The sequence below is a fragment of the Achromobacter colocynthidis genome (genome assembly GCF_057334535.1).
Genome location: NZ_JBHFIZ010000035.1, coordinates 150015 through 196223 on the forward strand (window position 1 = coordinate 150015; position 46209 = coordinate 196223).

At 57.7% G+C, this 46209-nt stretch carries 31 protein-coding genes (1 of these 31 cut by a window edge); 21 read left to right on the plus strand and 10 right to left on the minus strand.

All coding sequences use genetic code 11. The features are described from left to right. Nucleotides 1-496, plus strand: partial view of a ferredoxin--NADP reductase gene (locus ACE04A_RS16490; RefSeq protein WP_259247734.1) — the 3' portion only. It extends 281 nt beyond the left edge of the window; the window shows 496 of its 777 coding nt (coding positions 282-777); the start codon falls outside the window, past its left edge; its stop codon occupies nucleotides 494-496. Between the two features lie 103 nt (nucleotides 497-599). Here ACE04A_RS16490 and ACE04A_RS16495 read toward each other — a convergent pair whose 3' ends face one another. Genes ACE04A_RS16495 through ACE04A_RS16505 form a run of 3 tightly spaced genes read right to left on the minus strand, consistent with a single transcriptional unit; the run spans nucleotide 600 to nucleotide 3352 of the window. Continuing rightward, nucleotides 600-1565 (minus strand): Bug family tripartite tricarboxylate transporter substrate binding protein, encoded by a 966-nt coding sequence (locus ACE04A_RS16495; RefSeq protein WP_485820311.1) that lies wholly within the window; start codon nucleotides 1563-1565, stop codon nucleotides 600-602. A 42-nt stretch (nucleotides 1566-1607) separates the two neighbouring features. Continuing rightward, complete coding sequence (locus tag ACE04A_RS16500) at nucleotides 1608-1997, minus strand: AtuA-related protein (RefSeq protein WP_448718761.1); 390 nt, start codon at nucleotides 1995-1997, stop codon at nucleotides 1608-1610. Beyond that, nucleotides 1994-3352 carry an acyclic terpene utilization AtuA family protein gene (locus ACE04A_RS16505; protein WP_485820312.1) on the minus strand — a complete coding sequence of 453 codons (1359 nt, stop codon included), beginning with the start codon at nucleotides 3350-3352 and terminating at the stop codon, nucleotides 1994-1996. Before ACE04A_RS16505 ends, ACE04A_RS16500 begins: the two co-directional genes overlap by 4 nt. A gap of 95 nt (nucleotides 3353-3447) precedes the next feature. On the opposite strand from ACE04A_RS16505, the gene ACE04A_RS16510 reads away from it, so the two are divergent. The 19 genes from ACE04A_RS16510 (at nucleotide 3448) to ACE04A_RS16600 (ending at nucleotide 27958) form a co-directional block, all read left to right on the plus strand. Next, on the plus strand, nucleotides 3448-4362 hold the full coding sequence (locus tag ACE04A_RS16510) for a LysR family transcriptional regulator (protein ID WP_448718763.1): 915 nt from the start codon (nucleotides 3448-3450) through the stop codon (nucleotides 4360-4362). A gap of 108 nt (nucleotides 4363-4470) precedes the next feature. Further along, on the plus strand, nucleotides 4471-4857 hold the full coding sequence (locus ACE04A_RS16515; protein WP_046804923.1) for a Rid family detoxifying hydrolase: 387 nt from the start codon (nucleotides 4471-4473) through the stop codon (nucleotides 4855-4857). Nucleotides 4858-4896: 39 nt separating this feature from the next. Next, entirely contained in the window at nucleotides 4897-6987 is a 2091-nt protein-coding gene (gene recG / locus ACE04A_RS16520; RefSeq protein WP_259247718.1) for an ATP-dependent DNA helicase RecG, read from the plus strand. Nucleotides 6988-7069: 82 nt separating this feature from the next. Further along, nucleotides 7070-8020: a LysR substrate-binding domain-containing protein gene (locus ACE04A_RS16525; RefSeq protein WP_485820313.1), complete on the plus strand. Its 951-nt coding sequence runs from the start codon at nucleotides 7070-7072 to the stop codon at nucleotides 8018-8020. Nucleotides 8021-8174: 154 nt separating this feature from the next. Continuing rightward, the gene (locus ACE04A_RS16530) at nucleotides 8175-8678 is read left to right on the plus strand and encodes a Dps family protein (protein ID WP_100855864.1); all 504 of its coding nucleotides are present in this window, start codon (nucleotides 8175-8177) and stop codon (nucleotides 8676-8678) included. A gap of 250 nt (nucleotides 8679-8928) precedes the next feature. Further along, nucleotides 8929-9723, plus strand: a complete 795-nt coding sequence (locus ACE04A_RS16535) for an SDR family NAD(P)-dependent oxidoreductase (protein WP_448718764.1) — start codon at nucleotides 8929-8931, stop codon at nucleotides 9721-9723. Further along, entirely contained in the window at nucleotides 9716-11338 is a 1623-nt protein-coding gene (locus ACE04A_RS16540) for an LTA synthase family protein (RefSeq protein ID WP_448718765.1), read from the plus strand. The genes ACE04A_RS16535 and ACE04A_RS16540 overlap by 8 nt, the downstream gene beginning before the upstream one ends. Before the next feature lie 213 nt (nucleotides 11339-11551). Next, the gene (locus tag ACE04A_RS16545) at nucleotides 11552-12658 is read left to right on the plus strand and encodes a KpsE/RkpR family capsule polysaccharide export protein (protein ID WP_448718766.1); all 1107 of its coding nucleotides are present in this window, start codon (nucleotides 11552-11554) and stop codon (nucleotides 12656-12658) included. A gap of 66 nt (nucleotides 12659-12724) precedes the next feature. Next, complete coding sequence (locus ACE04A_RS16550; protein WP_254600450.1) at nucleotides 12725-13786, plus strand: polysaccharide biosynthesis/export family protein; 1062 nt, start codon at nucleotides 12725-12727, stop codon at nucleotides 13784-13786. Between the two features lie 36 nt (nucleotides 13787-13822). Further along, nucleotides 13823-14608: an ABC transporter permease gene (locus tag ACE04A_RS16555; protein WP_448718767.1), complete on the plus strand. Its 786-nt coding sequence runs from the start codon at nucleotides 13823-13825 to the stop codon at nucleotides 14606-14608. After that, nucleotides 14605-15261, plus strand: coding sequence for an ABC transporter ATP-binding protein (locus ACE04A_RS16560; protein ID WP_259247694.1), 657 nt, complete (start codon nucleotides 14605-14607; stop codon nucleotides 15259-15261). Before ACE04A_RS16555 ends, ACE04A_RS16560 begins: the two co-directional genes overlap by 4 nt. Nucleotides 15262-15435: 174 nt before the next feature. Then, entirely contained in the window at nucleotides 15436-17196 is a 1761-nt protein-coding gene (locus tag ACE04A_RS16565; RefSeq protein WP_448718768.1) for a DUF8374 domain-containing protein, read from the plus strand. A gap of 78 nt (nucleotides 17197-17274) precedes the next feature. Continuing rightward, nucleotides 17275-18438, plus strand: a complete 1164-nt coding sequence (locus ACE04A_RS16570; RefSeq protein ID WP_448718769.1) for a hypothetical protein — start codon at nucleotides 17275-17277, stop codon at nucleotides 18436-18438. Nucleotides 18439-18455: 17 nt separating this feature from the next. Then, on the plus strand, nucleotides 18456-20171 hold the full coding sequence (locus ACE04A_RS16575; RefSeq protein ID WP_448718770.1) for a class I SAM-dependent methyltransferase: 1716 nt from the start codon (nucleotides 18456-18458) through the stop codon (nucleotides 20169-20171). Next, nucleotides 20168-21295, plus strand: coding sequence for a non-hydrolyzing UDP-N-acetylglucosamine 2-epimerase (gene wecB, locus ACE04A_RS16580; RefSeq protein ID WP_259247689.1), 1128 nt, complete (start codon nucleotides 20168-20170; stop codon nucleotides 21293-21295). Before ACE04A_RS16575 ends, wecB begins: the two co-directional genes overlap by 4 nt. A gap of 44 nt (nucleotides 21296-21339) precedes the next feature. Next, nucleotides 21340-22602 carry a UDP-N-acetyl-D-mannosamine dehydrogenase gene (wecC, locus tag ACE04A_RS16585; RefSeq protein ID WP_259247679.1) on the plus strand — a complete coding sequence of 421 codons (1263 nt, stop codon included), beginning with the start codon at nucleotides 21340-21342 and terminating at the stop codon, nucleotides 22600-22602. A 53-nt stretch (nucleotides 22603-22655) separates the two neighbouring features. After that, nucleotides 22656-24905 carry a CgeB family protein gene (locus ACE04A_RS16590; protein WP_448718771.1) on the plus strand — a complete coding sequence of 750 codons (2250 nt, stop codon included), beginning with the start codon at nucleotides 22656-22658 and terminating at the stop codon, nucleotides 24903-24905. Further along, nucleotides 24902-27118 (plus strand): glycosyltransferase, encoded by a 2217-nt coding sequence (locus ACE04A_RS16595; RefSeq protein WP_448718772.1) that lies wholly within the window; start codon nucleotides 24902-24904, stop codon nucleotides 27116-27118. The genes ACE04A_RS16590 and ACE04A_RS16595 overlap by 4 nt, the downstream gene beginning before the upstream one ends. Before the next feature lie 108 nt (nucleotides 27119-27226). Then, a complete protein-coding gene (locus tag ACE04A_RS16600) occupies nucleotides 27227-27958 on the plus strand; it encodes a hypothetical protein (protein ID WP_448718773.1) in 732 nt (243 codons plus the stop codon). Between the two features lie 185 nt (nucleotides 27959-28143). Here the strand turns inward: ACE04A_RS16600 and ACE04A_RS16605 are convergent, their stop codons facing one another. The 7 genes from ACE04A_RS16605 to ACE04A_RS16635 all read right to left on the minus strand — a co-directional run bounded on the left by ACE04A_RS16605 (nucleotide 28144) and on the right by ACE04A_RS16635 (nucleotide 44721). After that, nucleotides 28144-29952: a heparinase II/III family protein gene (locus ACE04A_RS16605; RefSeq protein ID WP_448718774.1), complete on the minus strand. Its 1809-nt coding sequence runs from the start codon at nucleotides 29950-29952 to the stop codon at nucleotides 28144-28146. 94 nt (nucleotides 29953-30046) lie between these two features. Further along, entirely contained in the window at nucleotides 30047-31033 is a 987-nt protein-coding gene (locus ACE04A_RS16610) for a CgeB family protein (protein WP_448718775.1), read from the minus strand. Beyond that, nucleotides 31033-32376, minus strand: a complete 1344-nt coding sequence (locus tag ACE04A_RS16615) for a capsule polysaccharide biogenesis protein (RefSeq protein ID WP_448718776.1) — start codon at nucleotides 32374-32376, stop codon at nucleotides 31033-31035. The genes ACE04A_RS16610 and ACE04A_RS16615 overlap by 1 nt, the downstream gene beginning before the upstream one ends. Next, nucleotides 32325-34391: a capsule polysaccharide biogenesis protein gene (locus ACE04A_RS16620; protein WP_485820314.1), complete on the minus strand. Its 2067-nt coding sequence runs from the start codon at nucleotides 34389-34391 to the stop codon at nucleotides 32325-32327. Before ACE04A_RS16620 ends, ACE04A_RS16615 begins: the two co-directional genes overlap by 52 nt. Before the next feature lie 12 nt (nucleotides 34392-34403). After that, nucleotides 34404-35738: an aminotransferase class I/II-fold pyridoxal phosphate-dependent enzyme gene (locus ACE04A_RS16625; RefSeq protein ID WP_448719072.1), complete on the minus strand. Its 1335-nt coding sequence runs from the start codon at nucleotides 35736-35738 to the stop codon at nucleotides 34404-34406. Nucleotides 35739-35758: 20 nt separating this feature from the next. Continuing rightward, nucleotides 35759-43444 (minus strand): SDR family NAD(P)-dependent oxidoreductase, encoded by a 7686-nt coding sequence (locus tag ACE04A_RS16630; protein WP_485820315.1) that lies wholly within the window; start codon nucleotides 43442-43444, stop codon nucleotides 35759-35761. A gap of 680 nt (nucleotides 43445-44124) precedes the next feature. Continuing rightward, a complete protein-coding gene (locus tag ACE04A_RS16635) occupies nucleotides 44125-44721 on the minus strand; it encodes an RBBP9/YdeN family alpha/beta hydrolase (RefSeq protein ID WP_448718779.1) in 597 nt (198 codons plus the stop codon). A 269-nt stretch (nucleotides 44722-44990) separates the two neighbouring features. Between ACE04A_RS16635 and ACE04A_RS16640 the strand changes: the two genes are divergently transcribed. Continuing rightward, complete coding sequence (locus ACE04A_RS16640; protein ID WP_259247660.1) at nucleotides 44991-46118, plus strand: branched-chain amino acid ABC transporter substrate-binding protein; 1128 nt, start codon at nucleotides 44991-44993, stop codon at nucleotides 46116-46118. The last annotated feature ends 91 nt before the right edge of the window (nucleotides 46119-46209 follow it).

Sequence of the window (46209 nt, forward strand, 5' to 3'; positions counted from 1 at the left end):
GCCGGTCGGCACCTTGATTGTCGATGACCTGAAGCCCGGCAAGCATCTGTTCCTGTTCGGCACGGGCACCGGCCTGGCGCCTTTCATGAGCATCATCAAAGACCCGGATATCTACGAACGTTTCGACAAGGTCATTCTTGTGCACGGCGTGCGTTGGGTCAGCGAACTGGCCTACGCCGACTTCATCGAGAAAGAACTGCCGAACAATGAGTTCTTCGGCGACGTCGTCCGCGAAAAGCTCGTGTACTACCCCACCGTTACGCGTGAACCGTTCCGCAACCAGGGCCGCATTACGGAACTGATGGAAAACGGCAAGCTGTGCGATGACATCGGCATTCCGCAAATCAACCCGGAAACCGACCGCGCCATGATCTGCGGCAGCCCGCATATGTTGGCCGACATCAGCGCCATGCTCGACAAGCGCGGCTTCATCGTGTCTCCGGGCGTGGGCCAGCCGGGCGACTACGTGGTTGAGCGCGCGTTTGTTGATAAATAATCGATAGACAAGCCGTCCAGGGCTTGAAGAAAAAACCCATCGCGTGCGATGGGTTTTTGCTTTTGGGCCAGCCACGGGCCAACGAGGCCCAACTCGGCCTGCATCATTCTGGCTGGATACCCGCCTTTTTGATGATGTCGCCCCACTTCTTCGATTCGGCTTGCTGGAATTTGGCCAATTCATCCGGCGAGGAGCTGGCCGCGTCGGTGCCTGTCTGCGCATAGAACTGCTGGGCGGGCTTGGCCTTGGTGGCGTTGACCAGCAGTTCGTTCAGGCGCTTGACCACATCAGGCGGCGTGCCGGCCGGCGCGTAGGCCGCGAACCAGTAGCCCATTTCGTAGCCGGGAACGCCGGCTTCGGCAATCGTCGGTACGTCCGGCGCCAACGGCGAGCGCGCCGTGCCCGTCACGCCCAGCGCGCGCAGCTTGCCGGATTTGACTTGCGGCAGGCCAGTAGCCGTGTCGGTAATCATCATGTCGATCTGGCCGCCCAGCAGGTCAGTGACCGCCAGCGGGTTGCTCTTGTACGGCACGTGCAGCAGTTGCACACCGGCCATCTGCTGCAAGAGTTCACCCGCGATGCGGCTGCTGGAGCTGCCGCTGCCAAAGCTCAACTTGCCGGGCTGCTTTTTGGCTTGCGCCAGGAATTCGCCCACGGTCTTGGCCGGCGAGCTGGGGTTCACCACCATGATCTGGCCGCCTTTGCCCAGCAAGGTGATCGGCGAGAAGTCCTTCACCGGGTGATAGGTCAGCGACTTGTACAGGTGTTCATTGGCGGCGTGCGTGGTGTTCGTGGTGATCAACACCGTGTAGCCATCCGGTGTGGCGCGCGCACCGGCGGCGGCGCCGATCATCGCGCTGGCGCCCGGCTTGTTTTCAATGACCACGGCCTGGCCGGTCTGCTCGGTGACGCCCTGGCCGATAGCGCGGCCGATCTGGTCGGTGGCGCTGCCGGCTGCGAACGGCACGATGAAAGTAATGGGCTTGGTGGGGAACGATTGGGCCAGGGCGCTCAAGGGCAGGGCCGCGGCCAGCAACAGGGCCAGGCGGCCCTTGGATGAAATGCGCATGTTGTGTCTCCTGTGATGTTTTTTATAGGGGGTGGAAAAGAATCAGGCGGCCGGAGGACGGTCGCCGGGTACATCTGGCAGCCGGCGCGCCAGTTCAGCACTGACCTCCACCGTCAGGTCCAGCAATCGGAAAGACAGGCTCTTGCCGTGCGTGTCCAGGTTCAGTGCGTCGTTCACGCCGCCATCAAGCACACCGTCCAGCACGAAGTTCATGGCGTGCAGGGTGGGCAGCAAATAGCGCGTAACGCGCGCGGGATGGCGGTACGCAAACCAGTCGGCCACGCGCGCTTCGGTCACCTGCGCCGCCAGCACTTCGTAGCACTCCGGGTCCCAGGCGATCAGGCTCAGGTTGGAAATGTTGCCCTTATCGCCAGAGCGGCTGTGAGCCAGGCGGTACAGCGGCACGGCCTGCGGGTTTGACGAATGGCTCATGGCGCGATGGCCTCCAGGAAGTTCCAGCCGCTGTGTACGGCGTCGCGGGGGATGGTGCACGACAGCATGTTCAGCCGGGGCCGCAGCGCCGTGCGCACGCCGCCGCCGCCGGCTGGGCCGCAGGTGTACAGCGCCGTGACTTCGCGCAGGATGCGTTCGGCCTGGGCGCGGTCGGCGTGTTCACCCGCCAGGCGCAGGCGCACATCGCGCGCATGGGAATCGGGTAGCGCGCGGCGCATTTCGCCTGCATCGTCGCCCAGGATGCTGATGGCGCCGATCAGGTCGGCGCGCAACGTGAATGAGGAGCCCAGCCGCTTCTGCACGATGTCGGCAGCCAGGCGGGCGCGCGCTTCGGCTTGCACGCCTGCATAAGAGATCTCGGCTTCGGCCAGCCAGCCGCCGCGATAGCAGACGTTGACCTTCAGTTCGGACGGCCGCGCGTGGCCCGTGATGCCGTGCACCGCAACGCGGTTGCCGCCCAGTTCACCCACACGCGCCTGGCTCAAGTCAGCCACCACATCGGGCGTGAGATAGCGCGCGGGGTCGTGGACTTCGTACAGAAGCTGTTCCTTTACCGTACGGGCGTCCACCGCGCCGCCGGTGGCGTCAGCCTTGCCGATGATGAATTCGCCGTCGGCATCAATCTGTGCAATGGGAAAGCCCGCCGCATGCACGTCGGGCACCTCTTTCAGGCCCGGCACGCAGAAGTAGCCCCCCGTTACCTGCAAACCGCATTCCAGCATGTGGCCGGCCATGGTGGCGCGCCCCAGGCGGGGCCAGTCTGCCGCGTCCCAGCCAAAGTGAGCCAAAGCCGGACCCAGCGTGAGCGATGGGTCGGCCACGCGGCCCGCCACCACCACCTGCGCGCCGGCCGCCAAGGCCTCTGCGATTTCCGTGGCGCCCAAATAGGCCGTCGCGCTGACGACGTCGTGTCCGGCCAGCGCGGCGCCCAAGCGTTCTTGCAGCAGGGCGCGTTGCTCGGGCGTGTCCAGCGCGTCGCCGTGGATGACCGCAATGCGCGGCACGGGCAAGCCCTGTTCGCGCGCGATTGCCGCAATGCGTCGGGCGGCGGCCGGGGGGTTGGCCGCGCCGAAGTTGCTGACGATGTTGATGCCGTGGCGCAGGCAGTCGGCCAAGACCGGCGATACCAACTCGTCCAGCAGCGGTTCATAGCCGCGATCGGGGTCGTCGTTGCGCGCCAGTTGCGCCAGCGCCAGCGTGCGTTCGGCAAGCGTTTCGAAGATAAGCGTGCCGCCGCCCTGGGCGGCCAGGGTGCGCACCACGGCGGCAGCGCCATCGCTTCGGTCGCCCGAAAAGCCAGAGGCGCAGCCGATAAGCAGGGGAGATTGAGGCATGAGAGGTCCAGTCGGCCTTGCGGTTTCAGGCCACTATAGGCATGCGCGGATCATCCGTAAAATAGAAAGATCGGATTAATTGATAGAGAAAAGCCATGAATCTATCTGCCCGGCAACTGCGCGCCTTTGTTGCGCTTGCCGACGAACGCCATTTCACGCGGGCCGCGCAACGCTGCCACCTGACGCAGCCCGCCTTCAGCGCACTGATCCGGCAACTGGAAGATAGCGCTGGACTACGGCTGTTTGACCGCAACACCCGGCACGTGGAGCTGACCGCCGAGGGCAGGGTGCTGGATGCGTCCGCGCGCCGCCTGCTGGCGGACATGGACCTGGTGATGGAAGACATGCGTGACCACGCTGCCCGCCGGCGTGGCCGCGTGGCGCTGGCCGCGCTGCCGTCGCTGGCGGCGGGCTGGTTGCCCGGTCTGTTGGCACGCTTTAGTCAGGCGCATCCCGGCATCGTGGTGGACTTGCGCGACGCCTTGCTGGACCCCTGTCTGGACATGGTGCAAAGCGGGCAGGTCGATTTTGCCGTGGCCTCGCGTCGGGCCGACATGACGGACCTGGACAGCGAATTCCTCCACGCCGATCGCTATTTTCTGGTGTGCCGTGCGGATCATCCCCTGGCGCAGCAGCCCAAGGTGCGGCTTCGGGACATCGCCCGCTACCCCGTCATTCAGCTTGCGCGCGGCAGCAGTGTGCGCAAACATCTGGACGAGGCTTTCGGCGCCGATGCGCCTTTGCCCGTGTTTGAAGTGGAGCACCTGGCCACCGTGACCGGGCTGGTCCGCGCCGGGCTCGGGGTGTCGGTGGTGCCCGCCATGACGCTGTTTCATTTCGCCAGCAAGGACTTGCGCGTGGTGCCGCTGGCCGGGCGCGCGCTGACCCGGCCGCTTTACCTGGTGCAGCGCAAAGGCCGCAGCTTGTCGGTGGCCGCGCAGGCGCTGGCCGAGTTGTTGATTGCGCATCGGGGCGATATCGGCGGCGCCGGCCATCAGGCAGAGGTATGAAACAGGGCTTCAATCATCCCTGCGGCATTCGGCCACTTTCGCAAACGTCTATTGCTGGATAAACTTCGATAGTTGTAGCTTCTATCCGTCACCTGAAGGATTCCGCCCATGAGCAAGCAAATCATCCATACCGACGCCGCACCCGCCGCCGTTGGCCCTTACTCGCAAGCGGTTGCCGTTACCGGCACCAAGACTGTCTACCTGTCGGGCCAGATCGGCCTGGAGCCGGGCACGGGCGATCTGGTCTCCGAGAATTTCGACGCACAAGTGCGTCAGGCCTTCGCCAATATGCAAGCCGTGATCACCGAAGCCGGCGGCACGCTGGACAACGTGGTCAAGCTGACCTTGTTCCTGACCGACCTGGGCAAGTTCACTGCCGCCAACTCCATCATGGCCGAGATCATTCCGCAGCCGTTCCCGGCGCGCTCGACCATTGGCGTGGCCAGCCTGCCCAAGGGCGCGCAGTTCGAAGTCGAAGCCATCATGGTTCTGTAAGGCGTACCCGCACGCAGCATTCCAGGGGTTCGTTCCAGCATGCCGGCCGCCGCCGTGGCTTCCAAGCGACCCGGCGCCGATAAAAACGGCGCCGGCAAACCCATGACAGATACAGAGCGCAAGCTCCGTAATCTGGGTCTGGTGTTGCCCGAGGACTTCGTGCTGCATCTGCCGCTGCGCTACGAGGACGAAACCCGCGTTATTCCGATCAGCGCCTTGCGGCCTGGCTATGCCGGGCAGGTGGAAGGCGAGATCACAAAGTCCGAGGTGCAGTACCGGCCTCGGCGCCAACTCACCGCTACGCTGGCGGACGAGACCGGCGAAATCCAACTGCGCTGGTTGAATTTTTATCCCAGCCAGCAAAAGCAGATCAGCGTGGGCAAGCGCCTGCGCGCGCGTGGTGAAGTCCGCAGCAATCTGTTCGGCCGCCAGATGGTGCACCCGCGCATGACCAATGCCGACGCGCCATTGCCTACCGCGCTGACCCCGGTCTACCCCACCACCGAAGGCCTGCCGCAACTGACGTTGCGCCGTGCTATCGCCCAGGCGCTGGACCGTGCCGACCTGTCTGACACGCTTCCGCAGGAAGCCCTGCAACGCTACGACCTGCCGCCGTTCGAACCCGCCATCCGCGCCTTGCACACGCCCGCGCAGGGCGAGTCCGAACAAGCCCTGCTGGACCGCGTGCATCCCGCCTGGCGCCGCATCAAGTTCGACGAACTGCTGGCACAACAACTGTCGCTGGCCGCCGCGCGCGCCGCCCGCCGCATCAAGGAAGCCGAATCGCTACCGGTGCGTAACGAGTCGGGCGGCCTGGTCGCCAAGCTGTACGCCAACCTGCCGTTTAAACTGACTGCCGCCCAAGAGCGCGTGGTGCAGGAAATTTCGGCCGACCTGGCCAAACCGTATCCCATGCACCGCCTGTTGCAAGGCGACGTGGGCAGCGGCAAAACCGTGGTCGCCGCCATTGCCGCCGCCCAGGCCATTGCCGGCGGCGCGCAAGTGGCCTTGATGGCGCCCACCGAAATCCTGGCCGAACAACACTTTCGCAAGCTGGTGTCGTGGTTGCAGCCCTTGGGCGTGAACGTCGCCTGGCTAAGCGGCAGCCTTACCGCCAAGGCTCGCCGCGAAGCCGCCGCTGCCGCCGCCGATGGCAGCGTGCAACTGGTGGTGGGCACGCAGGCGCTGATCCAGGATCACGTTGAATTTCATCGCCTGGGGCTGTCCATTGTTGATGAGCAGCACCGCTTTGGCGTCGGCCAGCGCCTGGCCCTGACCAAAAAGGGCGAAACCGTGCGCGGGCGCATCGTCCCGCACCAACTGAACATGAGCGCCACGCCCATTCCGCGCACGCTGGCCATGACCTTCTTCGCCGACCTGGATGTTTCTGTCATCGACGAACTGCCGCCCGGCCGCACCCCCGTGCTGACCAAGCTGGTCTCGGATGCGCGGCGTGAAGAAGTCATCGCCCACGTCGCCCAGGCAGCGCGCGGCGGGCAGCAAGTGTATTGGGTCTGTCCGCTGGTGGAAGAAAGCGAAGCCCTGGAACTGCAAACGGCGGTGGACACCTACGAAGGCATGCGGGTTGATCTGCCTGATCTGCGCATCGGCCTGGTCCATGGCCGCCTGCCGCAAGCCGAGAAAGCCGCCGTCATGCAGGCGTTCCGCGAAGGCGAGGTTGACCTGCTGGTCGCCACCACCGTCATCGAAGTGGGCGTGGACGTGCCCAACGCATCGCTGATGGTCATCGAACACGCCGAGCGTTTCGGTCTGGCGCAACTGCATCAGTTGCGCGGGCGGGTAGGGCGCGGCACCGCCGAATCGGTCTGTGTGCTGCTCTACCAGACGCCGCTGTCGCAAGTGGCGCGCGAACGCCTGCGCGCCATGTTTGAAACGTCGGATGGCTTCGAGATTGCCCGGCGCGACCTGGAACAGCGCGGCCCCGGTGAATTCCTGGGCACGCGGCAATCCGGCATGGCGCTGCTGCGTTTTGCCGACCTGGAAACCGACGCCGCCATTGCGGAAGATGCGCGCGATGCAGCCGTGTGGCTGCGGGCCGAACACCCCGCCGCGGTCGAGGCGCATCTGGCGCGCTGGATGCGTGGCCGCGAAGACTTCCTGCGGACCTGACGCAATGCGGCCCGCTCTTAACCTGAATCACTTCAGCGCAGGCCCCAAGGCCCGCGCGCAACCCCCGGGGGCGTAGTCCACCATGACTCTCACCGAACTCAAGTACATCGTTGCCGTCGCGCGCGAACGCCACTTTGGCCGCGCCGCCGAAGCCTGTTTCGTCAGCCAGCCCACGCTGTCGGTCGCGATACGCAAGCTGGAAGACGAACTGGGCGTGACGCTGTTCGAACGCGGCGGCGCCGAGGTGGGCGTTACCCCCATCGGCCAACGCATCGTCGCGCAGGCGCAGAAGGTGCTGGAAGAAAGCGCCAGCATCAAAGAGATTGCGCGACAGGGGCATGACCCCCTGGCCGGACCCCTGCGAGTAGGCGTCATCCACACCATCGGGCCGTACCTGCTGCCGAAGCTGGTACCCGTGCAAATCGGCCGCACCCCGCAAATGCCGCTGCTGCTGCAAGAGAATTTCACCGTGCGTCTGGTGGAGCTGCTGCGCCAGGGTGAAATTGACTGCGCCATCATGGCGCTGCCCTTGCCCGAAGCCGGCCTGGTCATGCAGCCGCTGTACGACGAACCCTTCATCGTTGCCGTGCCCAACGACCACGAACTGGCACAACGAAAATCCATCGACGCTCAGGACCTGAAGCAGCAGACCATGCTGCTCTTGGGCAGCGGCCATTGCTTTCGGGACCAGGTGCTGGAGGTTTGCCCTGAGCTGTCACGCTTTTCAGCCGCCAGCGACGGCATCCAGCGCACCTTCGAAGGCTCGTCCCTGGAAACCATCCGCCATATGGTCGCCGCCGGCATCGGCGTGGCCGTTCTGCCGATCACCGCCGTGCCCGAACACCCGCCCAGCAACAGCCTGCTGCGCTACCTGCCGTTTGACGGCCATGTGCCCGAACGGCGCGTCGTCCTGGCGTGGCGCCGCAGCTTCCCCCGCCTGGCCGCCATCGAAGCCCTGGCCCAAGCCGTCTACGAATGCGAATTGCCCGGCGTCAAAATGCTGGCCGACGAGGTGGCGGCGATACAGGACTAGCCGCGTATTCAAGGCCCGGCATATTGCGACGCGCGCCCCATTTGCGCCGTATCAATGCAAGGCCTGGCTACCCTGGTTTTGTGCGGGGTTTGCGTCAATTCAGCATGTTTGCAGTGGTATCCTTCCTTCGTACTTTTCCTAATAGGAGCTAGCAATGGCCAAGTCCCCCAAGAAGACCCCGAGCAGCGCCCCGCGCATTAACATCGGCATTTCGGACAAGGACCGCGCCGCCGTCGCCGGCGAATTGTCCAAGCTGCTTGCCGACTCGTACACGCTGTACCTGATGACGCACAACTTCCACTGGAACGTCACGGGGCCCATGTTCAACACGCTGCACCAGATGTTCATGACGCAGTACACGGAAGAGTGGACCGCGCTGGACAGCATCGCCGAACGCATCCGCGCCCTGGGCCACTACGCGCCCGGCACCTACCGTGAATATTCCAAGCTGTCGTCCATTGCCGAACCTGAATCGGTGCCGGAAGCGCTGGAAATGGTCCGCCTGCTGGTCAGCGGCAACGAATCCGTCGCCAAGACCGCGCGTTCCGCCTTTGAAAAGGCCGACGCCGCCAACGACCAACCGACTGCTGACCTGTTGACGCAGCGCTTGGACGTGCATGAGAAGAATGCATGGATGCTGCGTAGCTTGTTGCAATAACAAGGGGCGTTTGTTCGCTTACAATGGCCGGCCATCTTTCCCAGCGGGAAGATGGCCGCATCTTTGTGAACACCCAGATAATGGCCGCCGCAAGGCGGCCATGTCCATGTATCCGTGCCACAGATAACGCCCACATTCGCTCTACGTCTTGCCTTGCCCTCTATAGCCGCGCCTACGCCGCGCGGGCTTCGCGTGCCCTGCGGCTTCACCGCACTCCCATTGGCCACCGCGCCAACTCAATCCCCCAAGCATGCACACCACCGATAGCCAAGAGCCCGGTTTTCCGCGCTGCGTTCTCATCACCGGCGCAACCGGAGGCATCGGCGGCGCGCTTGCGCTGGAATACGCCAGCGCCGGCGCCAAAACCCTGATCCTGCAAGGCCGCAACGCCACACGCTTGCAAGAACTGGCCGACCGTTGCGGCGCGCTGGGCGCGCGCGTCATTACGCAAGAGCTTGACGTCCGTGACCACGACGCCTTGATGGCGTGGTTGGCCCATGTCTGCGAAACCGAAATGCCCAACTTGGTGGTCGCCAATGCCGGCGTCAACATCAACACAGGGCCGAACGGGCAGGGCGAAGACTGGCAAGACGTTCATCGCCTTTTGGACGTAAACGTCAAAGCCGTCTTCGCCACCGTCCACGGTGTGCTGCCCGCCATGCGCCGCCTGGGGCATGGACAGATTGCATTGATCAGTTCGTTGGCAGCCTGGAGAGGCTTGCCGGAAACCCCCAGCTACAGCGCCAGCAAGGCTGCCGTAAAGGTGTACGGCGAAGCTATGCGCGACGCGCTTGCGGGTGAGGGCATCAAGTTCAACGTCGTCATGCCGGGGTACGTGGAGTCGCAGATGTGCTTCGATATGCCAGGTCCGAAGCCGTTTCTGTGGAAGGCGGATAGGGCGGCCAGGGTGATTCGCCGTGGGTTGCAGCGAAATCGGGCGAGGATCAGTTTTCCGTTTCCGTTGAATTTGGGGACCTTTCTGCTATCGGTGATTCATCCGGCGGTATCGGGATGGATTCTGAAGAGGATGGGCTACGGTGATTGAAGGCTATTGGATACCTCTGCTGCCGCCTTACCTGGCTGGGCTGGTGCTTTCACTGGTATTGGAGGGGCTACTTTTCCCTAGGCCGCTAGTGCCTTGGCGTCGACCATTTGCTTCTGTTGGCGTGCATGTCGGTGTGTGGACAATACTGTTCGCTTTCGAATTGGCGCTATTTCGGCGCCCATACTTTGGCGTGGTGAACGTGCTTGTAATTGAGCTCCTTATCATTTTGGTCAGCAATGCCAAGTATCGGGTCTTGAGAGAGCCATTTATTTATCCAGATTTCGAATACTTCATTGATGCAATTCGGCATCCCCGGTTGTACTTACCCTTTTTCGGTGCGCTGAACACATTGGTTGCTGGAGGCGGATACGGCATTGCGTTATGGGCAGGGCTTGCCTTGGAAGGATCCATGACTGCGGGTGCGGGCATATGGCTAGCGTTGTATGGCCCAGCACAACAGGCCCATTTATTCGATCCCGTAGCGCCGTTGATGCCGTTCTATTTACATACGGCGGCATTAGCTACTTCCGGGCTGCTTCTGGCATCTTGCGCTGGGCGCCATTGCAGGCCGATTTACGAAGCCTCGGACGATTTGCGTTCCTTCGGACTCGTGGCTGCTCTGTGGACTTATGCGCACGCGGAGCGCCAATCGCCCCATGAGCTGCACAAGCTAGCGCCGTTCGCGGGGCTAGAAGCTCCGCATGGGCTTCCCGCATCGACGCCGGATTTGGTGGTTGTTCAAAGCGAGTCCTTCTTTGACGCTCGACGCTACTATTCGGCATTGAAGCCGGAGGTGCTGAAAAATTTTGACTTGATTAAAAGCGAGTCAGTTCGACACGGAAGCCTGACGGTCGCGGCTTGGGGCGCAAATACAGTACGCACGGAGTTCAGTTTTCTTTCGGGAATTGCCGGCAAGGTATTGGGCGTACATCAATATAATCCCTATCGTTTTCTTGCTCGGAATGGGTTTCCAACACTTGCCTCATATCTGAAAGGATTAGGGTATCGGACTATTTGTGTACATCCGTACCATCGCGGCTTTTATCGACGCGATGTGGTGTTGCCGCGGTTGGGTTTCGATGAATTCATTGGTATTGAAGCTTTTGATGATGTCAACAGGGATGGTCCGTATGTCGGCGACCGAGCTTTGGCGGAAAAAGTGGCTCAGATGTTGCCCCGCGAGAACGATGCTCCCGTTTATATCCATGTAATAACGATGGAAAATCATGGGCCCCTTCATTGGGAAACGGTTTCGGACCGCGACAGGAGAGAATTATTAAAGTGCCAGCTTCCGGACGATTGCGACGATCTCGTGACCTACGCACGGCATTTGCGAAATGCCGATGCGATGTTCGGCATGCTTAGAGATGCGTTGAAGAGCCGCGAACGCCCGTCTTCGTTATGTATATATGGTGACCATGTGCCGATCATGCCCGGCGTTTATCGGCAGCTCGGTGCGCCAGAAGGAGACTCCGATTATCTGCTGTGGCGCTCCGACGCGGCACTTAATATTTCGGATATCAAAATCAGAGCGAAATCGTGCGACATAGCAGATCTTGCGATTGCGTTTTTAACGGCCGCGCAGCTGTATAACCCGCTAGCACCTCGGCGTTAGTTGGTTGCTGTGTTACATCGCGTTTCGATGGCCTCGCACAGAATGACGTGTGTGTAAATAATTTGTCTTAAATTTGATATTGAACGTAACAGATCTCTGCGTCAATGCTAGTACAATGCTGCGGCTCCTCCTATGTAAAAACGTAAAGAAAAAGCTGACAGTCGAACGAATGCCGTAACAGTTCAGCATTCGATATAGATCACAAAATGTAAAATGATAAATTTCGATAAATTCAAGTCCAAGCATCTTATGGTGTGGCTTGTCGCCATTCCGATGTTGGCTGCGGTTGTTTATTACAGTTTCTTTGCGTTAGATCGCTATGTTAGCGGGGCACAGGTCGCTGTTCGCCAAGTGGGTAATAACGAGGCGCCGCAGATTCCGGGGTTGGCCGTAATGCTTACCGGTTTGAATCCGACTTCGCGAGAAGAAACCTTGTATCTTCGCGAATTTGTTGTTTCGCAAGATATGTTGAATGTGCTCGAGCGCGAATTAAACTGGTCCCAGCATTATGCGGGACGGTGGCGGGACCCGCTTTATTGGTTGCCCGCGGATTCGCCGCAAGAGGATTTGCTGAAGTTTTATAGGCGCGTTGTGACAACAGTATTCGACGAACAGACAGGGCTGTTGGGCGTAAATGTGCAGGCGTTTGACTCTGCGTTTGCCGAGCAAACTCTTAAAGTCATGCTTGGCGAAAGCGAACGCTTCGTGAATGAACTCTCCCATCGGATGGCACGTGACCAGATGGCATTTGCGCAAAGCGAGCTCGCTAGCGCACGTAAGACGTATGAAGAGAGGCGCGACGCAATGTTGACTTTCCAAAATGAAAGCAACCTGCTTGACGCTGAAGCGACAGCAAAAGCCAGGGCTGGCGTTATCGTGGAGTTGGAGGCTAGCCTTACTAAGGAGCGCACCGCATTGAATGGTCTGCTGGCTACGCTCGACAGTAATACCCCTCAGGTCCGCCAGCAAAGGAACCGAATACGCGCCCTGGAAACGCAGTTGAAGTCGGAGTCGAATCGTCTGTTGTCTGAAAAGGGCGGCGACAAGCTTAATGTCGTGGCGGCGCAGTACCGGAATTTGACGATTGATGCGGTTATCGCTGAAGAGGCTTATAAGTATGCGGTCAGCTCAGTGGAGTCCACCAGAATTGAAGCCAGCAAGAAGTTGCGCAGCCTGGTTACGGTCGTTTCCCCTAATGCCCCTGACAAGGCCATCTACCCCGAGCGTATCTATAACCTGATCACTCTCTTCATTGGACTGCTTTTGTTCTATGGCATTGCCCGCTTCGTCATCGCTACGATCGAAGACCATCGTGATTGAAACTGCGCTTCTAAATCCATGAAATCGATAATTCCCCAATCTGCATGTCGACTTGCAGTTTTATGTGTGCCGCTGTTACTGACGGGTTGCGGCAGCCTATTGTCTGCGGCCGGCCCTTCGCGCAATGCGGTCGTCAGCAATGACGAGTCGCAGGATTACAAGCTGATTGAGCTGAGCGCTCAAACTATTGCGCCGTATATGCGGCCTCGCGAGCAGGCCCCCGGTGTTTCAGTTGCAATGCCAAGCGTTCCGGAAGTAAAACTGGTGCCCGGGGACGTCATTCGGGTGATGATTGCAGATAGTGCCATCGAAGGTGCGGTTTTTGCGCCGCTTGCCTTGGGCGGCACTGTATTTGATAGTGTCCGCGTGGATAGCAAGGGCACGATATCGCTGCCTTACGTGGGTCGTCAGGTCGTCGCTGATATGACGTTGAGCGAGCTTGAAGCCCTAATCAGAAAAAGGCTGAAAGGAATCACGACCGATGTGCAAGTACAGGTCGGCTTAACCGGCGATTTATCTGGATCCGTCCTAGTGGCGGGTGCGGTGAAAAGTCCTGGTAGGTTCTCTGCGTTGCAAGGCCCCCTGACTTTACTGGACGCGATCAATCGCGCGGGTGGGCCATTATTGGAACCTCATTTGATTCGGGTTGTCGTTCGGACCGGAAAGCAGTCTTACCAGTTCAATTATCAGGACCTGCTTTCGGGGAAGAATCAAATCGTTCCACCCGGGGCGGAGGTGATTCTCGAGCGGGCGCGGCAACGATTCGTCGCTATGGGGGCGGTCGGGCTGCCGGGGTTGCATGACTTGCCGTCAAATAATGCGAGCCTCCTTGAGGTCCTTGGCACTGTCAAGGGTTTGAATGAAGGGAAGGCGGATGCAGCGGGCGTCTTCATCTTCCGGTTGGTGGATCAGACTGATGCGACTACGGGCGAGGTGAAGTCAATGGCGGAGGTGTTCCGTCTGAATATGAAAGAACCGGCAGCTATGTTTTTGGCCCGCCAGTTCCTGGTGCAGCCCGAAGATGCGATCTACGTGACGAATGCAGTCGTGTATGAATTGCAGAAGATTATTTCTCCAATCGTTCAGGTGCTGGTGCTGGGGCGGACGATTGAGACCTTTGATCAATAGTGTCGCCTTTGTCTCGCCCATTTTCTCCTGAATGCAATGAAGAAAAGAAATTCGTTAACCATAATTAAGGCGGTGCTGTTCGCCCTCGTCGTCCGAGAGGTCCGGGGGCGATTCGGTGCGGACCGCCTGGGCGCATTTTGGTTCATATTTGAACCGTTGGCGCACATCGTTGCGTTAACTGCGATTTTTTCATTGATGCGCGGTCAGTTCCAATATGGTCCGCCTTTTCCGATGTTCTTGATCACCGGGCTTATTCCTTACCTGCTTTTCAGAAACATTATCATGAAAGGCATGGAATCGATTTCGGCTAATAAAGCTCTGTTCGCTTATCGGCAGATAAAGCCTATAGATACGATTCTGGCGCGCACGATTGTGGAGTGCGCCTTGATGGCGTGCGTCTACGTGGCGATAATTTTTGCACTGGGATTCTGGGGCGGGTATGACGTTGCCATCCATGATCCGTTGAAGTGGATTATGGTGATGTCCATAGGCATTGCTTTTTCGATTGGCTTGGCGTTGGTATTCTGCGTCATTGGCGAAGCGATGCCTGAATTGAAGGGTTTCATCAGGCTTTTGTTCATGCCGCTTTATTTTGTGTCCGGGGTCGTTCTTCCCATTTGGTTTGTACCTCCCCATTTTAGAGAATGGATGTGGTGGAATCCTTTTCTTCATCTCATCGACGGGATTCGAGAAGCCACGTTTCTTCAATATCCGCAAGTCAACGGCATAAGCATCGGGTATGCCGCTGCGGTCTCATTGGTAACCCTATTCATTGGCGTGGTGCTTTACCGAGTTCGCCGCGAGCAGTTGGTGGCAATATGATCGAACTGCGTTCTATTACTAAGTCGTATCGCACAAACCATGGGCGGAAATACATCTTTCGCGATCTGTCCTTTGAAATACCTTCAAATCGAAATGTCGCGATTATTGGTCGAAATGGTGCCGGAAAATCTACCTTGATGCGGTTGCTGGGCGGTCAAGACACTCCGGATTCTGGGAAGATTATCTCTGGAAAGACGATTTCGTGGCCCGTTGGTTTGAGTGGCGGATTCCAGGGCTCAATGACGGGAAGACAGAACGTCAAATTCGTCGCCCGGGTCTATGGCGCGGAGGGCGAGCGAATGAAAGAGGTTGTCAATTACGTAGAGGAGTTTGCGGAAATTGGCGATTATTTCGATCAACCGGTGAACACCTACTCGTCGGGCATGCGTGGTCGGGTCGCATTCGGCCTTAGTTTCGCCTTTGACTTCGATTATTATCTCGTCGATGAAGCCATGTCGGTTGGTGATACGCACTTCAAGAAAAAGGCAACTGAAGCATTTGAGCAACGCGTCGGCAAGGCGAACATCCTGCTAGTCACGCACGGGATGAGCCAAGTCCGATCTTTTTGCGACATGGTGTTGCTATTGAATAGTGGCAAGATCCAACGGTTCGATGATGTGGAAGAGGGGATTGCCGCCTATACGTCGCTGTAGGAGGCAGAGTCACTTCATGGCAGGAAGATATGCGGTTAAGGCAGGAAACCGGGTTTGCAGAATGCGGAACAGTTCGCGGCGTTTCCTGTTTGCTTGGCGGGCGGTGAATGAAAGTTATTCGTCCAGGACTAGCAATAATAATCTAGAGACGGCCAATACGGATTTTCAAGCATCATGAATAAAATTATTATCGTTGGCCATCCATCTACTCCCCTCCTAGATATAGAAAAGCTGCTGCGTGAGTGCGGCATGGCCGGTGCGTTGCCATCTAGGAAAGAGGGTTTTACTCCCGCTGAGTTGGGTGCGACCCTGTTGAAGGCACATGGTGTTCCGAGTGATGCTTTGACGCTAGGGCCCGGCACGTTGAACCAATTGGAGCCCGGCCCGATTTGGCAGAGTCTAGTTTTAGACTTGATGCTAGGCAACATCGATCAACATTTTTGGGGTTGGTCGGATTCGAATGCCATACATTTGCTTGACTACTGGAAACGCCTGGATCCGGCTCTCAAGTTTGTCTTTATATATTCGAAGCCTGCGGCGGCTTTGACTCCGGCCGAAAACGACGCGCATATTGGCGATCCTAAGGTACTGGATCAACGCCTACGGGGTTGGCGCGCCTTCAACTCGGAGATGCTGCATTTCTTCAACCGCAATCCCGAGCGCAGCGTGCTCGTACATGTGGAAGAAGCAACGTCGTCCGTTAAGACGTACCTTCAACACCTGCGCACGCGCTTGGATGCTCCATTGGCCGAGCCGCCCGCGTATCTCCTGGAGAATCAGGCCAGTGACTTCTCGCGAAATGTGGCCCATTGGGACAGGTCCGATTCTGCTATAGGGGGGCTCGCGCGATACGGCGACTTAAATCACGAGCAGAACCCTAGCGAATCGTTAACGTCAAAGGGCGCATTGAAGCATTTCTTGGCTGAACAGTTAGTGGCGCAGTTCCCAGAGGCCGGTCAGCTTTATGAGGACCTGCAATCCGTTGCCACGTTGCCGGAGCGGCGTTCGGAGCAAACTTCGCTTCCGATTCTGTCCGCTTGGTTGGACTTTCGGTCACTGGAGCAATCGTTAGCGGACAAGGAACAGGCCCTCTCCGAGTACATGGCCAATACTGCGGCTGAAAAAGCAGCATCTATACAAAAGCTGGAGTTGCTTGAAGACGTAAATCGTGGCCTCAATGAACAAATCAATTCCCTAAGCTTGGTCAACGCCGCGATAAAGGACGAGCTTCATGTGGCCCATGGCCTAGCAGAGGCTGCGAATCGTGACGCTTTGGCAGAGCGAAATGAACTGCTGAGTCAACTGCTGACCGTGCAAGAAGATCTAGAGCGGCGATCTGCCGCGGCAGCCACGGAGAAATTGGCGTCCGAGCGCATAAATATTCAATTGGTGAATGCCCAAGTGGAGGCCGCCGCCAATGCGCGGGCGTTCGACGAACGCTTGAAGGCGGTAGATAAAGACAAAGCCGAACTCAGGTCAGAATATGAGCAGTTATTCGCGCAGCTCAGGATAGTGCACGAAGAGCTCGAATTGCTTTATCGCGATAATCGGGAACTCAGGAAGAGAGAAATTCTTAGAAATCCGCCTTTGTACGGCGCTGCTGACCGAATTAAACAGCAACTGACCTATAGGTTGGGTGCGACGATTTTAGATTCTTCCAAATCATTGTCCGGTTGGGTTTGTATGCCGGCGGCCTTGATTCAAACGACCCGGAATTTTAAAAGAGCGCGCAGAGCTTCCGCTAATGTTAAGTTACCGCCAATCTCTCAGTATCGTGATGCGCAAGAAGCGGAAAAGGTCAAACAGCACTTGTCGTATCGCCTAGGCAAGGCATTGTTACAGAACATTGGATCTCCAATTGGCTGGTTTCGTCTGCCGGCGGCTATGCGGCGAAGTGTTCGGGAATTCGAGGCCTCGCGTGCCACAAAAAAATAAAAACATGCTCGAAATTTAAGCGCCTTTGTTTTGGGCTGGGACATCGCATCAGTTTTAGGGGTGATAGTGGGAAATAGGATGGAACTCTCACAAGTTCGCGACCAGCTGCAGATGACGCATCCAATAGTTGGCTGGATTTACGTCGGTGCAGGAGTGGGAACAGATCTTGAAAGGTGCCTTGCCAGCGATGTCACACATTTGCTGGCCATTGAGGCTTCGCAGGAGCCTTTTGCCCATCTGGAGAAGAAGCTCTATGGAAATTCGGAATGGATTTGTCGAAGGGTGCTCGTGGCCCCCGATTCGGGAGAGAGCGTCTTCTATCACGCATCGAACGCCAAGGAGAGTTCTCTCGTTCCCGCTGAGCAACTGCGTTTCCTATGGCGTAACTTGGAATCGCGCGACAGCGAATTGCTCGAATCCCAAGCTCTCGTGGACATTATCCAAGAGCATCAAGATCGGTGCCAAGGGCGGTTTAATTGGATGACGATCGATTGCTTTCCAGCTGCGGACATACTCAAGGGCTCGGAGGGTGAACTTCGGGATTTCGACGTCATTGAGGTAAGGGCGTTGAATGCGAGTGACGAGACTGGGCCGTTCGTGGACGGAATGCGCTTAGAGACGTGCAGGCAGCTGCTGAGCAGGGCAGGCTTTATAGAGCGAGTCCAATGTGAAGAGCCTACACCTGGCATCGTGAGGGCCTTCTTTGTTCGAGATTGGCGGCGTCTAGCTCGTGAGTTGGAGAGCACCATACAGGGAGTGCAGGCCGAGTTGAGTGTCGCGAACGAACTCATTGGCAAGCAGACATCCGAACTTGGCGTCCTTCGTCAGAACAATGCAGAGTTGACTTCCAACCTCGAAGTGCAGTCTGGGCCAGGAGTGGTTCGAGAGGCGGAAAGCCAGAAGCTCGTCGAATATGAGGCTCGACTCGACGGCCTGACTAACGAGAAAATTCAGTTGGAGGCTGAGATAGGCAGGCTGTCCGGTCAGGCGATGCAGCAGCAACAAGTTCAGCTTTCACTTGAAAAGCAAGTTTCGTCATTGTCGGCGGAGGCTTTGTCAGCACAAAAAAGTGCAGACGAGGCAAAGCAGAATTCTCGAGAAGCCAAAGAAATTATCAAACGGTTCGAAAATGAAATAATCGATTCCGATCAAAAAACTCAATTGCTGCGACAGGAACTTTTAATGGCCGAAGCACAGATGAATTTCATCAAGGATCTGCTGCTCAGCGGTCGCGAGTCTTGAGGAAGGTTCGCCGCGCTATGCGAAAGAATCGTCAGAATCGTTCACCATTTCACGCCGGAGCGAAAGGCCCTGCGGTGATCGAACGTGCGTCCTTAACGTCCAATGACACCGCTCAACCGCAGGAGGAGTTACTGGCGGGCGACGCAATATTTTCTAGGTGTCTGACACAGTGGCAGTTTGGCGAGTGGGAAAAACTAGTTCAAGTGAGCTTGGAAGACTTGAGACCTCTGCGGACGCGCGCCATTTTGGCCCTTCTCGTCGGAGCCGCGCATCAGCAACTCGCAAATTTCGAATCTGCAAAGTCTTTTTTTCTTGAAGCCCGCGTTTGGGGGTGCACAATGCAGCAAGTCGCACGCATCGCGGTTGCGAGCTTGCAAAGCACCTTGGCGCGAGCGGCCATGCTTCTTGGAGATTCTAAGAAGGCGGCTGTATATCTTGAAGCCGCTTTGGATGTCGCCGGGCTGGGAGATACGGGACTTCTGTTGCCGGTGCGACTGCAGGTAGAAGCGAGCAGACTAAAAGCCAGGTTTTGCGAACGGTCTAACTCTGAAGCGGTGAGCGTCACTCCGGTTGAAGCGGCGGGAGTGGTTAAGACTTTTCCGGCAGTATTTTCATGCGATGTCGAAATTGATTCTGAGAAGTTCTCAGGTTGCTTCAATTCTGACTCTAGAGGGGAGTTTGAACGCGCTGGGGCTGTGCTGAGGTATAAGACGGAAGCTGCTATTCCTATTTATTTCACCACCTCGGCGGCAGGGAGCTTAGATCATCCAAGGGAGGCTCAGTTTCCATTGGAGGGGAATCGGGAGTATGTGATCGATGGGTTTATATCCAACTCTGGTGGGCATAACCCAATAATATGGATTTTTGAATACAAAAATGGCAAGCGGATCGCCTCCCGCCATATGATTCCAAATTTTGGCTCGTTCTTCCTTAGGTTTACTTCAAATGCTGGTGCGGATAGTTTTGCGGTAGGGATAAGGTTAATGGGCACGGGGGAATTAAATCTCCACCATACCAAGTTCAAGGTGATAAGGAGTACGCTTCCGATTGCGAATATCGGGGCGTCGTGGGTGCGAGAGGTGTGCGAACAAGAGTACAAGAGCCAGGTTTTTTCGCGCTTCAACGAAAGGGCGGTGGAGTTCGCGTTTCTGTTCGCTGTTATTGCCAAATATTATCCGAAGAGAATTTTGGATGTCGGTACGGGTACAACAGCATTGCCTCATTTGATGAGAAATAGCGGGCCACTGGTTACCGCTATAGACAATATTAAGGACTATTGGGCTGAGGATATTGTTAATCGGCACTATCACGTTGTGAATGACGATATTACTCAAGCCAAAACTTCAGATCAATTTGATCTTGTCACTTGTATCAGTGTGCTCGAGCACATAGAAGAGTGTGATAAAGCTGTCGAGTCAATGAGCGGCCTTATGACGCGGAACGGGCTTCTTGTCATGACATTTCCTTACAACGAAAACCGATACGTGGACAATGTCTATAAATTGCCAGGGTCTGCTTACGGGCAGACCGCGAAATATGTGACCCAAGCCTATTGTCGTGCGGATATTAATCGTTGGCTATCGAGATTTGGACTAGAAATTCTGGAGCAAGACTATTGGGACTACTGGACTGGAGACTGTTGGACCGTGGGCCAACAGATAATACCGCCGGTCAAAGTATCGCAGGATAAGAAGCACCAATTAACGTGCCTGTTATTAAGGAAGAAAGCATGAATATTCTCACCGTTTTTGGTACTCGGCCCGAGGCCATAAAAATGGCCCCACTTGTAAGAGTATTAGCCGCGGCACCGGGTGTTCAGGCCGAAGTGTGCGTAACTGCGCAACACCGGCAGATGCTCGATCAAGTACTGGAATTGTTCGGCATTCGTCCCGACCATGATCTGAACGTGATGAAGGCAGGTCAGGATCTGACGGATATCACAAGCAACATTTTGCTCGGCATGCGAGACGTTCTGAAACGGAAGAAGTACGACCTGTTGCTGGTCCATGGAGATACCACGACCACCATGGCGGCGAGCTTGGCTGCCTTCTACGAGAAGGTGCCCGTCGGCCACGTTGAGGCCGGACTGCGTACCGGTGATATTTATGCCCCGTGGCCAGAGGAAATGAACCGTAGCCTTGTCGGCCGCATGGCGTCACTGCACTTTGCACCTACCGAACGTGCGCGGCAGAGCCTACTGCGCGAAGGAGTCGACGACAATGTGATTCACGTCACTGGCAACACGGTTATCGATGCTCTGCAACTGGTGGTAGAAAAGCTAAGAGATGACAAAGACCTGGCGGGGGGCTTGTCGGAACGCTTCCAGTTCCTGGATCCGGGCAAGCGTCTTGTACTCGTCACTGGTCATCGTCGTGAAAATTTCGGTGAGGGGTTTGAACGCATTTGCTCTGCGCTTCGAACGCTTAGCGCGCGCGAAGATATACAGATTGTTTATCCTGTCCACCTGAATCCGTCAGTGCAGGAACCTGTCCACCGTATTTTGGGTGACGTCAAGAATGTGTTCCTTATCGAGCCTCAGGATTATTTGCCTTTTGTGTATTTGATGTCTCGCGCCTACCTGATCGTCACTGATTCAGGTGGCGTGCAGGAAGAGGCTCCTTCGTTGGGCAAGCCAGTGTTGGTGATGAGAGACACAACAGAACGACCTGAAGCGGTTGAGGCGGGCACGGTGAAGTTGGTCAGCACAGATATCGACAAGATCATTACCGGCGTACTGACCTTGCTAGACGATGAAAGTGCTTACCAAGCCATGGCTCGCGCGCTCAATCCATACGGTGATGGCAAAGCATCTGTGCGGATTCTGGAGGCGGTAACTGCACGTGCCGCCAACGCATAGTAACGATATCCGGCGTTTTTATATAAATTAGAAAATATCCCAACATGTTCAATACGATTTCCATGATCGGGCTCGGCTATATCGGCTTGCCCACGGCTACGCTGTTTGCCTCACGCAAGAAGAGAGTCATCGGCGTCGATGTGTCCGAGCACGCGGTAAACACTATAAACAGCGGCAATATCCACATTGTCGAACCAGAGTTGGATATTTTGGTGCAAGCCACTGTGCACGAGGGGTACTTGCGCGCCACGCTGGAGCCGGAGCCTGCGGACGCATTTCTCATAGCGGTTCCAACTCCGTTCGTCGACGGTTTCAAGCCAGATCTCAGTTATATCGAGGCAGCCGCTAAGTCGATCGCCCCGGTCTTGAAAAAGGGCAACCTCGTGATCCTGGAGTCGACTTCGCCCGTCGGGGCTACCGAGCAGATGGCGACTTGGCTGGCGGCCCAGCGCCCCGACCTGACGTTCCCCCAGCAAGAGGGCGAAGGCGCAGATATTCAGATCGCTCATTGTCCTGAACGTGTGCTCCCTGGAAAGGTAGTACACGAACTGGTCGTTAACGATCGTGTGATCGGTGGTATGACGCGCAAGGCCAGCGAAATGGCTTGCGCTCTCTATAAGACATTTGTACAAGGCGAATGCATCATCACGGACGCGCGCACCGCGGAAATGTGCAAGCTGACAGAGAACAGCTTCCGCGACGTCAATATTGCATTCGCAAACGAACTTTCAATGATCTGCGGAAAGTTGAACATAAACGTCTGGGAATTGATTGCATTGGCTAATCGGCATCCCCGCGTGAATATTCTTCAACCCGGTGCGGGGGTAGGCGGGCATTGCATTGCGGTAGACCCTTGGTTCATCGTCGACTCGGCGCCCGACGAAGCACGCCTTATCCATATGGCGCGTCAAGTGAATGATCACAAGCCAGAATGGGTGTTGCTCAAGACCAAGGCAGCCGTAGCCGATGTGCTGGCGAAAAATCCGAATCGTACGATCGGCGATGTAACGGTTGCATGCCTCGGCTTGGCTTTCAAACCTGATATTGACGATTTGAGGGAAAGCCCGGCTGTCGAGATCTGCTTACAACTCGGTCAGCTCGGATGCAAAGTGCTTTCTGTAGAACCAAATATCGAAGAACTGCCTGCGAAACTAAGTTCCAGAACAACGAAGCTCTCCTCCTTGGGTTCGGCGTTGGAGCAAGCAGATGTTGTCTGCGTTCTTGTAAAGCATTCGGCTTTTCTAGTTTCGGTTGACGATATCAAGCTTTGCCCTAACATCATTGATGCCGTGGGGTTGCTGGCATGAGGTGATGTGCCATCATAAGTATCATGATGGTCGATATGTAATAATGAAAATGGGTGGATTTCGATAATATGTCAATAACTCGTCAAGCATATGATGAATATATGCGAGGCAATTTTTCAACTGCCTTGGATCTGTTTAGAAAACTCTCGGCTGACCTGAACCCTGATTACTTCAAGGTGAACGTTAAATTATGTCTGAAACGGTTGCCCGAATTGTTTTCGGCTGCACCTTCGGACGGTGCCGATAGGCCCGGGTGCGATGCTCGAATTTCAAGCATAAGATTGCTTGACGTTGATACTGATAATATCGAACTAAATAATTCCAGGCCTTTATACTTCCGTGTAAAACTACCGCCGAATAAGCGTGTAGGATTCCATGGAAAAATCAGTTATTCCAATGTAGACAATGCCAAGCATCCAAAGGCCTTGGCCTTCGTAGAATATCTGGATGCTGAAGGTAGGAAGATTCCAGGGCCATTTCCTGGTATGAGCAAATCCGAAAAGTATGACGATTATTGCTATCTTATGGATAGCAAAGGTGTCGAGACCAGGCTGTTCAGTCTTTCGCCACCTAGCAACGCCGTGGAAGCAGTAATGGGCTTTGTCGGATTCCATATACCCGAGGGCGCGAAAGTCTTATGCGGCACTCAGCTCCGAGCAACAACGGATGGCCCGTCGACTGCACAGGCTGCTCTTGGCAAGGTCGATACTCATGACATTTCGATGCTGGGCTGGCCGCTGCCACTTGATGATGGCCGGGTGCGAGTTATGTCGATATTTGACGAGTTCAGCCGGGAGTGCTTTGCGCCGCAGGCGACTTTGATCGAACCCAGGCCGGACAATGCTATTCCGTTGCTGGAACGGGACAAGCCGGAATTGATCTTTGTCGAGTCGGCTTGGCGGGGAAATAAGTCGACATGGCAATATAGGGTGTCTAAATATGCGCACCCGCCTGGTACGGAATTGGCCGCGCTGCTTGCTGAATCTAAGAAGAGGGGCATTCCCTCCGTTTTTTGGAACAAGGAAGACCCCGTTCATTTTGACAATTTCATCGACTCAGCTAGCGGATTTGACTATATTTTCACAACGGCGGAAGAGGCGATTCCGCTCTACAAGAAGCGAACCAATGCCAAGATAAATGCGCTGCCATTCGCTGCGGAAGCTAGCTTGCACAATCCTATCGGTTCGAGTGATAGAAATTCGAAAGTCTGCTTTGCCGGTAGCTACTATGCAAACCGGTTTAAAGAGCGTCGTGACGACCAACTGATGCTGTTGAATGCAGCGACTAACTTCGATTTCGATATTTTCGATAGAAATGCCGGTGCTGTGGCTAAGGACTTTTGCTTCCCGGAAAGATACTCGCCATTCGTGCGCGGGAAGCTTCCTTATGCAGAAATGAACCTGGCGTATAGGAGTTATCGAGTATTCCTAAACGTTAACTCGGTAATCGATTCCAACACCATGTTTTCCCGGCGCGTATTCGAATTGTTGGCGTGCGGGACGCCGATCGTTAGTACCCCATCCGTCGGTATTGACCGGATGTTCGGCAACGAGCTTGTGTGGCTTGTACAGAACGAGCACGAGGCCAAGGAGGCGATTGGACATCTCTTGAATGACGATGCGGAATGGCGGCGGCGCAGCCTGCGTGGAATCCGCGCGATTTTTGCCGAGCATACATTCGCGCATCGCTTTCAGCAGGTGCTCGACACGGTCGGCTTACGTCATGAACTGCTTCCTGAAAGACGTGTTTTGTGCATAGCGGAAGCAGACACCTCAGCCGAGCTGGTCGCTTTGAGGTCAGTACTGCAAGCACAGAAGCTGCTCAGAACTCAAACTCGGTTGGTTGTGGTTACGAACTCTCCCGGATTGCTAGCCCAAGATGGCGCGGTAAAGGTGGTTCGTAATTCCGGTAATTTGAGGAAAAATATAGCCGACAGCATGCTGGAGTGGAACGCCTCGCACCTCGCTGTACTTGATGGAAAAGCGCACTATGGAGCACATTACTTTCAAGACATGCTAAACGCTTTCGAATATTCCAGCGGGAACGTAGTCGGTAAACCAATAAACTCAACAGATTGCTATAGTTATTCCAAGTCGTTAGCGAAAGGAAGTCTCTTGATCGAACGTTCTGTTGCAGACCGCGTAAACGGGTCATTGCAGACTTTAGAGGACTTTATCCAGGCTAGCCTCAGGCTCGTCGCCGTTGATAAGGTGTTCGCTTCGGACACCGCAAACTTCATGGATCATTCCGCCGCCGCGGTGATCGGAAACGCGGCGCAGATTTCTAAGCTCATTGACGTATGAACAACAGCAGCGCGAAGAAAGTCCTTGTAACCGGTCATGATTTGAAATTCTGGCACCCTCTCCAAGCCCAATTGGAGAAGAGTGGCCGCTATGAATTCCGTATCGACGAGTGGGCGGGCCATCACCAACACGATCCGGCGAAGACCCGTTTGGGAATCGAATGGGCGGATATCATCATCGCCGAGTGGGCATTGGGTAATGCCGTGTTCGCAGCTCAATACAAGCGGCCGAATCAACGGTTGGTTGTTAGGCTCCATGCCCAAGAGCGCAGGACGGATTTTCCGGCGCAGATTGACTATAAGAACGTCGACGTCATGGTTTTTGTCGGCGAGCATGTTCGCTTAGAATGTGTAAAAAAATTCTCCATACCGAGCGAAAAGACCTGCGTAATCGGGAATTTTGTTGACGTCAAGAAATTCCAGCTGCAAAAGTTTGGTGGGTCGGAATTTAATCTTGGAATGATCGGCGTTTCCCCTGCAAGCAAACGCTTCGACTTGGCTCTTGATACGCTGGAATTATTGCTGGCCGAAGACGATAGATATACCCTGCATGTGAAAGGTCCATCGCCTCAAAGCTATAAATGGCTATGGGCACGAACCAAAGAACGCGAATACTATGAGAATATATTCGAGCGGATTAATTCTGGTTCGCTACGCTATAAGGTGATATTTGACCCAGCTGGCAATGACGTTCACAGGTGGCTTCAGAAAATCGGCTATATCTTGTCACCTTCGGACGCTGAGAGTTTTCACATGGCGGTTGCCGAAGGCATCAGTTCGAATGTGACTCCTATCGTATGGAAGTGGCCGGGCGCGGATTCCGTCTATCCGTTTGCAGAGTTGGTGGATAGCGCTCAGAACGCTGCAAGCCAGATCGCACGCCTGAATCGGTCGAATGCACGCCCGAGGCTCAATAGTCAGGCCAGCCAATTTGTGCAAGAGAACTACGATGCTGCGGTCGTTACCGAAAAATGGCTTGATGTTTTGAGCATCTGCGGGCAGAAGTCAAGCGATGCCATACAGGTTTCGGAATCGCGTAAGAAAGGTGTTTTGGTTGTTTATTCAATAGATAGCTGGAGCATTTTTCACCGGCGGGAGATGCTGGAGGGGCTGGCGAAAAATGTGGAGAGTTATTTGGATATTCTTGTAATCGAGCCTGGCACGCATTACAAGACCATTATCGATCGCGGCATTTGCGATAAGGAAACGCTCGATAGCTATACGCAATTACGTCCTGCCCAAGTGTATGGAAACATATACAAAATGCATTTGATATTTGGGCACAATGCGCCCAAGGATGTTGTGCTGCATTCTGCGTTGGCGAATGCAGCGAGTTTTGGTGATGCGGTCAAGGCTGCTGTGCATGGCATTTTTGGGCAAGACAAAGAGATTCTTCATTGGATCTACAAGCCTGACCAGCGGACTCACATCGCGGCAGGGGAGCGATTCGTCTATGAGGTCTATGACGAATATACGATGAACTTCAGTGACGGAACGTCGATAGGGAAGATGCAGGACCTGGAGCCGCTGGTTCTCCATGAGGCGGAACATGTCTTTTTCACTTCCCAACCGTTGGCATCTCGGAAGCAACGCCATTGCCGTTCGTCTAGTATCTGCAGTAATGGCGTTGCGTTTGAAATTTTCGAGTCCTATCGGGTCGACAGTCAACCCAATACTGAAGGGCTTCGCCACTCAGTCGGTTATCTTGGAAATCTCTCCGATTTCTTCGATTGGGAGACAATGTGCGAAGTCGTAGAAGAACTACCCGAGGTGGATTTTTTCTTCCATGGGCAGGTAGAGCGCCATAGATTGGAAAAAATGGAGGAGTTCGTCGACCGTCTGCATGCGCTACCTAATACGCATTTTTCAGGCAGAGTAAGCCGGTCCGCAGGTGCTGCTGCATGCAATCGATATGATGTGCTTGTTATTCCATTTGTGGTGAATGAGGCAATGCATGCCGTCAATCCACTCAAGCTGTGGGAGTACCTCGCGACGGGACGACCGGTGGTAATGACACCTATGGATGCCATTAAGGATGATATCCCGGGTCTATATAGGGCGGAGGGGAAACACAATTGGGTGAGGGCTATTCGTGCCGCGATCGACAATGCCGACGCGCATATGGAAGATAGATTAAGCAGCGCGAAGTTGAAGAATTGGGAGAGCATCGTAAAACCCTGCGCAGATATTCTGATGGAAATCCTTCGGCGATAGACGCTCCGGAGATTACTCTGTGGCAGATGCACAAAGACGAGAAGTCATATTGCTCTCTTACAAGGGCTGATTTAGAGTTACCTATCCTAGTGCGGGAAAGTATTTTTTATGAAATCTGATTATTTTTATTTTGATTTTCCTTACAAATTGCGGCATAGAGATGGGCAGGATAGCCTGCTTGTTTTCCTGCCTTCGGCCAGGACTCATCACTCCTGGCCGTACTATCCGAGGGCGCAATGGGAAGAAAAATTTAGCCCACATTTCGACGTCTTATATCTTTCCGACCCTTACCAAGAGAGCGCCTACGCAGAGAAGTTTGGCGGCAGTTGGTTTATCGATTCCGATGGTAACTCCAAATTATGGGATGTCGCGGAATCCATGCGGATCGCAATTGAGAAGGGCGGATACAGGAAAGTAGTGTTTTATGGTTCCTCCCTTGGTGGCTATGCCAGTCTCGTCCTTGCGTCATTGATTCCTGGTACGATCGCAATTGCCGAATGTCCCCAAATTAATCTGGCGAAGCATGCAGGAGCCAAGTTTGTATTGGATAATGTTCAGATGACCGAAAAAGGGGCGAAACTCCTCGATATTTTTTCATTAATTGAACAGAATAACGCCACGAGCAAATATAAAATAGTCTGCAATATCGGGGATCATCACTTTCAAGCCCATGTATTGCCGCTTCTTGATGCAATTTCCAAGGGTGATCCCACGAAGTTTGACATAGAGTGTATTTCTTATTTTTCTGGAAAATATGGTTCCGGGCACACCGCACTACAGTACGATGACGCAAGCCAGCTTATTATGAGAGCTGCAGACATTTTTCCGAATGTCCTCTAGAATCGGCTGCGTTGGATTAGTTGGCTGGTGTGGTCGTGACTGGAAAAAGATGGCCCCGAGTCGGCGATTTTTGTATATTCTCTTGTCGGTTTTCGGGTGGCGAGCCGACGGCCCAAGGCTTAGTAACCTGCCTTGATAAATACGCGCTATAGAGGGAAGTTTCTGAATGGCGCGTTATTATATTTTTAGATATTAATGCCGGGTTGAACCTCGGCAGATGCCTTATCACTGGATAAAAATCGAAACCTGCTCAAGACTTTTAGGTTGTCTTCTGCACTGAATTGGACATGAATCACTTTGCAGGGTTCTAGGTTTTCGTAAGAAAGGGATCGCACGCATTGGAGCTTTCCTTCCTTGGTGGTGCGCTCCTTTATGGAAAAAGGGGTGGCTGTTTCGATATCCAGGACCAAAACACTATTTCCGTCTTTGGAATGAATTCGAACGCAGCTACTCAATATTTCTATCGTTTTGTCCTTTGGGATATGCCAGAACTGCTCATAGCGTTGCGGGCTGCTAGAGGGACTTGTAGCGGAATGCGAGATATCATCGGAGATAGTAAAAGTTTCGCCTGAATGATAATGTAGCTCGCGTATCCACTCGTACCCCGGGTACATGTTCGTGAACCCGATGACGGACGCGGAGTCCTTATTTACGGAATGCTCTATAATGCGTGGCCGCGGAATCGGGCAAATACGCCTTTCGGTCTTCGCGTCCACAGGGGTAACCACGTTATGGGAGTATTGCGAGCGCATGTACTCACGAATCGGGTTGGATAAATCGTGGATATATAATCCCCCGTCAACTAGCCAATCCTCACCGTAGGCATATAGTGCGACGCTGTTGTCATCGTCTTGGCGGTGGTAGTGCGACAAAAATCCGCACTTGAATACCAAGTGAAGTTGCTGTTCGTGGTGTGTGGCAGATCGATTTCCATGGAATATTGCATATCCGGATTCAGGAAAGATTTTGAATGCTTCTTTTAGCGGTGTGCCATCGGCACCCCGACTGTATGAGTGCTTGAAATAAGGGTAGGAGGCGTAGGCGCTCAGCCAGGTGAATTCGCTTCGAGGCGGCGCAAGCAAGCTATCTCCGATTGTGGGGAGATTGCCATCAGGCCTTATGATGTGCGCGAAATAGTCGAGAGCGCCATTTATAAATTTAGTGGTGTCTCCCAGAACTCCTTTATCCTCACAGGATTCAATAAAGGAGTTAACTTGTATTGTGCTACTTAGAATTACTCCGTGATATTCCGGACTATTCTCAATGTGTATGTGTTCGGAGCTGAAAGATTTGATAAGCTCGTATTCGAGCCGTTCAAGGGCTATCGCTTTCGCGGCGGCAGAGAAGTCGAACGTCGAAAAAATCAAAGATGCTTGGTACAGTGCGAACGCTTGATCGAGACCATGGTTAGTGCCTTTCACATAGAAGTCATCGCACATCAGCACTCGTATATGTCGCTCAGCTGCATGCGCTAACGCGCGTAGTGCGTCCACCCGGGTCCTAAATCTTTCGAAGGTAAAAACGAAGAAATAGGAAATGTTGACTAGGCGGATTGCAGTGGAATGGTCGTTCCAAGAAAACTGTGAAGGTAGCGGGAAGCGTGTGTTTTCGCGTTCCCAGTCGGACACTATTGAAAGTGCGAATTCAAAATAGCTTTCATTTTCCACAGAGCTTGCATTTGCCAGATCGCGCAGGAAAGGCAGGGAATGTAACTGCCAAGACAAATTGTCCTTGCCTTCGCTGCCCAGCGCCCAGTTCACTGGTGTTGCTACGGCCTGCGTTCCAAAGTGGTTGAAAGGATATTCACTTTTGTCCATCAAAATCTTGGCTTTGTCCGCTGATCCGGCTTTTACCCAGGAGTCACCACTCCGCTTTATCCGGTCGGGAAACGTGATCTTGTTCCAGAAGTCCTCCGATATTCCGTCGTTTTGGGGGCTCGGGGTGTGGTCTGCCTGAAAGTAAAAGCCCTTCGATTTTGCTTTGGTGTATTCCATTAGATTAAAAATTCTTCCCGTTAGACTTGCCGACCGTATCAGCGCATTTGGCGCCCTTCGACGGATTCCTCTATCAAGAGATAAGTAGCGGCAGTTATAGTTTGAGCGTGCTTCGAATGTAGTCCATCCGTTTTGTCCACGAATGTTCTTTGCTGATGTACTCCGCGCCTGCTTCGGCACGTGCGAGATCTTGTTTAGACGGGCCGTATGTAAGCAGGCGCTTAATCACGTCGCGACATTCGTACTCGTTCTCTACGACGTGACAATAGTCGGAGAAGTATCTTTCAACCGATGGCGTAGGATTGGTTACGGCTATGCCTCCGCAGGCGATTATTTCGACCAGCCTACGGGAGTACATGGTAGGGGAGTCTTCGACGGTATTGACGTTCAGCGAGACGACGTGGTCCCGGTATATTTGTCCTGTGTGGCGGTAGGGGACTGCAGGCTTGACAGTCAGGCCTGGCAACGCTGGGTAGCGGTAATTTTCGGATTTTCTCGCCGAATTGCGGTCGTAGACATGAAGTGGCATGCCCGTGTCTGCACATGCCTGGAACATCATTTCTTGCCAGCCCCGGCGGCGTTCGTGGATGTGCTTGCTATAGCTTCCGACGAAGTTTGCACTCCGGTTCTTGAAATTGAATCCAGTGAAATGATGGAAGTTGCTTTCGACCGAAAAAGGAAGCGTGTTCACCGTGGCCAATCCACTCGTCGCTTCGATATAGCGGGGTACGCAATTTTGGTCGACCGTGAATATGTATTGGAATAGTTTGGCGCTTGCGATGAATCGGTCATAATGAGCGCCGTCTTCTTTATTCCAGAAAACCGTGGGTATTCCTCGGTCTTGGGCATACTCCACGACCGTACGCAGAAGTGCGTTGTTCCGCTTAGGATAATCAGGATAGTCAGCTATCCTGTACTTCCAGCGTTTGTCGTTGCCTTGCCAAGCCGATTCTACAAATAAGAAATCTGGTTTTTGAAAGCGTAGGACCCACCGATAGTTCAATGGTGTCACGGCAATCGCATGCCAGCGCTCTTGGAGACACGAGGCGGTTAATTCATCAGCAATGTAAGCAATTTTCATTAGGTAGTTCTTGAGCCGGCCGCAGAGGCCTGCATCGAAATCGTGATCTCGCCAGGAGGCAGATCGTTAATCGTAGCAGGCTCGGCATCGACGATAAGGCGCTTCAGACTGTTTTCTACCGCCATTTCGATGGATTGGGCGGAATAGAATCCCCCGTTCAACTGGGTGTGAAAGATCACGGAATCCCGGAAATTATGAAACAGCTTTGTGTCCGGCAAAGTGTGGTCGGTCCAGAACTCGTCCAGTTCACCCTGAAATGTCAAGCCCGCTAAAGCATATATGGCCCAGCCCAACGCGATGGTGGGTCTGCCGTGGATTAGCGCGGAGCTGCCAACGGTGCTGTTGACGGTGACAACGCCGGTTGTGTGAGTCAGTAGCGCAGGCAGATTTCCGCTTTCCAGGAAGAAGACTCGATCCGCAATGCCTAATTCGCGGGTGCGCTGTTTCAGTAGTGTTTCGTAGTCGACGATTCCTGGATCCAGAGGATGGATCTTCACGGCCAACCGATACCGGCTAGGTGTTGCCTTGGCGAACGAATCCAGAACTTGGTACATCGCATCAGTCATGCTCTTGAATGGAGAGTGATGCACGATCTGTGCGTCCGAATCCAATTGCAGGGGAAGAAGAAAGTACGGATGCTGGGCGGCTTCCGCGATCAATTTCGATTCAATGCGGCGGGATCGCCTTTCCAGGACTTTGACTTTCATGCCGCGACGGAGATACCCGAGGTATTCCGTTAATGGCGAATAAGGTACGTGGCTCTTCACCCCGCGATGTAGAAGGGGGTTCAGACCCGCCCAAAAGTTGTAGCCGACGTCATACACGGCGCGCTTCCAAAAAGGCGTCTTGAATGATCGGCCGTTCTCGAAGTGGGGAAGGTGACGGGCCTCGGTCCGGTACCAGTCGGGGTCACGCGGCAAGCGCGAGTTCGCATTGACTCCGTCCCGTTCGAGTGTGACCCAGTAAGGGCGAAAGTACCCCTCTTCGTACACGTGCACGCGAATACCGCGCTGCTGCGCTAATTCGATGGCTGGCCGATGAACCGGCCGGCAGTCGCCGAACAAAACGATGTCACTGATGCTGTGATTGTCGAATTCCTGGCGATAAAAATCCGATAGCTGACTCATTGGACCGCGATAGGAAACTGTATTTCCGGCTCGCCAATAGATACGGTCGCCTACGGTGTAGTTCACTTTACGGACATAGTGGCCCGCCCCCCTAAGAGCATGCCCCAGTCGTCGAAAGAACGGGGAGCAGACGCCTTGCAGGAAGAGGAAACGCTGCGTTGATGTCATCGCGGTACCACGAAGCCAGCCTTGGCCCAAAGCGAAACCTTCTTCCATTGGCGTTGCCACTGTGTTTGCCGAATTGGCGACAACATGCCTTTGGACAGAAGTAGGCTGCGGGTAAGGATAAGTTCGCGCAGAGTGGCCTCGCAAGTCGTAAATCCGTTGAGCGATGCGTCGAAATAGACGGGGTAGTGGAGTAGCGCTCCAGCCGTCAGCTCGTCCAGGGAGAGGCGGCGATTTCGTCGCAAAGGCGGGTTTTGGTCAGTGGTCAAACCCCATCCTGCATAGAACGGCCTTCCATAGGTGGTCACGGACTTACCGCGTAGCAGTGCATCAAACCCGCTAAGCGAAGTCATGGTGTGAACTTCATCCGCCGCGTCGATGCAACTGACAATCGACGCATGGCTCTCTATCGCGTCAGCGAATTCCAGCGCTTCCTTGCGATGCAGATGGCCAATGCGATTATTGGCCATGACATCGGGATGAGGCTTGTACACGATGAAGGCAGAAGGGGCGTGCGCGCGGGTAGCGCGAAGCAATTGCATGTTGCTGCGGACATCCAGGCAGCCGTAGCGCACGGATGCATCGTCTTGCACTTGGCCAGGCACCAGAATCGTGTGCCGACCAGGGCTCTTCCAATGCGGAGCGATGTTCGGCTCGACATTGTATTTTGTCAGTCCGTTCGACACGATCAAGTCTCGGACTTTTGCCGCTCGTGTAAGGTCTTCTTCTGTGAAGGTCCAGGTGTTGAGCAGATGTTCCAGATCGCTAGGTTGCCGCGGGTCGAAATACAGGCCCTGGTGATCGAGCACCAAGGCGCAAGGGGGGATGAAATCAGATCCCAATCCCACGGAACGAATAAAGCCGTCTTCCATTCGCATCAGTTTCGCGCCGGTGCTGCTTGCCAGCGACTCAACGGAGGCGGGCACGTCGGTTCCCCACACGACCAAGCGGTCTTGCGGCGTAGGCTTGAGTTCGATTGCGGCGGCGGCGTCCCGCACGAAATGTGGCTGCCCGCCTGCGGATCGGAGGAAGGGGCGCACATTGTCAGCCTTCCAGCGGCGGTAGCCGATCGCAATAGTGCGGCCCGGTGGGTTATAGCGTGCATCGCGCTGGCGACAAAGCCAGTCTATCGCGTTAAAGATTGTCCCGGCCTTGCCAGTTTCTGGGTCGAGGTAGCGGGAATAGTGCAGATACGCCGCCGCGAACAGCTCGTCGATGCTGCGCTGCCTTGTTCGCCTGGCGCAGGCGATGGCGTCATGGGTGTTGCCCCAGCCGGAGTACCACGGCAAACCGAAGCAATGGACCGGCAGTCCGCGAAGTAGTGCCTCAAAACCCAGATGGGAAGTGACGGTGTACACCTTGTCGACATGTTGCAGCAGGCTAGACGGGGAAACCTTGTCGCGCAGCATGACTATGCTGTCATCGACAGGAAAATCAGAAAGATACCCGCGCTTGGTGCCGCTGCTGACCTCAGGGTGGGTCTTGATGTAAAGCGTGGAATGGGGGTTGTCCCGACGAGCCGCTGCGACCATTGCAACGAAGGTCGAGGCGTTGGCCAACCCGTGGGTCACGCTTGCGTCGCCAACCGTCTGGTCCACGATAAGCACCCGTGGACCCTGCCCGCGTTCGGGCAGGGCGGTAATGTCAGGGGCGTGGTTGTACTTACTCAGGCCCTCGGCCAGTATTCTCTCCCGAGCCAGCGCGTAATCGCTTCCCGCGCCCTTCAGGACGGCGACGTCCGATGAAAGCAACGATTCCAGGTCGGACGGCCGATCACCGGCGTAGTAGATACCTTGATGGTCGACGACCAACGAGACTGTGGGAAAAGCTCTTCCTGGCGCGTAAGAACGAAGGAAGCCATCCTCAAGGTTGATGAAGGGTATGCCCAGGCGTTTCGACAGGCCCCGGGGAAGCGTCGTCGACGGCCGGTATCCCCAGCCATACACAGCCGATGTTTGGCGGAGTCGGAGAAGTTGGCCAAGATGCAGATGATTAACGCGATGGCCGAGAAACTCTTCCAGATAGGGCAGGAAAGAGAGTTTGCGTGAGAAGGTGGCGAAAGACATGTTTGCGCGGGCTCAGCGCAGCGCGCTGGCCAATACTTCGAGCGTTCTCTGAATTCCTTCCTCCGTATGCATACAAGAAATAAAAAACCTCAACCTGGCCGACTTCTCCGGCACGGCCGGATACAGAATCGGCTGCACATTAATCCCTTGCTTAAACAGCGCCGCTGACACCCGGGTCGCCTTCAACGAGCTCCCCATAATCGCCGGCACTACCGCCAGCCCGGTGCTCGTCCCGGTATCAATCCCCGCGGCCTTCGCCTGCTCCAAAAAGAACTTCCCCCGCGCCTGCAGCGCAGTCACTCTTTCCGGCACTTCCTTCATCCGCCTCAACGCCGCCAGCGACGCCGCCGCCACACTAGGCGGCATCCCGACGCTATACAGAAACCCCGGAGCCAGGAACTTCAAATGCTCCACCAGCGCCGTTTCACCGGCGATATACCCCCCGCAGCCCGCCAGCGTCTTGCTCAGCGTGCCCATCCAGATATCCACGTCTTTCCCATCCACGCCGAAGTGCTCGCGGATTCCATACCCGCGCGCGCCCATCACGCCTAGTGAATGCGCTTCATCCACCATCAAGAACGCGCGATGACGTTGCTTGATTTCAATGAAGCGGGGCAGATCCGGAAAATCGCCGTCCATGCTGTAGATGCCTTCCAGCACGATCAGCACGCGTTCAAACTGGTGGCGTTGTTCGTTCAGGATGGTGTCCAGCGATTCCCAGTCGTTGTGGGGGAAGGGCAGGCGGCGGGCGCCTGACAGCTGGATGCCTTGCAGGACGCTGTTGTGGATCAGTTCGTCGTGCAGCACAAGGTCGCGCGGGCCGAACAGGTAGCCGATGGTGGATACGTTGGTGGCGTGGCCGCTGACGAATGAAATGGCGTCGTCCACGCCGTACAACGCGGCAATTTCCATTTCCAGTTCGCGGTGGATGGGGCGTTCGCCCGATACCAGGCGGCTGGCGGAAACGGAGGTGCCGTAGCGGTCGATGGCGGCTTTGGCGGCGGCGGCCACGACCGGGTCGCCGGACATGTTCAGGTAGTTGTAGCTGGCGTAGTTGACGTACTCGCGGCCGTTGATCTGGGTGTCGGCGCCGGCCTTGCCTTCGTGCAGTTTGAAGAAGGGGTTTTTCACGCCCAGCCGTTGCGCGCCGTCGTTGATGATGCGCAGTTGCTGGTAGCCGGGGTGCAGGTGGAAGCGGTAGTGTTCTTCCGGAATCTCGGCCTTCTTCTCGGCGGGGCGCGCGGGCGCCTGGCCCGCGGGTGCGGAGGCCTGGCGCAGTTTGCGCTCCAGCGCTTGCTGGATGATTTTGTCCTTGATGCCGGCGGCAAGGCCCGGCAGCTTCTTCACGGTGCTCAATTAATTCTGGCCTACTGGATCATGCGTTGCATGGGAAGACTGCCGTTCATCTTGATTTCGTCGACGAAGTCAGACACGGTGCTGGAGCCGACTTCGGCGGCGTGGCTGGCAACCACTTGCTGCACGCTGGCGGCCACGGTATCGCCTTGGGCGTCGCTGTGTTCGTCGCGCAGCAGCAGCACCAGGCGTTCCGCCAGCTTGGCGGGCGTGGGGCTTTCGTTGAGCGCCATCACGGGCAGGCGGATGCCGAAGCGGTTCTCCAGCGCCACGACCAGTTCAACGCCCATCAACGAGTCCAGGCCCATGTCGTAGACGGACCGGGTGGCTTCGATCTTGTCGGGCGACACGCGCAGAATTTCACCGATTTCTGTCTTGAGCATGTCGGTAAAGCGTTCGTGCAGCGTGGCGTCGTCCAGGGTGGCGATCATGTGCGCGATGTCGTCGGCGCCGCCTTCATCGTCACCGGCATCGCCGGCGCGGCGGGCGATGTCCGAGAACTTGGGCAGGCCGGCGCTGGGCAGGAAGCGGCTAAGCGCGCGCCAGTCCAGTTCCAGCACGCCCAGGCCGGACACGTTGGCTACCAGCATGTCTTCCAGCGCATCCAGGGCGACCTGGGATGCCAGCGCGCCGCCGCCCATGCGGCCTTGCAAGGCGTCTTTGATCTTCTGGTTGCGGGCCAGGAAGCCAACGTCGTCGATGGCGCCCCAGCGCACGCAAGTGGCCGGCAGCCCTTCGGCGCGGCGTTGCGCGGCCAGGCGTTCCAGCCAGGTGTTGGCGGCGACGTAGTTGCTTTGTCCGGGGTTGCCGAACAAGGTGGTGGCCGACGAATAGAAGATGAACAGGTCCAACGGCAGCGTGCGCGTTAGGTCGTGCAGGTGTTGTGCACCCAGCACCTTGGCGGCAAGCGTGCGTTCAATTTGTTCGGGCGTGGTGCTGCGGGCCAGGCCGTCGTCGATGACGACGGCTGCGTGGACGACGCCTTTCAGGGGCGGCAGCGTGGTGGCCGTTTCGTCAAGCAGGCGGGCCAGCGCCTTGCGGTCGGTGACGTCGCAGGCGGCGGCGTGCACGCGCCCGCCTTGGGCCTGGAAGGCGGCGATGGCGGCTTGCGCGGCGTCGGGGGTGGGGCCGCTGCGGCTGATCAGGACCAGGTTGCGGGCGCCCTTGTCGGCAAGCCACTGCGCGGTGCGCAGGCCAAAGCCGCCCAGGCCGCCAGTGACCAGGTAGGTGGCGTCGGCGGGCAGCGTCAGGCCGGCACGATGCGGGGTGGCGGGCGTGTGGATGCCGCTGATGCCGTTGCGATACGTGATGACGATCTTGCCGATCTGGCGCGCCTGCTGCATGTAGCGGAAGGCGTCGACGATGTCGTTGGCGTCAAACACGGAATAGGGCAGCGGATGCAGCGCGCCCTGGCGGAACAAGGCCATCATCTGCGCGAACAGGCGTTGCGTCAGGTCGGGCCGCTCGTTCATCAGTTGATCGGCATCGATGCCGAAGTAGCTGATGTTGTTGCGGAACGGGCGCAGGCCGATGCGGGTGTTCTCGTAGAAGTCGCGCTTGCCCAGTTCCAGGAAGCGGCCAAAGGGCTTGAGTACCCGCAGGTTGCGGTTGATGGCTTCGCCCGCCAGCGAATTCAGCACCACGTCGACACCGCGGCCGTCGGTGTCGGCCAGAATTTCATCGGCGTAAGACAGGGACCGCGAGTCATAGATGTGACGCACGCCCAAGAGGCGCAGCAGGTCGCGCTTTTCGTCAGAGCCGGCGGTGGCGTAGATTTCCGCGCCCAGCCATTGCGCGAACTGGATGGCGGCAATGCCCACGCCGCCGGCCGCGCCGTGGATAAGGATCTTCTCGCCTTCTTCCAGGCGCGCTAGGTGGTGCAGCGCGTAGTAGACGGTGAAGAAGGTGCTGGGGATGGTGGCGGCGGCTTCAAACGAGAAGCCTTCGGGTATGTGCGAGATGGCGCTGGGTTTGGTCAGCACGCGGTCGCCAAAGCTGGCGGGGCCAAAGCCCACGACGGCGTCGCCGACGGCATAGTCGTCCACGTCCGAGCCCACGCGGATGACGGTTCCCGAAAACTCCAGGCCAAGCGTGGGGCCGGCAAAGCCGTTTTCGATGGCTTCGTCGGACAGCAAGCCCAGCGCGTACATGACGTCGCGGAAGTTCAGGCCGGTGGCTTCGATGCGGACTTCAAGCTCGTCGTCGCCCGGTGCGGGCGCCGCGCAGGATTCCCAGCGCAGGTTGCGCAATTGGCCCGGGAATTCAAAGCCCAGGCGCACGGCTTGCGACGCGCGCAGGTCGGACGAGTCTTGCGTCGGGCGCGTGGCCTGGCGCAAGCGCGGCGCGTAGCGTGCGCCGGTGTCGTCAAGAATGATTTCGTCTTCGTTATCCGCATGCGTGACTTCGCGCGCCAGGGCGTCCACCAACACGTTCGTCTGAGTCTGAGCCTGAGCTTGCGCCAGCGGCAGGTCGACCATGCGGATGCGGAAGTTGGACGCTTCGTTGGCCAGCGTACGGCCATAGCCCCACAGCGCGGCATCGTTCAGCGCATGCATGCCAGCCGAGGCGCTTGGCGCGGTACGCAGATATTGGGCGGCGTCGGCGGTGACGAGCCAAAGCGTTGCGTTGGTTTGCGTGCGTTCGCAGGCCTGGATGACGGCGGCAGCCAACGCGCAACGGCGGGTTTGCTTGGTCAGTAGATCTTGGGCGGCTTCTTGGGCGGCTGCTGGGCTTGCTTCTTGGCCATCGGTCCAGGCCAGCCCATCCAGATGCACGACATGGTTGACGGGACCAACCGCGCCGTTGCGCAGCAAGTCGTCCAAGGCGTCGGCGGCGACACCGGCAGCCACGCGGACGTGGTGGCCAGCGCGGGTCAGGGCGGCTTCCAGCGACTGGGCCAGACCGGAGCTGTGATCGGGATTGCGGTCCGCCAGGATGAGCCAGTTGGCGGGCTCAATGGCGGTGGCGTGGTCGACGGGGTTCGTGGCATTGGCACTGTCGACATCGGCGTCGCCCAAGCGCGCGGTCAGCAGGTACGCACCGGTGGCAACGGAGTCCGAAAACGCCAGCGGGCTGTCGCAATGCAGGCCCAGCGATTGCAGTTCGTCCAGCCAGAAATCGGCGGGCTGCTGTGTGGAAAGTTGTTCGCCGTTTTCGCCGGTTTGCCACCAGTTTTGGCGTCCGCCAAAGACGAAGTCGCCCCAGGCGGTGGGATGCGCGCCGCAAAGCACCAGCATGCCGCCGGGCCGCAGGCTGGCGCGGGCGTGGCGCAGGGCGGCGCGGGCGGCTTCCAGGGTGTCGAATTCGCAATGGAAAAGGGCCAGGTCGCAACGGGCGGTGGGGCTTGCGCCGCCTTCGCTGCTGTCAGCGATCAGTTCGGTTTGCGCATTGGGATAGCGTTCGGCCTGCTGATGGGCAACGTGGTCCAGCACGTCGGCCTGGTTCGAGGCGTAGCTGTAGTCGGCCAGGTTGAAGTCCAGGGCGTCGCAGCAGTTGGACGCGAACAGGGGCGCGGCTTGGCCGACTTCAATGATGGCCAGGCGTTGGCCGGGTACGCGGTTGGCTTGCGCCTGTTCCAGGATGCCGCGCAGGGCGGTGCCCAGGCGCTGGCCGCTGGCCGCGCCCAAGGCGCTGCGGGTGATGGTAGCGGGCGTGCTGGCGCGCGGGCAGACGTCGTCCAAAGCGGCCTCGCCGCGCAGCAGGGCGGGCAGGTGCAGGCCAACTCGGCCAACGGCGTGGACGATCTGCGCGTAGTCAGGATATTCGCGCAGCAGGGTGTTCCAGATGTCAGACGTGCGGCTGTCGTTGTCGTCTTGGGCAGGCAGGTGGATGCCGGCGGCGCTGGCCTCGGCGAAGCCGGCGGACGTCAGGCGGGCAATGGTGTGGTCCAGCAGCAGCGCGGTGTCCGGCGCATGGCGGCGCAGTTCGGTCACCAGCGCCTGCGGCAGCAACTGGCCGTCGGGCGCAATCTGGCGCAGGGCGTCCAGCGCGAAGCCATAGCACAGGCTGTCCAGAAGCGGGTCGACTTCTTGGGCGTAGCGGTCGTGAGCGCCATCTTGCACGCAGGCGGCAATGGCGTCGGCCAGGGCGGTGCGCAGCGATGCATGGTCTAGCGGATTGGGGCCGAAGGGCGCATGCGGGCGCGGGGTGGCAATGGCGTCCAGGAAGCTAAGGTTGTCGGCGGCGGGTTTGCGCAGGCGGATGCTGCGAAAACGGGCTTGCTCGACGGCGGCAATCTGTTCGCCGGCGGCGTTATAGAGTTCGAAGCTGGCGGTCAGCGAATGCGGCGCGCGGCGTTCCAGGCGGACACGGGCCGCGGCAGGCTGGCCGGCGTTGGCACGCAGCGTCAGGCGTCCGATCTTGGCGGGCACGAAGGCAATGCCTTGCCCCATGGCGGGGTCGTTGCGCAGCAACTGAATAATCAGCTGGAAGGCGCAGTCGAGCAGGGCGGGGTGCAGGTGGGTGGCGCCCAGCTCGGCGGCCAGGCTGGCGTCGGCTTGCAGCACCGCCAGTACGCTGGTGTCGGATTCTATCCAGCCGTGGGATACGGCACGGAAGGCAGGGCCGTAGTCCAGCCCCACCGCGCATGTCAGCGCGTTGTGCGTCGCGCCGGTGAAGTCTGGAGCGCGCGTGGGCAGGCTGAGTTCGCTCTGCGTCAGGCGGGCGCGGCCGGGCTCGCGCAGCAAGCGGCCGCTGGCGTGCTTGACCCAGGGCTCGGTGCTGTTGGTGTCTTTGGCGGTGATGCGGAAGCGCCCGTCGGCATCGTCAAGCAGCAGGCGGGTCAGCTTGCTGGGCGACGCATTCAGCAGCAGCGGCGCGTGGATTTCCAGTTCTTCAAGTTCGGCGTAGTCGCTGGTCTGCCAATGCAGCGCGGCGGCTAGCGCAATTTCGGCAAAGCCGGTGCCGGGGAATACGACGGCATCACCCACGACGTGGTCAGCCAATGCCGGATGGGATTGGGTGTCGAGTTGGTTTTCCCAGGTGTGCTCGTGCTGCTGCATGGGGTAACCCAGCAGCGGGTGCACCAGGCGGCGCGACAGCAAGCCCAGGGACTCCGGGGTGGTGGGGTGCCAGTGGCGTTCGCGCTGCCACGGGTAGGTGGGCAGGTCGACGGCGGGGCCTTCCCAGGGGAAGAGCGATTGCAGGTCGATTTGGCCACCACTGACGATGGCCTGGCCCGCGGCCATCCAGATTTTCTCGGGGTCGTCGCCGCCACGGGTAGACGTGCTGAGCACGCGCCCTTGCATGTCCGCCGCCTTGAGCGTGTCGTTCAGGTAAGAACGCAGCAGCGGGTGCGGGCCTACTTCAACAAAAATGTTGTTGCCTTGCGCGGCGAGCTGGTTGGTGGCTTGTTCAAAGCGTACCGGCTCGCGCACGTTGCGCCACCAGTACTCGGCGGTCAGCGAGGCACCGTCAAGGGCTGCGCCGGTCACCGTGGAATAGAAGGGCACATCGCTCGCGCGCGGCTGGATGTGGGCCAGCGCGCTTCGGATACCAGCTTCAATGCCGTCCATGGCGGGGCTGTGGAAGGCGTAGTCCAGGTCCAGCCGGCGGTAGAAAAGGGACTCTTCGGCCAACGCGGCTTCAAGAATGCTCAACGATTCCGGCGCGCCGGCAACCGTGGCGCCACGCTCGCTGTTGTAGCCGGCCACGCAGACCGAACCACCCAGGTTATGCAGGGCAATCAAGGCTTGCGCGGCTTCGCCGCTGATGCCCACGGCGGTCATGCGGCCTTGGCCCTTGGTCTGGCCTTGCAGGCGGCTGCGCTGGAAGATGACGCACACGGCGTCCGGCAGGCTCAGCGCGCCGCAGGCCCAGGCAGCGGCCACTTCGCCCACGCTGTGCCCAATGACGGCGCTGGGCACGACGCCACGCTGCGCCAGCATGCGCGTGATCCCGACTTGCAGGGCAAACAGCGCGGGCTGGGCGATTTCGGTGCGTTGGTAGCGGTCGTCGCCGTTTTCACCGGCCAGTTCCTTGTGCAGGGAAAAGTCGGCGTATTGCGAGAACAGCGCGTCAACCTCGTCGATGGCGCTGGCGAAGATGGGGGCGGACAACAGCCGACGGCCCATGTTGGCCCATTGCGATCCGTTGCCGGAATAGACCATGACGGGGCCGCGCGCCTGGTTCAGTGCGCTGCCGGTGACGACGTCATGCTTGGATTCCGCGCCGTCGGCGAATTGCAGGAGCAAGTCGGCCACGGTATTGCATTGCGTGCCGAAGACGACGGCGCGTTCGCCGTGCCAGTCGCGGCGCATGGCGGCGTGATAGGCGGCGTTGTAGAGGAAGCGGGCGGGTTGGTCGCGCAGTACATCAGCCATTTGCCGGGCGGCGGCTTTCAGCGCTTGGGGAGACTTACCCGAGACCAGCACCGGAATCGGCGCGGTCTTGGCCATTTTGCCTTCGGCGGCCGGGTTGCGCGGCGGCGGGCTTTCCAGGATGACGTGGGCGTTCGCCCCGCCAAAGCCAAACGAGTTCACGCCGACCACCAGCTTGCCGGTCTGGCGCAGCTTGCGGTTCTGGGTGACGACGTCCAGATTCCATTTCCGGAATTCGATCTTGGGGTTCAGCGTTTTGATGCCGATGGTGGCCGGCACGACGCGGTGGCGCAATACATATAGCGCCTTGACCAGGCCGGCGACGCCGGAGGCCGCTTCCAAGTGGCCCAGGTTGCTTTTGACGGACCCGATGGGCAGCGGGGCGTCCTTGCTGCGTTGCTGGGCCAGCGCCGCGCCGATGGCGCGCGTTTCGATGGGATCGCCAACGGCGGTACCCGTGCCGTGGGCTTCCAGGTAGTCAATGTCGGAAGGCGAGATGCCGGCCTGTTCGTAGGCCTGGCGCATCAACGTGGCCTGCGCATCGGCGCTGGGCACGGTCAGGCCGGACTTGCGGCCGTCGGTGTTGACGGCGGACCCGGCGACAACCGCCAGGATGTTGTCGCCATCGGCCACGGCCTGGTCATAGTCTTTCAGCAGGAAGATGCCGCCGCCTTCGGAGCGCACATAGCCGTCGCCCGCCGCGTCAAAGACATTGCAGCGGCCGCGGGGCGACAGCATGGATGCTTTGGAAAAGGTAATGAAACCGTAAGGATGCAGGTGCAGACTGACGCCGCCCGCCAAGGCTTGGCTGCATTCGCCGGAGACGATGGCGCGGCAGGCCTGGTGGAAGGCCACCAGCGACGACGAGCACGCCGTGTCCATGGCGATGCTGGGGCCGCGCAAGTCGAAGAAGTACGACAGGCGGTTGGCGGCGATGCTGGCGGTGTTGCCCGTGGCCATCGAGGCGTCGACGGCGTTCAGGTCTTCGGCCATGCGGTAGGCGTAATCCGAACTGGCAATACCTATATAGACACCGCAGTTGGAGCCGCGCAGGGTAGAGGGGCGGACGCCGGCCTGCTCCATGGCTTCCCAGCTCATTTCCAGCAGCAGGCGCTGCTGCGGATCCATCAACGCGGCTTCGCGCGGAGAAATGCCGAAGAAGCCCGCGTCGAACCCGGAGATGTCGCCGATGGAGCCGGCGGCAAAGGTGTAGGCAGACCCGGGATGGTCTTTGCCGGGGTGCAGGTAGGCGTCGGGGGACCAACGGTCTTCGGCTACCTGGGTGACCAGGTCGCGGCCGTCAAGTAGAGCCGGCCAGTAAGAGTCCGTGGTAGTGCTGGGGAATCGGAACGAGAGTCCGATGACGGCAACGCGCTTAGCCATGCAGTGTCCTTCTTACCCCGCCGTACACCGGCAAGGAATATGAATTTGCGGTCGCGCCGCAGGGGAAACAGAGGCCAATCATGGCTGGAACGCCAAGATGGCCGGGCGCGTTAAGCGCCGCCGATACGGCCCGACGTGCTGATGCTCCGGTGTACCGCCATCGCGAGGATGGCCCCCTTGCTGTGGACACTGCGTTGGCGCTGCTGCCGGCGCGCCATGGGATTGCTCTGAGTTGTCATTGTTTAGTGTTATTTCACCGAACCAATGCCTTCTCGACCGCTCGCTTGGGCAAGGGCGGGGCATGTATGCGGTTCGGCCGCAGAAACATTTGGATTGGAACTGAATGATTTTACCGGATACCGAGGTTACGACCCGCCCGGGCGCGGGTTCGAACCCCCCGGCCCCCCTCGCGGAACAGCGATCCCTCAAGCTTTCATTTCGCTGTCCCCGCGCTTCTCGGGCCGTAGCATATCAATCATTTGTAACTTGTTTTGGGCAAGATTAATCAAAAGGATTCACGCCTGGGGAAACCTTTGGCCACTTCCGCAATTAATCGCATAATTTGCAATAGTTACGGCACAAACTGCCTAAGTTCGGCTAAGTTCTTGCGACGCTGCGGGAGTGTAATGGATCCGTAGACCGGTCAAATCGCGTTCTGTAATTGAATGTTAATAAATGGATCAAGAAATCCCGCAAGCGGGAACGGGCGGAATCCGTTTGGCCGGGCAGGGGATCCGCCACGCGGCTCGGCGTCGCAGCGCACCTAGTATTTTCAAACCCTCGGGCCAGTCAGCCAAACCGCTGTCAGCATTGATGTGCCCGGCGCCAGAAAGGACCACGATGCGGCTGCCCCAATCTTCGGCAAAGCCTCGGGCGCGCTCCAGGGCGCAGTAGGGGTCGTCATCGCTGGCAACGACCACGCTCTGAAAAGGCAGCGATTGGCGGGAGATGGGCGCGAAGCCACGCAGGCAAGCTGGCGCGTCGGGCCGTTCGACGTCAGCGGGCGCCACCAGCAGGGCGCCGGCCACTTTGGCGCGCAAGGGTACGGGCAGGCTCGCGGTGATCAGGCAGCCCAGGCTATGGGCCACGATCAGCACCGGAGCGCGCGCCCGGTCGACTTCGCCTGCCAGCGTGGATACCCATTGCGCCGGCTCCGGATTTTCCCAGTCGCGCTGTTCGATGCGCACGGCATGAGGCAGCACGCTGACCCAGCGCGATTGCCAGTGTTCGGGTCCGGAGTTTTTCCATCCGGGGACGATGATCGGTTGGAGTCTCATGGCGGCCATGATGCCGCGCGGCGTTAGTAACTCAAACGAATAAATCGTCTATTGCATATGCCTCGCGGGATATAACGCGACGCGCTCGGCGATGTGGCACCCGCAGTGCGTGGAAGCGCCGGAAGTCGGGCCGGATGGGCTCCAAAACCCCCGTTCTTTCGGTGTATGCTTGCCGTGCAAAAGCACCGTAGCGGGGCGTGATCATACGTACTTCCGGCGTCCGCCCGATACGAAAACCAACGATTACAAGCAATCAGAGGAGTCCACTCATGAAGCCAACATTTCGTCTGACCCCGGTCATTGCGGCGCTCGGCGTTGCCGCCGGCCTGGCGTTTGCCTCGGGCGCGCATGCACAAACCATCAAGATCGGTGTGGTCGGCCCCACGACGGGCGCCGTTACCCAATATGGCGACATGGTCCGTGAAGGCGTGGACACCGCCATTGAACGCATCAATGCCGCGGGCGGCGTGAACGGCAAGAAGCTGGAAGCGGTGGTGATCGACGACGGCTGCGAGCCCAAGCAGGGCCCGGTTGCGGCGAACCGCGTCGTCAACAGCAAGATCGGTTTTGTGGTGGGTCACGTGTGCTCGGGCGCAACCATTGCCGCCGCCGACATCTACAACAACGAAGGCGTGGTGATGGTGACGCCGTCGGCCACGGCGCCGGCAGTCACCGACGGCAAGAACTACGAGTTCATCTTCCGCACGATCGGCCGCGACGACCAGCAAGGCCCCGCCGCCGCCCAGTTCATCCTGGAAAAGATCAAGCCGAAGAAGGCCGCCGTGCTGCACGACAAGCAGTCGTACGGTCAGGGCATCGCCACGGCGGTCAAGAATGACCTGGAAAAGGGCGGCGTGCCCGTCGCAATCTTCGAAGGCGTGAACGCCGGCGACAGCGACTACTCGGCCGTGATCACCAAGCTGAAGGCGCAAGGCGTGGACTTCGTCTACTACGGCGGCTACCACCCCGAAATGGGCCTGCTGCTGCGCCAGGCGGCCGAGCAGGGCGTGAAGGCGAAGTGGATGGGTCCGGAAGGCACGGGCAACCCCGACATCAACGCCATTGCCGGCGACGCCGTTGAAGGCATGCTGCTGACCTTGCCGGCCGACTTCACCCAGAACGCCGCCAACGCCGACATCGTGAAGGCCTTTGAAGCCAAGAAGCGCAACGCCAGCGGCGCCTTCCAGATGACGGCCTATGCGGCCACCCAGGTCATCGCGGACGGCATCAAGGGCGCGGGCAGCGATGACCCGACCAAGGTGGCCAAGTACCTGCATGCCAATTCCTTCGACACGCCGATCGGCAAGGTGTCGTGGAACAAGCAGGGCGACCTGACGAACTTCAAGTTCGACGTGTTCACGTGGCACAAGGACGGTTCCAAGACCGTCTATAAGTAATGCCGTGACAGTAATGCGGTGACACGGTGGCGCTTGCGCGCCGCCGGCTCTGCATGTGAATCGGGGGGGGGGGCAATGACATGGCTTGCGG

Bases quoted from the DNA above. Each gene is read 5' to 3' on its own strand.
- ACE04A_RS16495 (WP_485820311.1), bottom strand. From the start codon at position 1,565: ATGCGCATTTCATCCAAGGGCCGCCTGGCCCTGTTGCTGGCCGCGGCC.
- ACE04A_RS16500 (WP_448718761.1), bottom strand. From the start codon at position 1,997: ATGAGCCATTCGTCAAACCCGCAGGCCGTGCCGCTGTACCGCCTGGCT.
- ACE04A_RS16505 (WP_485820312.1), bottom strand. From the start codon at position 3,352: ATGCCTCAATCTCCCCTGCTTATCGGCTGCGCCTCTGGCTTTTCGGGC.
- ACE04A_RS16510 (WP_448718763.1), top strand. From the start codon at position 3,448: ATGAATCTATCTGCCCGGCAACTGCGCGCCTTTGTTGCGCTTGCCGAC.
- ACE04A_RS16515 (WP_046804923.1), top strand. From the start codon at position 4,471: ATGAGCAAGCAAATCATCCATACCGACGCCGCACCCGCCGCCGTTGGC.
- recG (WP_259247718.1), top strand. From the start codon at position 4,897: ATGCCGGCCGCCGCCGTGGCTTCCAAGCGACCCGGCGCCGATAAAAAC.
- ACE04A_RS16525 (WP_485820313.1), top strand. From the start codon at position 7,070: ATGACTCTCACCGAACTCAAGTACATCGTTGCCGTCGCGCGCGAACGC.
- ACE04A_RS16530 (WP_100855864.1), top strand. From the start codon at position 8,175: ATGGCCAAGTCCCCCAAGAAGACCCCGAGCAGCGCCCCGCGCATTAAC.
- ACE04A_RS16535 (WP_448718764.1), top strand. From the start codon at position 8,929: ATGCACACCACCGATAGCCAAGAGCCCGGTTTTCCGCGCTGCGTTCTC.
- ACE04A_RS16545 (WP_448718766.1), top strand. From the start codon at position 11,552: ATGATAAATTTCGATAAATTCAAGTCCAAGCATCTTATGGTGTGGCTT.
- ACE04A_RS16555 (WP_448718767.1), top strand. From the start codon at position 13,823: ATGAAGAAAAGAAATTCGTTAACCATAATTAAGGCGGTGCTGTTCGCC.
- ACE04A_RS16560 (WP_259247694.1), top strand. From the start codon at position 14,605: ATGATCGAACTGCGTTCTATTACTAAGTCGTATCGCACAAACCATGGG.
- ACE04A_RS16565 (WP_448718768.1), top strand. From the start codon at position 15,436: ATGAATAAAATTATTATCGTTGGCCATCCATCTACTCCCCTCCTAGAT.
- ACE04A_RS16570 (WP_448718769.1), top strand. From the start codon at position 17,275: ATGGAACTCTCACAAGTTCGCGACCAGCTGCAGATGACGCATCCAATA.
- ACE04A_RS16575 (WP_448718770.1), top strand. From the start codon at position 18,456: ATGCGAAAGAATCGTCAGAATCGTTCACCATTTCACGCCGGAGCGAAA.
- wecB (WP_259247689.1), top strand. From the start codon at position 20,168: ATGAATATTCTCACCGTTTTTGGTACTCGGCCCGAGGCCATAAAAATG.
- wecC (WP_259247679.1), top strand. From the start codon at position 21,340: ATGTTCAATACGATTTCCATGATCGGGCTCGGCTATATCGGCTTGCCC.
- ACE04A_RS16595 (WP_448718772.1), top strand. From the start codon at position 24,902: ATGAACAACAGCAGCGCGAAGAAAGTCCTTGTAACCGGTCATGATTTG.
- ACE04A_RS16600 (WP_448718773.1), top strand. From the start codon at position 27,227: ATGAAATCTGATTATTTTTATTTTGATTTTCCTTACAAATTGCGGCAT.
- ACE04A_RS16605 (WP_448718774.1), bottom strand. From the start codon at position 29,952: ATGGAATACACCAAAGCAAAATCGAAGGGCTTTTACTTTCAGGCAGAC.
- ACE04A_RS16610 (WP_448718775.1), bottom strand. From the start codon at position 31,033: ATGAAAATTGCTTACATTGCTGATGAATTAACCGCCTCGTGTCTCCAA.
- ACE04A_RS16615 (WP_448718776.1), bottom strand. From the start codon at position 32,376: ATGGAAGAAGGTTTCGCTTTGGGCCAAGGCTGGCTTCGTGGTACCGCG.
- ACE04A_RS16620 (WP_485820314.1), bottom strand. From the start codon at position 34,391: ATGTCTTTCGCCACCTTCTCACGCAAACTCTCTTTCCTGCCCTATCTG.
- ACE04A_RS16630 (WP_485820315.1), bottom strand. From the start codon at position 43,444: ATGGCTAAGCGCGTTGCCGTCATCGGACTCTCGTTCCGATTCCCCAGC.
- ACE04A_RS16635 (WP_448718779.1), bottom strand. From the start codon at position 44,721: ATGAGACTCCAACCGATCATCGTCCCCGGATGGAAAAACTCCGGACCC.
- ACE04A_RS16640 (WP_259247660.1), top strand. From the start codon at position 44,991: ATGAAGCCAACATTTCGTCTGACCCCGGTCATTGCGGCGCTCGGCGTT.